35 protein-coding genes and 13 pseudogenes are annotated in these 44,347 nt (G+C 57.8%); 18 read left to right on the top strand and 30 right to left on the bottom strand.

Annotation, left to right across the window (positions count from 1 at the left end; translation table 11 throughout):
• A partial coding sequence (locus ILFOPFJJ_RS34795) for a hypothetical protein (protein ID WP_210267677.1) occupies positions 1-238 on the bottom strand: 238 nt, incomplete at its 3' end.
• Between ILFOPFJJ_RS34795 and ILFOPFJJ_RS36820 the strand changes: the two are divergent.
• A pseudogene (locus ILFOPFJJ_RS36820) lies at positions 206-417 on the top strand (IS1380 family transposase); the annotation flags it as partial. The gene ILFOPFJJ_RS34795 and the pseudogene ILFOPFJJ_RS36820 overlap by 33 nt on opposite strands.
• Before the next feature lie 392 nt (positions 418-809).
• Here the strand turns inward: ILFOPFJJ_RS36820 and ILFOPFJJ_RS31855 are convergent.
• From ILFOPFJJ_RS31855 to ILFOPFJJ_RS31845, 3 genes are all read right to left on the bottom strand, one after another.
• Entirely contained in the window at positions 810-1,088 is a 279-nt protein-coding gene (locus ILFOPFJJ_RS31855; RefSeq protein WP_173514449.1) for an HU family DNA-binding protein, read from the bottom strand.
• A 292-nt stretch (positions 1,089-1,380) separates the two neighbouring features.
• Entirely contained in the window at positions 1,381-2,247 is an 867-nt protein-coding gene (locus tag ILFOPFJJ_RS31850) for a nucleotidyl transferase AbiEii/AbiGii toxin family protein (protein WP_173514448.1), read from the bottom strand.
• Positions 2,244-3,053: a type IV toxin-antitoxin system AbiEi family antitoxin domain-containing protein gene (locus tag ILFOPFJJ_RS31845; RefSeq protein ID WP_173514447.1), complete on the bottom strand. Its 810-nt coding sequence runs from the start codon at positions 3,051-3,053 to the stop codon at positions 2,244-2,246. Before ILFOPFJJ_RS31845 ends, ILFOPFJJ_RS31850 begins: the two co-directional genes overlap by 4 nt.
• A gap of 128 nt (positions 3,054-3,181) precedes the next feature.
• Between ILFOPFJJ_RS31845 and ILFOPFJJ_RS31840 the strand changes: the two genes are divergently transcribed.
• On the top strand, positions 3,182-3,433 hold the full coding sequence (locus ILFOPFJJ_RS31840; protein WP_246299948.1) for a hypothetical protein: 252 nt from the start codon (positions 3,182-3,184) through the stop codon (positions 3,431-3,433).
• Between the two features lie 117 nt (positions 3,434-3,550).
• On the opposite strand, the pseudogene ILFOPFJJ_RS31835 reads toward ILFOPFJJ_RS31840, so the two are convergent.
• Positions 3,551-3,877, bottom strand: a pseudogene (locus ILFOPFJJ_RS31835) (DUF433 domain-containing protein).
• 221 nt (positions 3,878-4,098) lie between these two features.
• On the opposite strand from ILFOPFJJ_RS31835, the gene tnpA reads away from it, so the two are divergent.
• From tnpA to ILFOPFJJ_RS31820, 3 genes and pseudogenes are all read left to right on the top strand, one after another.
• Complete coding sequence (tnpA, locus tag ILFOPFJJ_RS31830; protein WP_037471197.1) at positions 4,099-4,482, top strand: IS66-like element accessory protein TnpA; 384 nt, start codon at positions 4,099-4,101, stop codon at positions 4,480-4,482.
• On the top strand, positions 4,479-4,826 hold the full coding sequence (gene tnpB / locus ILFOPFJJ_RS31825) for an IS66 family insertion sequence element accessory protein TnpB (RefSeq protein WP_173514446.1): 348 nt from the start codon (positions 4,479-4,481) through the stop codon (positions 4,824-4,826). Before tnpA ends, tnpB begins: the two co-directional genes overlap by 4 nt.
• A 67-nt stretch (positions 4,827-4,893) precedes the next feature.
• Positions 4,894-5,133: pseudogene (locus tag ILFOPFJJ_RS31820) on the top strand (IS66 family transposase); the annotation flags it as partial.
• On the opposite strand, the pseudogene ILFOPFJJ_RS31815 reads toward ILFOPFJJ_RS31820, so the two are convergent.
• The 21 genes and pseudogenes from ILFOPFJJ_RS31815 to ILFOPFJJ_RS31715 form a co-directional block, all read right to left on the bottom strand.
• A pseudogene (locus ILFOPFJJ_RS31815) lies at positions 5,131-5,340 on the bottom strand (DUF6429 family protein); the annotation flags it as partial. The pseudogenes ILFOPFJJ_RS31820 and ILFOPFJJ_RS31815 sit on opposite strands and share 3 nt — an antisense overlap.
• A 642-nt stretch (positions 5,341-5,982) precedes the next feature.
• A complete protein-coding gene (locus tag ILFOPFJJ_RS31810) occupies positions 5,983-6,549 on the bottom strand; it encodes a hypothetical protein (RefSeq protein WP_173514445.1) in 567 nt (188 codons plus the stop codon).
• 179 nt (positions 6,550-6,728) lie between these two features.
• On the bottom strand, positions 6,729-7,178 hold the full coding sequence (locus ILFOPFJJ_RS35630; RefSeq protein ID WP_173514444.1) for a transposase: 450 nt from the start codon (positions 7,176-7,178) through the stop codon (positions 6,729-6,731).
• Between the two features lie 870 nt (positions 7,179-8,048).
• Positions 8,049-8,227: pseudogene (locus tag ILFOPFJJ_RS31800) on the bottom strand (IS4 family transposase); the annotation flags it as partial.
• 273 nt (positions 8,228-8,500) lie between these two features.
• Positions 8,501-8,860: pseudogene (locus ILFOPFJJ_RS36670) on the bottom strand (tryptophan 7-halogenase).
• Positions 8,861-9,699: 839 nt separating this feature from the next.
• On the bottom strand, positions 9,700-10,164 hold the full coding sequence (locus tag ILFOPFJJ_RS31785) for a NifX-associated nitrogen fixation protein (protein WP_173514442.1): 465 nt from the start codon (positions 10,162-10,164) through the stop codon (positions 9,700-9,702).
• 121 nt (positions 10,165-10,285) lie between these two features.
• Positions 10,286-10,474, bottom strand: a complete 189-nt coding sequence (locus tag ILFOPFJJ_RS31780) for an exopolysaccharide production repressor protein (protein WP_312032769.1) — start codon at positions 10,472-10,474, stop codon at positions 10,286-10,288.
• A gap of 66 nt (positions 10,475-10,540) precedes the next feature.
• A complete protein-coding gene (fdxB, locus tag ILFOPFJJ_RS31775; RefSeq protein ID WP_173514440.1) occupies positions 10,541-10,858 on the bottom strand; it encodes a ferredoxin III, nif-specific in 318 nt (105 codons plus the stop codon).
• Positions 10,859-11,087: 229 nt separating this feature from the next.
• Positions 11,088-11,468 carry a hypothetical protein gene (locus ILFOPFJJ_RS36660; RefSeq protein ID WP_173514439.1) on the bottom strand — a complete coding sequence of 127 codons (381 nt, stop codon included), beginning with the start codon at positions 11,466-11,468 and terminating at the stop codon, positions 11,088-11,090.
• 1,451 nt (positions 11,469-12,919) lie between these two features.
• Positions 12,920-13,408 carry a NifX-associated nitrogen fixation protein gene (locus ILFOPFJJ_RS31765; RefSeq protein ID WP_173514438.1) on the bottom strand — a complete coding sequence of 163 codons (489 nt, stop codon included), beginning with the start codon at positions 13,406-13,408 and terminating at the stop codon, positions 12,920-12,922.
• A gap of 3 nt (positions 13,409-13,411) precedes the next feature.
• The gene (gene nifX, locus ILFOPFJJ_RS31760; protein ID WP_173514437.1) at positions 13,412-13,894 is read right to left on the bottom strand and encodes a nitrogen fixation protein NifX; all 483 of its coding nucleotides are present in this window, start codon (positions 13,892-13,894) and stop codon (positions 13,412-13,414) included.
• Positions 13,895-13,935: 41 nt separating this feature from the next.
• Positions 13,936-15,300 (bottom strand): annotated as a pseudogene (nifN, locus tag ILFOPFJJ_RS31755) (nitrogenase iron-molybdenum cofactor biosynthesis protein NifN); the annotation flags it as partial.
• A gap of 9 nt (positions 15,301-15,309) precedes the next feature.
• The gene (gene nifE / locus ILFOPFJJ_RS31750) at positions 15,310-16,803 is read right to left on the bottom strand and encodes a nitrogenase iron-molybdenum cofactor biosynthesis protein NifE (RefSeq protein ID WP_173514435.1); all 1,494 of its coding nucleotides are present in this window, start codon (positions 16,801-16,803) and stop codon (positions 15,310-15,312) included.
• 55 nt (positions 16,804-16,858) lie between these two features.
• Complete coding sequence (gene nifK, locus ILFOPFJJ_RS31745) at positions 16,859-18,400, bottom strand: nitrogenase molybdenum-iron protein subunit beta (RefSeq protein WP_173514434.1); 1,542 nt, start codon at positions 18,398-18,400, stop codon at positions 16,859-16,861.
• A 530-nt stretch (positions 18,401-18,930) separates the two neighbouring features.
• Positions 18,931-19,986 carry an LLM class flavin-dependent oxidoreductase gene (locus tag ILFOPFJJ_RS31740; RefSeq protein WP_173514433.1) on the bottom strand — a complete coding sequence of 352 codons (1,056 nt, stop codon included), beginning with the start codon at positions 19,984-19,986 and terminating at the stop codon, positions 18,931-18,933.
• A gap of 133 nt (positions 19,987-20,119) precedes the next feature.
• Positions 20,120-21,826: an SDR family oxidoreductase gene (locus ILFOPFJJ_RS31735; RefSeq protein ID WP_173514432.1), complete on the bottom strand. Its 1,707-nt coding sequence runs from the start codon at positions 21,824-21,826 to the stop codon at positions 20,120-20,122.
• Positions 21,823-22,386, bottom strand: a pseudogene (locus tag ILFOPFJJ_RS35620) (nuclear transport factor 2 family protein); the annotation flags it as partial. The pseudogene ILFOPFJJ_RS35620 and the gene ILFOPFJJ_RS31735, both read right to left, overlap by 4 nt.
• A 297-nt stretch (positions 22,387-22,683) precedes the next feature.
• A pseudogene (locus tag ILFOPFJJ_RS35615) lies at positions 22,684-22,923 on the bottom strand (phasin family protein); the annotation flags it as partial.
• 456 nt (positions 22,924-23,379) lie between these two features.
• Entirely contained in the window at positions 23,380-24,597 is a 1,218-nt protein-coding gene (locus ILFOPFJJ_RS31725) for a cytochrome P450 (RefSeq protein ID WP_173514430.1), read from the bottom strand.
• 266 nt (positions 24,598-24,863) lie between these two features.
• Positions 24,864-26,159 (bottom strand): dicarboxylate/amino acid:cation symporter, encoded by a 1,296-nt coding sequence (locus ILFOPFJJ_RS31720; RefSeq protein ID WP_210267676.1) that lies wholly within the window; start codon positions 26,157-26,159, stop codon positions 24,864-24,866.
• A gap of 96 nt (positions 26,160-26,255) precedes the next feature.
• Positions 26,256-26,945 (bottom strand): nitrogen fixation protein NifQ, encoded by a 690-nt coding sequence (locus tag ILFOPFJJ_RS31715; RefSeq protein WP_173514428.1) that lies wholly within the window; start codon positions 26,943-26,945, stop codon positions 26,256-26,258.
• Positions 26,946-27,491: 546 nt separating this feature from the next.
• Here ILFOPFJJ_RS31715 and ILFOPFJJ_RS31710 point away from each other — a divergent pair.
• Complete coding sequence (locus tag ILFOPFJJ_RS31710; protein WP_173514427.1) at positions 27,492-28,040, top strand: peroxiredoxin; 549 nt, start codon at positions 27,492-27,494, stop codon at positions 28,038-28,040.
• Between the two features lie 330 nt (positions 28,041-28,370).
• On the opposite strand, the gene ILFOPFJJ_RS31705 is transcribed toward ILFOPFJJ_RS31710, so the two are convergent.
• The 3 genes from ILFOPFJJ_RS31705 to ILFOPFJJ_RS31695 form a co-directional block, all read right to left on the bottom strand.
• Entirely contained in the window at positions 28,371-29,522 is a 1,152-nt protein-coding gene (locus tag ILFOPFJJ_RS31705) for a cytochrome-c peroxidase (RefSeq protein ID WP_246299947.1), read from the bottom strand.
• Positions 29,523-30,283: 761 nt separating this feature from the next.
• Positions 30,284-30,496 carry a hypothetical protein gene (locus ILFOPFJJ_RS31700; protein WP_173514426.1) on the bottom strand — a complete coding sequence of 71 codons (213 nt, stop codon included), beginning with the start codon at positions 30,494-30,496 and terminating at the stop codon, positions 30,284-30,286.
• Between the two features lie 307 nt (positions 30,497-30,803).
• The gene (locus ILFOPFJJ_RS31695; RefSeq protein ID WP_173514425.1) at positions 30,804-31,073 is read right to left on the bottom strand and encodes a hypothetical protein; all 270 of its coding nucleotides are present in this window, start codon (positions 31,071-31,073) and stop codon (positions 30,804-30,806) included.
• On the opposite strand from ILFOPFJJ_RS31695, the pseudogene ILFOPFJJ_RS35610 reads away from it, so the two are divergent.
• The 3 genes and pseudogenes from ILFOPFJJ_RS35610 to ILFOPFJJ_RS31685 all read left to right on the top strand — a co-directional run.
• A pseudogene (locus tag ILFOPFJJ_RS35610) lies at positions 31,020-31,185 on the top strand (IS6 family transposase); the annotation flags it as partial. The gene ILFOPFJJ_RS31695 and the pseudogene ILFOPFJJ_RS35610 sit on opposite strands and share 54 nt — an antisense overlap.
• Before the next feature lie 29 nt (positions 31,186-31,214).
• Positions 31,215-32,851 (top strand): annotated as a pseudogene (locus ILFOPFJJ_RS31690) (MFS transporter).
• Between the two features lie 10 nt (positions 32,852-32,861).
• The gene (locus ILFOPFJJ_RS31685; RefSeq protein WP_173514423.1) at positions 32,862-33,125 is read left to right on the top strand and encodes a hypothetical protein; all 264 of its coding nucleotides are present in this window, start codon (positions 32,862-32,864) and stop codon (positions 33,123-33,125) included.
• Positions 33,126-33,142: 17 nt separating this feature from the next.
• On the opposite strand, the gene ILFOPFJJ_RS31680 is transcribed toward ILFOPFJJ_RS31685, so the two are convergent.
• Positions 33,143-34,852 (bottom strand): IlvD/Edd family dehydratase, encoded by a 1,710-nt coding sequence (locus tag ILFOPFJJ_RS31680; RefSeq protein WP_173514474.1) that lies wholly within the window; start codon positions 34,850-34,852, stop codon positions 33,143-33,145.
• Positions 34,853-36,069: 1,217 nt separating this feature from the next.
• Here ILFOPFJJ_RS31680 and ILFOPFJJ_RS31675 point away from each other — a divergent pair.
• The 9 genes and pseudogenes from ILFOPFJJ_RS31675 to ILFOPFJJ_RS31635 form a co-directional block, all read left to right on the top strand.
• Positions 36,070-36,390 carry an iron-sulfur cluster assembly accessory protein gene (locus ILFOPFJJ_RS31675; RefSeq protein WP_173514422.1) on the top strand — a complete coding sequence of 107 codons (321 nt, stop codon included), beginning with the start codon at positions 36,070-36,072 and terminating at the stop codon, positions 36,388-36,390.
• A 121-nt stretch (positions 36,391-36,511) separates the two neighbouring features.
• Entirely contained in the window at positions 36,512-37,675 is a 1,164-nt protein-coding gene (gene nifS, locus ILFOPFJJ_RS31670) for a cysteine desulfurase NifS (protein WP_173514473.1), read from the top strand.
• A 110-nt stretch (positions 37,676-37,785) separates the two neighbouring features.
• Positions 37,786-38,163 (top strand): annotated as a pseudogene (nifW, locus tag ILFOPFJJ_RS31665) (nitrogenase stabilizing/protective protein NifW); the annotation flags it as partial.
• A 188-nt stretch (positions 38,164-38,351) separates the two neighbouring features.
• On the top strand, positions 38,352-39,203 hold the full coding sequence (locus ILFOPFJJ_RS31660; RefSeq protein ID WP_173514421.1) for an electron transfer flavoprotein subunit beta/FixA family protein: 852 nt from the start codon (positions 38,352-38,354) through the stop codon (positions 39,201-39,203).
• A 17-nt stretch (positions 39,204-39,220) separates the two neighbouring features.
• Positions 39,221-40,330: an electron transfer flavoprotein subunit alpha/FixB family protein gene (locus ILFOPFJJ_RS31655; RefSeq protein ID WP_173514420.1), complete on the top strand. Its 1,110-nt coding sequence runs from the start codon at positions 39,221-39,223 to the stop codon at positions 40,328-40,330.
• A 10-nt stretch (positions 40,331-40,340) separates the two neighbouring features.
• Positions 40,341-41,648 (top strand): NAD(P)-binding protein, encoded by a 1,308-nt coding sequence (locus tag ILFOPFJJ_RS31650; RefSeq protein ID WP_173514419.1) that lies wholly within the window; start codon positions 40,341-40,343, stop codon positions 41,646-41,648.
• Between the two features lie 14 nt (positions 41,649-41,662).
• Positions 41,663-41,956, top strand: coding sequence for a ferredoxin family protein (locus tag ILFOPFJJ_RS31645; protein WP_173514418.1), 294 nt, complete (start codon positions 41,663-41,665; stop codon positions 41,954-41,956).
• Positions 41,957-42,146: 190 nt separating this feature from the next.
• Positions 42,147-43,763 carry a nif-specific transcriptional activator NifA gene (nifA, locus tag ILFOPFJJ_RS31640; RefSeq protein ID WP_376741486.1) on the top strand — a complete coding sequence of 539 codons (1,617 nt, stop codon included), beginning with the start codon at positions 42,147-42,149 and terminating at the stop codon, positions 43,761-43,763.
• A 35-nt stretch (positions 43,764-43,798) separates the two neighbouring features.
• Positions 43,799-44,347 (top strand): annotated as a pseudogene (locus ILFOPFJJ_RS31635) (IS256 family transposase); the annotation flags it as partial.

Below are 44,347 nucleotides of genomic sequence, written 5' to 3'. Positions count from 1 at the left end.
GGCCGACCATGAGGTTCTCGGTCCGCTGAAGGGCAAGGCGAAAATGGATCCGTGGTTGATCGGCGCGGGCGTGACGTACCGTTTCTAAATGGAAGATTACGGCGGTGGCCGGACGTGATGCTCGAACGGGAAAGGTAGTGCCGTGATAACCGATGCGGACCCTCGGAGAATCCGACTTTAGCGTCGGGTTTTTCCTCGTCGAGCGCTGCACGGCGACCAGGAACCAAGATTCTTCCACGGGTACTGTCGCTGCTAGTGCCATTTGCCGCCGTACATCTCTGCGGCCGCCACCTGTTCTGTGCCAGGCTGCGGCGACCCGGTATCGCCGGCGAGGTCGACGATCGCATCGTTGCGCGGATCGGCAAGCGGCGGACGAGGGTGCGCATCATCCTGCGCGCCATCTCCGCCGCTGCCCGCGCCGCATCATCAAGGAATGCCAGCTTGATCTTTATGCCCATCGCACCAGCGCCGGGACGATGTCCGTCAACCAGCTGTAATTGGGGTGGCGTCCTTCGCCTATGTGCTGGTTGCGCCTGGCGCCGCATTGACCCGTCGCCACGCTGTCGAATTCGACCTGGTGCATGCTCGAATATACCTTGCGGCCAATGGTGGCCGGACCTGCATCCTTCCCGTCAACGAGGGAGGAGCACCGCCGAACACGGTACCGCCGCACACTGAGGTGGCGCCTGTGCTCGTCTGGATCGTCGGAGCGCCATGGCAGCGCATCGCCGAGCCAAACGCCTGCCCAATGCAAGTGGGGGTGAGAGATGCGGGCCAGTACGCTAATTCCGTGCCTGCGGCGGGAGGCTTTATTTGTTCAAGGCATCCTTGAGAGCTTTTGCCGGCGTGAAGGTAAGCTTTTTCGCAGCAGCAACTTTGATGGTGGCACCGGTCGCCGGATTGCGCGCCTCTCGCTCCGGCGTGTCCTTCACCTTGAACTTGCCAAAGCCGGGGATCGACGTTTCAGAGCCAGCAGTTGCCGCTGCAGTGATCGCGGCGAAGACCGCTTCGACGATGGCCTTCCCCTGGGCTTTGGTGAGTTGATGGTCGGCGGCGATTTTATCGGCAATTTCATTGGTAGTAGTCATGCAGTTCCCCTTCCTCAAACAATGAGAACTTTCACCGCAGAACCATCCCTATCACGCTCTTGTTTGTCATGTTGCCACGCGACTGAGGGATTTCCACAATTTTCCTGCATTCGAACAATGCTCACCTACACAATACACAACTCTCTCTCTGCGCGACGCGGACGGTTAAGGCGGCGGGTGGTCCACTTGGCGATGTGAGGGGCACGTCAATATGTGGGGTCCTCCACGAATGTCGGAGGTAGGAGATTCTCGGAGCGGTCTCACCCCCAACGGATGAACGGAGTCGCTGTGGCTACAGCAGAAGCTTAGGGAATTTCTTCTCCCGAAGTTGCTCTATCGCCTTCTCCGATGACTTCCATGGCTCACCTTTGAGCAGCGGCAGGACATCGTTCCAAATCACGCCGAATGCATGAATAGCATCATCGTCCGTGAACTCTACGCCTCGGCGAAGCAAGGGCGCGATGTCCTCCGTCAGGCTTTTTGTCAGCTTTTCAAGCATTCGTTGTTCAGCGTTCGCGCGCGTGATTACAGTCTCCTCGAGCGAAAGGTAGTACTCGAAAACAGCGACGAGCCGTCCCGCGTCGAGAGAAAGCTCGCGCCAACCTTCATGGAGATCAAAGAGATCGCGGTTCTTTCTACGCTGCAGGAGAGCCCTGAGCTTTGTGCCAAACAGCTCTTCCTTGTTATATGATACGATATCGGCGGTACCGACGAACCACCCACTTTCTACCTTGAACGGGTACGGGTGAGTCCCGAACAACGATTTGTGCTCGCGTGTGTTTATCTCCACCTTTAGCTTGAGCGACGATTCAGGCTCCGCCTCTGGTGCGAAGCGGAAGATGAGGTGCGTAGAATGACCCGCCTGCTCTCTTTTGAACTTCCCCAGCCACGACAGAGCGTCGCGGATTGCATCGATCGTAGGCCCGATCGGTGCGGCAGTGATCTGAACCAAGTCGATATCTTCTGAATAGCGCAAGGGCCGTTTGAAAAGCAGTTTGTTGATTGCCGTACCCCCTCGGAAAGCGATCTTGCCCTGGAGCTTCGGCGCCGAAAAGAGGTCGCAGAGCGCGCGAGAAATAATGAGATCTTGCTCAATCTGACGAGAATCAGGCCAAGGCGCCTGGGCAGCCCACGCTGTAAGATGCGAGTTCGGGATCAAAAGTCGATCTCCACGGTTTCATTGATGTCGAGGCGCCACCGGTCATCCCTTGTCTCGGAGATGGAAAGGCCCTCGAACAGAGGCCTCACCGATGGATCGAGTGGCGTATACTTGTCGGACTGCTGGGCGAATGGTTGCAATGCGTCAGCCTGTTTTTTGTGGTTCGACAAATTGAGCAAATAGCCGAGACGTCTGACGGACGTATTTTCGAAGTGCTGCGCAATCGACGCCAACTTCTTCGGATTCGCTCTGCCGCCGATGTCCTTCGCAATTTGCGCCACACCATTGATACCGGTGGCGCGTTTAAAATAGCGGATGCAGTCCAGCAGGGTTAGCTCCACGCCTGCAGCTTGAGCGTAGCCGGCATCCGTTTTCAGGGAAGTCAGCCATTCCTTTTGGTTGGTTGCGCTAAAGATGGCAGGCGCCAAATAGATGAACTGGATGCGGTGGCGCCCGATCACCATCGAGCGGAACTGTTGCGGGACGACAACTTGAAATACCATTGCGGCCTGGTGCGAGGAACCGTGCATCGCGGCCGCGCGTAAGAGGGATATCCGATAGTCTATGCCCAGATATTTCATCAACGGGTCGATCCAGCGCGCCGGATCTGGAGCACCGGCAATCTTGTCCTCAGGCCGCAGGATGATGTAAAATCCATGCCTCGGGTTGGCTAATCTTTTCTTGGAGACTTGACGCGTCAAAGCTGCAGTGAAGGCGTCAGGTTTGAGCGACAGCTCAGCCAAAGCCTCTTCGCGGGTAAATGTCGAGTACCCGCTTATAAGCTTTTTTTCGATGTAATCGTCCAAAGATGACATCCGCTAATCATACGCAAAAACAAACAAAATAACAGGGTTTTTGCATATGATTGGCGATAAAGCTTTGATGGGACCTAACGGCCCGATGGCGGAGAAGATTACCGACCTGAACAGTCAGCTTGATCTTTTCCGTCGAGAATCCGCGGGAGATCAGGCGCGACATATTCGATCTCTGGCAGTTGTGTGTGTTTGACGACGGGAAGGACGTCCGAGCAGAGCTATCACGCCCGATTGAATTTCGTGGCGGTTTCTATGTCGGCAACAGCGAGCGCATATGGATCATTCGCGCCGGCGAGTGGGAACGGATTGCTGTCGAGATGCCTGCCGAAGATGACGGACAGGATTTCGATATCACGGTGCGCAGGAAGTAAGCAGTCATGCTCACACCTGGTCGTCTCAGCCTCGCTCGCAAACGGAGGGGGCTGACGAAGAAGGGATTCGCAGAAGTCTTGGACGTAACTCCAGTTCAGGACTGAGGCACTTATCGATCAGAAACTCCGAGGGACGCAACGATCTCTGATGATGACCGAGCCTTCGGGAAGGTCGCCGAAGACGCGCGGCAGTGACCGTGCCAGGGGTTGGCTTCAGCATAGATTGAGGCTAGCCTGCTTCTCTGCGTCGAGGCTAGGCCAGGTTTCGAGGATACGTCCCGTCGAATGGCCGGCCGCTACGGATGTGGCAACATCGTAGACAAAGGCTTCGGGGAGAATGTGCTCGTCGATGATGCGATTGACGTCGCGTAGGCTCACCCGCGAGACAACGGCAGCCTCGCTCGCCTTCAGCATTTTCGCAACTGCGGGCATGTGGGCATCCATATTAATTCTTCCGATGTGTCGGCATATAATTTATAGGCGGAGATATCGAGGCCTTGACGAGGAGCGGCTAGGGCCGCCGGATGGTGGGACGCCGGTGATGTTTGTTGCGATGCCACTTTGAGGTATCCCTACGGGCAGGGCCGCCTTGTTTTATTGAGGAATTGAGGTTGTTTTCGTGAGGCTGGCGTTTTCGCCACGTTGCTAACCACGAGGATAACGACGTGTCTATTCATGATTTTGAGATTTTGGCCGGGAGTGTGCGGCGCCGGAATTTCACCCGCGCCGACAAAGAGGCAATTGTTTCGGAAACTTTGCACGGCGACAGCTCGGTGACGGACGTTGCTCGTCGCCACGAGATTGATCGGTCGTTGGTCTACAGGTGGCGTCGCGAGTTTGGTGTTGTTGAGAACGGCGGGGCCCGACTGGGATTCGTTCCGGTCAAGGTGGCGACGTCGGATTTGCCGGAAGGCTGTACTGCTCGATCGCAGCCTTGCCCAATCGAGATCGATGTCGGCGATGGCCGGAGCGTGCGAGTCGGCGTCGGCTTTGATCAGGCGACGCTGTCTCGGGTGCTTGAAGTTCTGGGACGGTCGAGAGCGCTATGATCCCGTTTGAGAGTGGGGTTAAGGTGTGGCTCGCGACGGGCCATACGGATATGCGGCGCGGCTTCCCCGGCCTGGCGCTGCAGGTCCAGGAGATTTTGAAGCAAGATCCATTCTGTGGGCATCTGTTTTGCTTTCGAGGCCGCAGGAGCAATCATCTGAAGGTGATCTGGCACGACGGCCAGGGCAGTTGCACGTTTACAAAAAAGCTGGAGCGGGGGCGGTTCATCTGGCCGACCATTGAGGGCGGCGTAGTGACCATCTCTTCTGCGCAACTCTCCTATCTCCTGTCTGGAATAGACTGGCGAAACCCGCAACAGACATGGCGGCCGACGAGCGCCGGATAGGTGGGTTTGCGGCTTGGATTCTGAAGAAAAGCTATGCAAATCAGTGGCTTTGTGATTCACTTCGAGCATGGAAACCGGCTCGGAACAGCATCCCGATTATGCCGCGGCTCTCGAGGCTGAGCTGGTCGTAGCACGTGCGGAACGCGCCGCCGCCTTAGCCGATCTTGCCGTCGCCAAGGCCAAGGAAGCCGATAATCAGGCGATCATTCTTCGTCAGAAGGTCCATATCGAAAAGCTGCAAAGGGAGCTGCGTGGTCAGAAGTCGGAACGAACCTCGCGGCTGATAGCGCAAATGGAGCTGATGCTCCCGAAACAATGCCTCTGATCGCTGCAGTCCTTCATCCGTCAAGATCAAGGACTTCGTCTTGCTCGCCGGATCACCGATCAGGCCCTTCTTGAACAGTCGGTCTGTCGCATTCCAATCGAATCCCTTCCACGCCCGACGCCCATCATGCAGCGTCAGCCATAGCAGTGCCAGGACAGCGTCGTCGATCTTGTCCTCGTCGATATCCATTTACCAAGCATAACATGCAAACCGCTCGATCGCTGCGGCCTACGCCGAATGCGTACACTTTGAGGTCCATTCAAGAGTCCACGGGGTCGTAGGTCATTATTCAATTAGCCCTCAAGCAAGGCAGCGCCAATCCTCTGACCCCGTCTGCGTGAAGGAGCGTCAGAATGCTCTGCTTACGCCCGTCGATCGACGGAAGAATGGAACGACTTCCTCGACAGCTTTGTCAACGACGAAAACTTGTCGCCCGCGCCAAGGCGAAATCTCCGCGGCAACAAATCGGCAGGTTACGGACGGCCTGTTGTGAGTGCCCGTTCGCAACCTTCAGGTCGGCACTCATATTTTTGCGACTATCGATCTTTCACGCCTGCATGGGGCATGCTGGTGTTGCTCGAGAGGAACCAAGTGACGTTAAGCAGCACCAGCCTGCCATGGTCGCTCCACACAGAGAATTTGCAGAATCTTCAGGACATTACCGGCCGTTGTTCCCAAAGAGCTTTCGCGGTTCGACAGCAGGGCGCCGAGCGCACCGATACTCGTGAGCACTACTCGTTCAGCAGGCGTGTTCAGCTTGAGAGGCGTTGAATTCCTTAACGCAGCTGCCCGTTCGGACGCGGTCGTCCCATGCGCTGAACTCTTCGGCCCTTATGTGCGAAATCGCTCAAGCATTTTGTTGAGCTGTAAGTTCTGTTCACGAAGCCTTGCAGCGAGCAAGTTCTTGAGCCGCCGGTTTTCTACCTCGAGGGCTGCGAGTTCGTCGGAGGAGATCAGGCGTTCTAAAGTCTGCCCGGTCTTATCCTCATGTACATCTATTGGAGTAAACTCAAGGCGCTTTTGTCTCTTGGGCCGTGCTCGACGCTGCGAGATTGGCGGGGCCTCTTGGATTTCCACAACTGCGTCGGATGCCTGAGGACTGGGCTCATGTAGCGTCGATGCTTTGACCTCAGGATTGTCGGTCGATGCTACCGGCGGCTCTGCATCCTTGCCGGTGTTATCGACTTCAAAACGTGGGTTCGGATCAACAGGAGGGCGCTCATCTCTACCGTGCGCTGCCGTCGCTTCTGTTGAATTGAACAGATGCGGCGCTATAACTTTCGCTTCGCGGGCCAAAGCCTCGAAGTCCGTCTCCCCCCAAATGGAGTTCGTCGGTCCTTTTTGCCGGCGTCGCGCCGACTTAAACTCAACAGTGAACTTGCGTGATGGCGTTTTCATAAATCTCAACCGCACAGCGCCGATCGGCGACACTGGATATCTACCGGGTAGGACAGATACAGCATGAACCCACTGTATTCAACTGATCAGTGCACGAGCGGCTTACCCCCGCCAGTTGGCATGTCTTTCACGAGCCCACAGAGCGCCAATTGCACGCTCTGCAGAGCTCCCGTCTTCGATTAATCCAGCCCGAGTCTCCTGCGCAGTTCGGCATTTTCTGTACGCAGTTTTTCCGCGAGGAGATTACGCAGTCTCTGGTTTTCATTTTCGAGTTGAACAAGATCTGCCAACTCATCGGTGGTAGACACAGGCGTGTCGGCCTTTTGACCAACAGGCTTTGCGGCCCGCTTCCACTGGTAGTAAGTTTGCTCCGATATGCCAGCGCGTTTGATGGCGTCCTTGAGGGTGCTGTTGTGCTCGGCGACTTCCGTCTCGATCAGCTTGAGCTTCTCGACCCTTTCTTGTTCGCTATATTTCTTCGGCTTGGCAGCCGTTGTCTTTGAGCCGCGAATCTGTTCGGCAGTCGCTTTTTGACGCCTTGCCGACCGCTGCTTTTTACCGGTCTGGGATTCTGTTCCCGCAGCCGCGTCAGGCGCGGCAGTTGGTCCCGTGTCACTCTCGTCAGCCACTGTAAAATTCCTCCCTTAGCCACAAAACGATTTGGCCTCAATGAACTACAGAATCAAGGGGAACGTCAACTTTTGACTTCACTTATGGTTGATCTCCTGCTGCTTCGCCGTGAGTGCACCAATCAATGAGGCGACAAGGCCCCTCCTCGCCCTCCCTCCACAGCGCGTGCCCTTTAGGGCGCGCTAGGAACGCTGCATGGCTGTAAGCTTGGCGCCGCGAGCTCTCACTATTTCAGTCCCGATTTCTTGAGCCCGTGCTTTAGGAGCATCGACACGCCTAGAAACGTCTCCGCCGTTATGCACCTTCACACAAAAGGACGCAGGTTAAGCATCCCCGAGCCATTCGGTCCAATCCGTCGCGGTATCAGTCAGCACCATTGTCTGTACGAAGCTGCGGGGACGCAGAGGTGCCGTATTGGACAACGAAGTCGACCTCGACATAACCTGGCGGCGGATCGTTCCAGTCTCCGAACGTACGCACAGGAACCGACCGCCGAACCGCCGAACTCATTCCGGCACGGCGGCGTTGTCCGCCGCGGGCCACAGCACGCACTTCGGGCAGGAGGCGATCCATGGTCGCTGCGCCGATTGTCGGCAGCTTGCCGCGAAGCTCGATATCAAGATGCAGCCGGCGATGCCGCTTAAAAGCCGGAGCAAGATGGGGATCAGCGGCTTGAGGCGTTTCGAGCAGAGGCGGTCGGATGCTTCCCGCTACTAATGCCTCCCGAACCGGCGCCATAGCGCAAGGGATATTGTCTAGTGGGTGGCGAACCGGTCGCTCGACGGCGGAGCACCCGGGTCGCATCATCCTCCGAACCAGGATGACAACGACGGCTTCATCCCCTCGGTGCGCAGGGCTGTCGGGGAAGTTCAGGCATAGAAGAAGGCCATCCGATTTGGAATGTTCGCGGTCTTGGTCGGCTTGGATTGATGGGCGGCGGCTTATCGATGCCGGCAAAGAGCAGGATCGGGAGGCTGATGTGCCGGAGGCGGGCGGCGATGCGCAGCAGCGCGTAGGCGATCATCGCGGCGAATATCTGCAAGCGGATGACGGTTGTCCGTTGCTGCCGAGGCACCGGGAGGCGTCGACGGCGAAGTCGACCTCGAGTTGTTCGCTCTAGAGCTGCAAGGCTACACATGGCCCCGATCAAGCTTAATCCCGCAGCCGCAGTGTCCCGGGAAGTTGATCCCACGTGCCAGGTCAATCCGATTTCAGGTACCGCTCAAAGCCGGCATCGAAATGGTATCAGTGATAGAGCCCGGACTGGCCGGCCGCGACGAACTCGTCCAACTCCTGCTGCGATGCATTCCTGGCGATCGCCTCAAACTCCGGGGATGCACGTGTGAAGGCTCTCCCCCACCCCGATCCTCGCGGACAGCAGAGGAAAGGAGCCATCGACCTGATACTCGATTTCCGGAATGCCTGGTCCGCCGAACAGGTGGTAGTAGCGATCCGAAACTCCTCCACCAGTCCAATTCTCATAGAGTACGCCATGCTTACATGTGGCACCGGCTTCACCGAAAAACGTCCATGTCGAGATCATTACGACACAATGTGTCAATCAGGTTGAGCGAGTCCCCTCCCCCAGACCAAGTGGAAACAACGGCGGAGCCTCTATGACCGTGAGATCCACATCTGGGTCGAAAACACGGGACAACGCAACCGCCGCAAGCCACCCCACAATACCGCCGCCGATGATTCCTATCCGCCTTGCATTTCCTTAAATCAAGCATTCACGCTCCCGCAGTAGATTTGCGATTAATTGGGAAGGATCCCGGTGGCGAGACGTCACGCTGTCTCGGGCCTCGAGTGATGTCGGAGCTCCTAGGCGCGTGACTAATGAAATCGCTATAACTCGGCGGTGCCCCAGGATCGGCAGCGTTACTAATTTGGCCAGGACCTCTGGTTGATGGCGTGCCTTGTAGTCCGAAGAATTGCCCGCGGATGCAGGCGCTCCGACGGCGTAATGCCCTTTTCCATCCCGTTCTCCGTCCACTTTGGCCCAAGCGGGCTGGGCACGGGCGACAATCCGCCGGGCCTTGCCTTTCTCCAACGGACGTAGGGAATCGCGCGCCGTTAAAAGGACCGAAAATGCTTGGTCCTTTGAACCTTTCTGCGAGCGCAGCTACACAGACCAGAAGGAAGACGCTTCCGATATAAGCCATTTGCAGAAGCAGAGAATGAACGAGTGTCATGACAAACAAGCTGCGAACAGGATGTGAGACCATATCGACAGCGAGAGCATTGGTGCACAGGAGCAAGCAGAAGATGCCAGGAAAGTTTCGGAAGGGCACTGCGGTTCTCCTGGTTCTTCCCCTGAATGATCACGTCGGCAGGGTCTCGTTGAGCAAAGCCCCGAACGTTTTTCTCGGGCGATGGCCATGATTTCGCCCCAGTCGGTCGCAAAGCCCTAGGCAAGGCCCTGCGCCGTCTTTGCATTTCCAGCACGCGACTCCAGCGTTCGAACCGTCTTCTTGATGTCTTCAGGCTCTGGCGTGATTTTCTCGAACATAGGCTCCATTACGCCAGAGCCACGTCCGGATAAGCTTCGATGACTCGGGCCGCATCGTTGACCAGCTTCGCGCCCGTTTTGGCGAGCCTGCGAAGAGTACTGAAGCCAAACCGGTGAACGTCGCGCAGTGTTTTCGACAGAACGACCAGCCGTCTGGTCGTAAAAAGGACGCGCCCGAAGCCCTCTTGGTTGATTTCCATGGTCCGCCATACCAGTAAGCCGGAGCGCTCCTCGATTGCGACACCAACCGCCCCGTAAAAGACGTCGAGCCTCCACAGAACGTCCGGATCGGGATCGCCCATGATTGGAATCACACTGCGCTTTTCTTCAGGAACGGTAAAGCAGGAGAGCAGGTCAATGTCGCTCTTTTCCTTCCACGACCCGTAGGAATCCTGTGCGCGAATCAATCGCACCAAGCACTTGGCAAAGGGAGTGGCAACGGCTTTGTTGTCGTCGAGAACCAGTTTAACCATCGTTCAGTCCTCATCCTTCAGACACCTTTACCCTTCTATCCATGTGTACTTCAGGCACCGTCCCATGCTAATGCGAGATAGCCGCCCCAAACGATGCAAAATGCATTTCCAACCATGCGAATCAGGAATGGTAGCATCTTCTTTGGCCGGTCCTTTCGACAGCTCTTCGCTTGCACCTCGCCCGCCAAACCAGAAAAAGTACGCTTCCGAAGTAGGCAACTTGAAGAAGCAGCAAAGTACACACTGTTGCAATGATTACTCTGCGTATCGAATGCGAGACGAAGTAGACCGTTAGAGCGTTGGCACACACAACCAATGGCACGATGCGACAAAAGATTCTGAAGGGCAATGTCGGTCTCCCGGTTCGTGCGTCAGATCAAGCAACAATCTTGTCAGCCGCGACATGGGTCTGGCAGTTCTTCGGGCAGACGCGGGCGCAGGCACCGCAGCCCATGCAGCGACCGGCGTGGTCGACAACCATGATCATACGACTGAGGTCGCCATCGAAGTCGTCGTCTTCGCCATCGCAGAGACCGAGGATTTCACCCGAATCGTCGATGCCGTGCAGATGCATGACCTCGCGCGAGCAGACCTTGAAGCAACGGCCGCAACCAATGCAGGTCATGCCATCGATAGTCGTCAGATATTCCGGCATCCATGTGGAGCCGTCGCGGGTAAAGAAATGACTTGTCATCGTTAGTTCTCCAACGCAGGCTCTCTCGCGCGCGCGGTCTGCTGATCATCGGAACGGTCGCGGCAGCGGGACCGGAGGGGCACTGGGGAGGTGGTCCCGCTGCCTGACGTCGGCCCCCAACAAAATGGGGAGGGCCGGCGGTTCTCATCTCCTGGTCGACCATCAGCCGCGCCACGGAATACGCTTGGATGGCGGTAATCGCGACCAGTTTCGCACCGGTCTCCGGGGGCTAAAGTCGGGCAGTATTCTCGTGAATACGAGCCAGGTCCGGTCGTGAGAAGCGCGCGCCCCGAAGCCGTCGTGGCACATCATCATAGCCCGGGAACCCACCAGCCGGTGCGCCCTTCGATCGCAAGCCCGTCGGCGGTGGAGAAAGTATTGGGGCCTCCAAAGGGTGCTGAATTGCCGGTGATCGGCCTCCTACGGCGCTGCCGGACGTGTCCTGCGCCTTCGAGTTCAGGATAACACTACTGGAGCCGACCCTCAGGTCGACGCCGCCGATGTGGATCTTCGGTCCGAGGTCGAAAAGGGCGGCGAGCGTATTCTGGGTGGCAGTACACGTGCCGATGCCGCCCATGCAGCAGAATGCGATCTGGCGTAGACCTGCCATGTTGCTTTCCTTGTTTGTACTCTACCGATCGACAACTTTCGTCGCCTCTCAATGGAATGCCTTCAAGACCCGTGCCAGTTGGCTGCTTGATCTGAAAGGAAATTTCTCACTGCTTTTTCAGCGACTTAACAGAAGCAAAAAACGGATTGGGTAAACAAGCCAGTGTCGCTGGACCGACAAATGTGTCGAAGCCCTTTGGATCGCTACACATTGCTCCTCGGCTGGGGCGGGTATAGGCACTGGGGCCAATCAGTGAAGGGAGAAGGACTGTATTCCAGCGGCGAAAAGTCATTCGCGGCGTTCCGATTGCCACCTCCCGTGCCGCAGCAAGGGACGTTCACGGCCACATGCCCAAGAAGAGTCTCAGAAGAGATCAGTCACTGAAGCAGCAGCGGGCCGTTGCGAAAGTCGGAGACAACTCCCTATGCGGCTGAGCGCTTTTCGGCGTACGCGGCCCGTTCCACTCGAGACACTTGCGTCACCCGAGTGAAGGAGGTCTTTCCTGCGAGCCTGGCGGCGGTCCGTTACGACAAATTCTACAAGGTCTGCGTTAACGGCCCCAACAACCCTTGCGACCGCCGTTGTCGGGCGGGATTGCCGCCCGGCTTTCTCGACGCAAATTTGCGACGAGACCAACGGAAGCGCATACAGAGGAGCTCTTCTGTACCAACTTCGACAAGACAAGAAACTTGCGGTGATGCCGATGCGGGAGCCGCTGGAAGGAGAATGCGGCATGAAGCCGAGGCAATTTTAAAGCACGTCGCAGTTCGCAATTTGAACTCATGCAGTGTGCTTTAAGGTCGTGATTTCATGCTTCCGTTACCCCAACGCATACCTGTAGACGACATGCATTAGCGAGTTCTTTGGTCCGGAGACGAAGCCATGTCGAGCTCGCGAGTGGTGCTTGAGCACACAGGGGGTCACTGTCCAATTTTTCAGTCCTTCTGAACGAGACACCACCATCGTGCGGCATCTCGCTATTCGCGCACAGTCTAGTCGCTTATGGCGACTGCGCATTCGGACGCGGTGGTTGGAGCTACGTCGCTCCCATTTCTCGCTGCATGCATCGAACATTTAGCCCGCCGCGAAAGCATCGAGCAGCCGCTATTACCGACGCAGGCCATGCCTGAGGTAGCGGTCAGATATCGGCATCCATCTGGCGCCGCAAAGAACCGGTCTCATCAGTTCTCAAACGCAAGTGCTCTCCCCTCAGCGGTCACTCGCAAGGCCGGTGCTGTCCGCCTCCAGCCGCAATCTTGTTGACCAGTTTATCCCGACGGTCTGCTAATCATCGCCGGCATCGCAGCACCTTGGCGAGGCATGTTAGGGCCTCAGGTTTGCGGGCACTACGGCAGCGGGACTGGCTGAGTGAATGGAGAGATCAGTCCCCTTCCCGCGTCGGCCCTTACAGAGCAGAGGAGGGCCCCGATTCGTCATTGCCGGATCGACCGTCAGGCCCGCGCCACTTCGGGATAGGTTTGAATGGCGGCGATCGCGTCGTCCACAAGCTTTGCACCGGCTTCCGCGAGCTTCCCAAGCGTCGCGAAGCCGAATCGGTGGACGTCGCGTACCGTTTTCGAAAACACGACCAGTCGCCCGGTCGTCAGAAGCACTCGGCCAAAGCCCTCATGGCTGATCATCATAGTCGGCGACGCCGCCAATCCGGTGCGCGCTTCGATTGTAAGCCCGACGGCGGTGTAAAAGATATTGAACCTCAACAGCACGTCCGGATCGGGGTCGCCGATGATCGGGATTTCACGGCGCTGCTGCTCGGTGATGATGAAGTGGGTCAACAGCTCCGCGTCCGATGCGGCGTCCTGCAACCCATAGGTATCCTGAGCGCGGATCAGCCGCGCGAGGCATTTGACGAAAGGGGCGGCAAGGGCCGCTTTGTCCTCGTTGACAGCAGGCGTGCCCGCAGTGACCGACTTTTTTTTCATGATTTACTCCTCATCCTCGAACGGCTTTTTTTCGGCGACGCCCGCTTGCGCCAGCACCTTTCGCAACCACGGCGGAGGAGCCGTCCTGAGCATTTTCTGGGTTCGCGTAAGTACGTCTTGAATAGGTTCGGGGTGCCCCACTTTTATCGGATGAACTTTTGCCGATACGACCTTGGCTGCGGAAGGTCCCCCGATAGCCAGGCAAAAGAGGAGATGACAGCCTCTCAACGCGTTCACCTTCGGGGTGATCCGGTCATCGCCCTCGACCCGATGCTTCCCGGTCCCATCGGAGACGTCATTGAAGCTCACCGCTTCCACGAAATCCCAGCCATCGCGCGCCACGTCGTAGATTGCAAAGTGCTTGGCCGATCCGAAGTGGGCATTAAGCCCTTTCATGTCCTGCGTGGCGATGGCTATGCGCAGTGCGCCGGAACGCCGCGGGGGACTCTCGTCGGAGACGAGCGAGAGGCGACGAATGGAAGTCATCCGGCATTTCTCCGCTTCCGCAATGCATCAAGTGTCTCAGGCGACGGCGTGCGCTGGTTGGCCTGGAAGATGTTGGCCGCCTCGAAGATCAGGTCGCGCGTTCCCCGATAGAGAACTGTGAGCTTGTGCTGACTGCCGAGACGGTCAAACACCGGGAAGCCGACGCGCAGGAGAGGAATGCCGAGGCGCTCCGCCGCCTGGCGTCCGTGCGAATGGGTCACGAGAAGATCAGCGTCGCCTGCCCGATCTTCAAAATCGCCGAGATCGCCAATCTGGATCGCTTCGGCCGGCACTTTCTCGAGAATTTCTGACGCACCGGTCGTGGCAACAGCCGAGATGATCTCGGCGCCAAGCCCGACGAAGAAAGTGGCGAACTGGTACAATTGGTCCGGCTCGGCGGCGATCGCGATCTTCTTGCCGGCGAAATGGAAATGTCCGTCGAGCAGCGCGTCCTGCAGCTGTGCCCGGCAACGGTGGATTTTCGCCGGCGCCGGCACGCCGGAGATCTCGGAAAGAAGCGAGACGAAACGGTCGACGTTCTTCAATCCCGTAAGCGACTGGAATAAGACGTAAGGCACACCCGTCAACTTCTCCAGCAGCTCGGCCGGGCGCCGCATATGCTCTCCCACTCCGATGCATTGCACCGTCGCGCCCAACTCCTGGATGTCCGCAATGCTGGTGCCTCCATAGGTCGTTGGCATCCAGCGATCGGGCACCGTACCGTCGAGCGAGCCGGAAACATCCGGAAGGATCACCGGCTTGAGCCCGAAACTTTCCACCATCTCGCGCAAATGCTCGATATCAGCGACCGTGAGATGCCAGCCGGGGAGAATCGCGACCTTCTTCCGCTTCCCCGGCCTTTCGCCAGGGTTTGTAATCCTCTCGATCATCGTTGCCTTTTTCGAGCGACGCGCCTGCTGGCCCCCCCGTGTAATCTGTTGGATCACCGCGGTGACAGCCTTGGCCCAGCCCTCCTCGAGGGCGCCGTCGAAATCCGGCGTGTTTGCCAGTACGATTTCCGTGCCCGCAAGTTCCTCGTTGCGCAACATTTTGATGTCGGCGATTTGCCTTGCGAAGTCTTCTGAACGGGTTTCCGTTAGTGCTGTCGTGCAGATCCCGATCAGCCTCGGGTCCGCGCGCTTCTTCAAGTTGAGGATGGCCTCTTCTAGATGATCTGGCCCGCCCAAGACTGTTGCCAATTCGTCCATCGCCGTAGTCTGCAGGGGGACTGTTTCCTTGAAATGGCGTACGCATAGCACTAGTGCAAAGCTGGTGCAGCCTTGGCTGCCGTGGAATAGCGGTATCGCACCCTCCACACCAAGGAAGGCTAACGCTGCACCCACAGGCTGGGACGACTTGAGCGGGTTGACCGCCGCTGATTTCGTTTGGGGATGGATGTGGACCATTGGCTTTCCTCAACACTCAGCGAAGTCACCGGCGTCGTGCCGGCGAGTTTTTAAGGGCGCGACACTCGCGGTCTCAATCTGCGTGTGCGTGCTTGGCAGCTGTTCCTCCGCAGCAGGATTGAATTCCCATGGTGCCAGCTCCCGCACTTCGGACCAGACAGGGTTGTGAATCGCGAGGTCAATCTGGCGTACGAGCTCCACCATGCCGTCGTAGCCGGCGTAGGGATGGTGACGCTCCTGATTGATATCAAGCCAAGGTGACTTGGCCTTCAACGCAGTGAACTGGGTGCGCCCGCCCGACAGCATGATGTCGGCCTCGTGTTCTGAGAGCATTGCGTACAGCTCTCGCGGCGCGATCGACTCGAACATGTGGTGCTCGTCCTTCAGCACCTGCTTGATGCGCTCCTTGTCTTCGACCGTCGACTTCTTCACCGAGGTGCCAACGATCTCCATGCCGATCTCCATAAGCGCATGAACAAGCGACCAGGATTTCACGCCGCCGCTGTTGATGAGTACCCGCTTGCCCTCGAGCCGCGGGCGGTAAGCCTCAAGCTTTTTCCACGCAATCGCCTCCTCCTCTGCAATGAGCGTATCGGTGCGGTCGAGGATCTCTGCATCGGCCCCGTTCCTAACGAGCAGCTCAGCAATCCGCCGGAGTGCTTCCGAGGTGGCGGTGATGCCGTAGAAGGACCCCTCGAAAAAGGGGATTTGCCAGCGCTCCTCCATCTTGCGGGCAAGATTGATGAGTGCCGTCGAGCACACCAACATGGCTGCCCGTGCGCGGTGCGATGAGGCAATATCTCGGTAGCGCGCATCGCCTGGAATGCAGGCGCGAACACGAATGCCAAGCCTGTCCAAAAGTGGCCTTACAAGCCAGAACTCGCCAGACAGGTTGAATTCTCCAAGGATATTGATGTCGTAAGGGCTGGCGTCAGCCGGCTCCACCGTGCCGATGACATGATCGAGCAAAGCCTCTCCGGCGAGTTTGTTACCGAGGTTCTTCGAACCGACGAAGCCCGGCGCGTTGACCGGCACCACCGGTAAGGTGAACTTTTCCGCCGCGCGCTTGCAAACTGCCTCAATGTCGTCACCGATCATCGCCGTAACGCAGGTTGCATAGACGAAGACTGCGGCCGGCGCATACGCCTCTTTGATCTCGCGCACCGCTTTGAAGAGCTTCCGCTCGCTATGCCCCATCACTACGTCGAGTTCGGTCAGGTCAGTGGTGAAGCTTGTGCGCCAAAGCATGGGACCTGACGACGCGGCACCGCGATTGTCCCAGGAATTGCCTTCGCAGCCGAGCGGCGCGTGAACTAGATGCGCGACGTCGGTGATGGGCTGCAGCACGACTTTGGCGCCGTCGAAAGCGCAGCCGCCAGCTGTCGCTCCTGGAATCACCGGCTTCGAACAGCCCTTCTTGCGCGCCTTAGGATCCTTACTGCGGTTTCTCTCGCAGGCAGGCTCGTCGAAGGCATCTTGGATTTTTACGTCGAGCGAGGGCATTGCGCTGGCCTTCACGTTCGATGGGGAGATGGCCGGCCTAGGCCGGCCGCCGCTCTTAGCGCGTGAGGTCATAAGAATAGTCCGTCACACCCGGCTGCATCGTCTCGCGATCGAGCTGGTCAAAGATCTTGTCGAGGATCGTTGTCAGGACACGCAGCCCGCCTTGGTAGCCCATGAGGGGAAAGCGATGGTGATGGTGGCGGTCGAAGATCGGAAACGTCAGCCGGATCAGTGGCGTGCCGGTGTCCCGCTCAAGATATTTGCCATAGGAATTGCCTATCAGCAGGTCCACCGGCTCGGTGAAAAGAAGTGATCGCATTGCCCAAAGATCCTTGCCGGCCCACACCTGCGCATCCTTGCCGAAGGGCGAAGATGCGAGCAGTTCCTTCATCTCGGCTTCCCAAGCTGGGGTGCCGTTGGTGGCGAGACAGTGGGTTGGCTCGCCACCGGTCTCCATGACGAACCGGGCCATGGCGTAAACGAAGTCCGGATCGCCATAGATCGCGTATTTCTTGCCGTGCAGCCAGGACTGGCTGTCCGCCATTGCGTCGATCAGTCGGCCGCGCTCCAGGCGGATTGCCTCTGGAATTTCCCTACCGGAAATCTCTGATAGCTTCATCAGGAATTCGTCGGTCGCCTTGACACCGACCGGATAGTGGAAGGAGGCCGTCACCTGTCCGACCTCTTTGCAATATTCCAGCGTCTTGCGGGTATTATAGTGCTGCAGCGACAGCGTCGCCTCGGCATTTAGTGCCGCTCTCACGGCTTTGATCTTCGTGCCTCCGTCATACATTCGGTATTCGCCATCGGACGGCGTATCGAACTGGTCGGAGGCATCCTGGATGAAGGTGTAGGACAGGCCCATAAGGTTGAGCAGGCGCTTGAGCTCGCGATTGTTCCCAACGCAGAAGCCATCAAAGCCCGGGATGATGTTAATCGTGCCAGCCGCTTTCGTACGCTCTTTGCCTTTCCAGAAGTGCTCCAGGATGCCTTTGACCATACTGTCGTATCCATCGACATGGCTGCCGACGAAGGCGGGCGTGTGAGCGAATGGTACGTCAAATTCGGGAGGGACTGCCCCTTCGCACCTGGCATTCTCAATGAAACCATGCAGATCGTCACCAATGACCTCCGCCATACAGGTGGTAGAGACGGCAATCATCTTCGGATCGTAGAGCGAGTAAGTATTGGCGAGGCCGTCGACCATGTTCTTCAGACCGCCGAACACTGCCGCATCCTCAGTCATCGAGGACGAAACGGCCGACGAGGGCTCTTTAAAATGCCGCGACAGGTGTGAACGGTAATAGGCAACGCAGCCCTGACTGCCGTGGACGAAGGACATCGTCCGCTCGAATCCCGCTGCCGCGAATACCGCTCCGAGCGGCTGGCATGCCTTGGCAGGGTTCACCACGAGCGCTTCGCGGGCCAGGTTTTTCTCGCGATATTCCCAGGTTTTGGTGTATTCACCTTGCTCAGTGACGATCCGTTCGGGGTGGGGGCATTCGAAATTCAACTTCTTCTCTGCGAGCATCTGCCTGTATTCCGGCTCGCGGAACAGCGGTGCATGGTCAAGAACTTTGTCGGCCGATTGCGGCATATTGGTCACCTCTTTCCATCTGGCCGCGACTTGCGGCGGCACAGAGACCTTTTGAGACGTTTCAGGGTTCCCGTTAGACGCTAGAGCACGCGATCCGACGAAATAAAGCGGTGTCGCAGAGCCGACAATTGCCAGCAATTGTCGTGTAGCGTTGCATATCTGACGTCTAGGAGCCGACAAGATGATGCTGCCGATCAACGACTAGGGACCGGGTTAGTAGGCTCTACTTGGATATGCTATGTCAGCTCGAAGTGCCAGCCGTTCCATCAAGTCTGCTTCAGACCTCTCCCGGCTCCCCACCCGATCAGGTCACGACTGAATTGGGCCGGCGGAGCTCAAACGACCGCCGCTGAAGCCTGTTATTCCGTCGTATGAATGTGTACGCGTCCCGTGACGGTCCACGAGCCGGTGCTTCACCAGGAGTCAAACTGATTGTGTGCCGACATCTGCGACGCGGCCCTGGGGCTTGCCGGGCACCCCGACGGCGGCTAAGGGACGTGAGCTGACCTGAAGTCAGGCACGCTACAACTTCAAGCTTCCGACTGCGCGAGAGATTTCCGGACTGCTGGGATGATCCTGTCTCCCCACAGCTCTATCTGGCGCAGCATCGTCTTTTGGTTCAAATCGCCCAACTGGGTCTGAATTGCAATCTGGTCCGGCTTCAAAACTTCGATCTCTTCCAGAAGGCGGTCAATCACGCGGTTTATGCTGCCGATGGGCAGGTTCTTGCGCATAGTATCGAACGACAGATCCTGATGCGTCGGCATCTCCTCCAACATGTAGCCGTCTTGACTCTGTTGCCGACGCTGATGCAGTGCCTCGGACAGCCGACGCTGGAAGCGGGCGTTATCGAGATAGCTGTTGATTTCCGCTCCGTCATCGCTGACATAGCAGCAGCGCAGCAGCGATATCTTGGCGTCACCGACCTTCTTGCCCTCGGATGCGGCGGCCGTCTGGATAATGCCGCGCAGCAAGCCCAGAGTTTCCAAGCCATCGTGGAGGGCCGTGACGAAAAGGTTGTGTCCCTCGCGATAGGCTCGGGCCACGGTTTTAGAGGACGCTGTAGCAATCCAGATCGGCGGGGTCGGCTTTTGAAGGGTGCGCACCGAAATTGCCGTCAGCGGCATCTGCATGTAGTGACCGCTGTGGGAGAAGATCTTTTGCTTGAGACCCTTGAGCAAGATGTCGAGATATTCCGAAAAGACAGCCGGCGCCTCATCTATATTGACGCCGAAGCGGTCGAATTCGAACTGCTGGTATCCCGAACCGACGCCGAGTTCGAGTCGGCCGTTCGTAACCACGTCGACAAAGCCGATTTCCGTTAGCAAGCGCAGCGGTTGGTAGAGCGGCAGCACGCAGACTGCGGTGCCGAGGCGAATGGTGCTCGTCAATCCGGCACAATGGGCTACCATCAGCAAGGGCGACGGGATGAGACTATAGTTGTTGAAGTGGTGCTCGGCGAACCAAGCTGTGCTGAAGCCAGCCTGCTCCGAAAGAATGGTCTGCTCTATTGAGTTGCGGATCACGCTATCGGGAGATTGATGATAGCCGCGCTGGGCAGCCAGAATGAACGTTGCGAACTCCATGGTGTCTCCTTGTTTTCGGATCAGGGATCGCACCGCTCGTGATGCCCACGCCTCGCTTCACGAGAAAGTTCTCCAAAGATCATGCCCATGGTCCCTTTGTGCTCAGCGCGCCGGAGCTAACACGTGCAATGCTTCAGGGAAAGAGAAGCCGTTGCCCCGTCAGCCGATGCCATGTCCTCTCCGCAGAGATTGTCCCATCGAGTTCGCTGGCGTCTCCGACATCTTTGGACGAGTTCCAGCCTCCATCCACGTGCAGGATCGAGCCGTTGATGTAGGAGGCATCAGACGAGGCCAGAAAGTAGGCAGCTTCGGCGACTTCCTCCGGTTTCCCAACCCTGCCCATGGGGATCTCCCGTCGCAGCGATGTCGAGTGCATAGCGGTTAACATTTCCGACTGGATGCCGCCAGATGCGCGGATGTGACCTGGAGCGACTGTGGCTGTGCGGATCCCAAGTGGCCCGAATTCGGCCGCCATGCACCGGGTAAGCATCTCTATGCCGGCATTGTATGCGCCGTAGGCATGACTCGTTGCGAAAGATAAGAGGCTGCAACTCGCCTCGAGATTGAGGATGACGCCGCCAGATCGCATCGATATAGCGGCCTCGCGCACGCAGGTGAAGGCGCCAGCAAGATTGACATTCAGTATGTGTTTGAGGACTGCCGGCGCCTGCTCGATATCAGGTCGGAGTGTGTCATTCATGCCAGGAACGTTGACGAAGACGTCGATGTGGCCGAAGCGCTCCCGCAGTTCTTCAAAGAACGCGACGACCTCGCTCTCGACTGTCCTGTCCACGGGTTTTGACAGGTGCTTGTCGCCGAGCAATTGAGCAAGCTTTACCGCTGCACCACCGTCTCCGTCTGCGATGACAACCGTGTCGCTGTTCGTCGCAAAGCGGCGAGCGATGGCCGCACCTATGCCTTTAGCGCCGCCCATGACGACTACCGTTCGCGCATCGGTGCCGTCGATCGGGCGTGAGAGTTCTGCTTCAGGCGTCCTACCTGGAGCCGGGTACGCACCACCGGGCTGGTTGAATGACATCCAGCCACCGTCGACCACAAGCGTGGAGCCGGTGATGTAACCTGCCTGGTCGCTCGCCAGAAAACGCACGACCCGCGCGATCTCGTCTGGGCGAGCCAGTCGGCCCATCGGTACGCGGCGCCTTATTGCGCTCGCATCGAACTTGCCCGTGCGCTCTAAATTCGCGACCATTGGCGTGCGCACGTAACCGGGCGCTACCGCTGTCACGCGGATGCCGCGCGGACCCCATGCGCACGCCAGCGATTTCGTAATCGAGATCAGAGCAGCTTTCGAAGCGGCGTAGCCATTGCGCTTCGGGTTGCCGAGCATGCCAGCCAGCGAAGCGACGTTGACGATGGCGGCACCAGGTTTCATCAGCTTGGCGATTTCGCACGCCATGGAATACGGCCCGATGAGGTTTACCGCTAGAGCGCGTTGAAAATCATCGACAGGAGTATCGACGGTCGCAGCCATGGTCGGCCCTATCCCCGCATTATTGACAAGCACTCCAATCTGCGAGAATCGTTCTTCCAGAAGGCTGCAGAATGCGACGACATCGTCCTCTCGCGACACGTCCAACTCAAGGCCGAGGTGGGGCTGGCCGAGATGGTGGCCAAGTTCAATTACGCCGCTGTCCGGGAGGTCCACCGCGACAACAACGTCTCCATTGGCGGCAAAAGTATCGACTAGCGCACGGCCGATACCCCCTGCGGCACCTGTGACGACGATGACCCGCCCCGGCTGAAGCGGGCGACCGTTTAGGCGTGTCCTCACTGCACAGGCGCCGGCGGCAGGAAACAGAGAGGAGCACAGGTCTATCATGGTTCTTCTTCTCCACTGCCAATCCGGTCCTTTGCGTGACTTTCCGCAGGAGCGCGCCGCTTCGTAAGTTCGTAAATGGGATCATTCGGATGCGGCGCCCCAATCGGTTGGCGAGGACCGAACCGTTCTGTTTCCGAGGACGCCGGAGGCCTCTGCTCTTCGACCCAATCGTAGACCACAGTCCGTTCGGCGATGCGCCACTCCCCTTCCCTTTTCTGGAACAGATCACAGTAGCGTCCGCACAGGAGCACCTGCTTTATCTCGCCTGCCGCGTTAGGGCCGCGCTGCAACGCGGTGAAATAACTCTCGACAGCCGCCTCTGCCGCGCCCAGGAACTCAATCATTATGTTTGCAAGCTGGTGGATGTTGCGCGGCTGAGTTTTGAAGACGCTAAGCGCAAGCTGAATGAACCCCCCGGCAGAGCCGGAGTAACTTCCGTGATTGTCACGTGCATCGGGCCAATAACAGCTGCGCAAAGCGGCCTCGTCTGCCCGGTCGATCCCTCGGCAGTAGCGATGGAGACAGTCGCGGATTGCTTCTCTGTCGAAGAGTTTGTTTATGGTTGGTTGATCCATCGCCTGTAGAGCTCCTCGGCTTATGCGGTGGTGATCTGTACCGGTCCTTCCAACCAAGCCGCGACTAAGCGTCGCGCGGCCTCTTAACAACACAGCCGTGCCTAGGTGAGATTGAGAGGAGACGTGCACCAAGCGGTCACTGCCATTTGCCCATAATGCCGCCTTGACGTCAGCGTTATTTGGGCGTGCAGAACTGGCTCGAGATGGCGTAGCACTGTTCCCGTTTCGGCAGACCGCCTTGGGTTCAGTTAGAAACTGTCCGAAATAGACTTTGACCCACTTTGAAACGTCGACCAACAGCTTAGAGGTGAGTGCTTCGGATTGTCTGATCTGCTCGACGCTGGCATCCACGGGCTTGCGCACGAACGACGACTGCAGTTCGACAACCTGGGACGGCTTAACCGCAAGTAACGCCTGAAGCTGTGGGAAACTAGCAGCGGTGTTGGCCTGCAGCGCAGCAATTGTCTTCAGAGTCAATTCGATCCCTGCCCTGGCCGCGGATTCGAAGATCGAATGAACCATTTTCTGCGCCTTAAAAGCGTGTATCAACTGCTCGCCCGGGTTGATAAGATGGGACTGACTAGAGGAAGAGTTTTCGACAGTTTCAAAGGGCTTGCCTGCGCCTTCGGCCATTTGACTTCCTTTTGTCTACTACAGTCCAACTTTCCACTCTCGAGTTGGCACCACGGCAAGGTCGCTTCCAGTCGAGGCCAGGGAGCGTGTTTACCCGCAGCAGTTGCCGGCTCTCCCAGGCAGTTTCAAAGGTCATGCCAATTCCACCGAGAGCTCCCCTGGTGAAGGTTTAAGATTTACTTTCAGCTACTTATTTGCAAATGTGCAGGAAGTGGATCAAGCAAGCCCGTGTCGCCAATTCGACAAAGTCGACAGTATGTTTCGGATGGCCGCTTGGTCCGGTGAGCTGTGAAGGAAGCGGCGAACGATGAAGACGCATCGGAGCGATCGTCGCTTCTCGTCCGTTCAGGCCCAAGTCAGGATGAGATTGTTAATCCCGAATACATGGCCGCCATGGGTAATCGGCGCAGTGCCTTCCTTGATGCGGAAAGCTGGGATGCGCGCCAACCATTCACCTAGGCCAATGACAATTTCGCGCCGTGCAAGCTGCGCTCCGTGGCAAAGGTGTGGACCATAGCCAAAGGCAGTGTGGTGGTTATCCTGTCGTGCCAGATCGATATTGTTGGGGCACTCGAATTCAGACGGATCTCGATTGGCAATCATCGCGGCACAGGAAACATAATCACCCTTGCGGATAGGCACACCTTCGAACTCGATGTCCTTCGTGGCCACGCGGATTATTTGAACCGTTGAATAGGCGCGCAGCAATTCTTCAGCGGCGAGCACGAGCCGATCCGGTTCGTTTCGCAACAACTCCTGGTGCTCCGGATTGCGTGCAAGATAGGCCATGTCAAAGCCGATGGCGGCTGCGACCGTATCAAGTCCCGCGACCAAGAAGAGCACACCGATGCCACGGACTTCTTCTTCAGTTAAGGAGCGGCCGTCGATTTCCGCCTGCACGACGAAGGTCATGAAATCGCCAGCTGGTGCCTTACGGCGCATCGCTGCAAGTTCGTCGATGAAGGCCACGATCGACCGGGCTGCTGCCGTTCGCTTGTCTGCGTTACCGTGGAGCAAATCACTTACCCAACCAACGAGTACTTCGGATCGCCTCTGCGAGAGGCCCAGAAAGCTGAGGAAGACGCTGACCGTGAAGGGCAAGGCAAAATCCTTCATGACGTCACAGCTGGTTTTCTCTCTCGCTATACCGTCGATCAACGCGCCTGCTCTGTCGCGGATAGTCGGCTCCAGTGCCATCACCCGCCTGGATGAGAACAGAGGATCTAAGAGTGCACGAAATACGGCATGGCCCGGGGGGTCCAATTCGAGCGGGATGACCGGCCAGTGTTCGCCCAGTGCGGAGGCGAAGATGCTGCGATGGCTGGAGAAGGTCTCTGCATTCTGCAGCACTCGGCGCTGGTCTCTCGCACGTGTTATGACCCAGGTACCTCGTCCATCACGCGTGTTGGAAGGAGAGTAAAAGATCGGGGGGCCATCATGAACGCAAGCCACGGCAGCGTGCGGATCCCCGTCAGGCGTCGGCGCCATGCCAGGCGACGTGAAAAGACTGAAGTCCCGCACCAGTCCGGGCGGAACATGATCTGGAATGAGGTTGGTCTTCACTCCTTTCTCCTTCTGTCAATACTCATCAGTTGCGCGGGCCGCCGAAGACCTGAGCGGAATCGATCGGGGAAATCCGACAGGAATCAAGATTTCTCCCCTTTGCGATCATCAAGGGCACGAGAAGGGGAAAATACCTGCAGCACAGAGAGACCGTGCCCGTGGTCGCGCAGTAAGAAGGCGGGCGCGATCTGCGAAATAGGCGGGTGCAAAAACAGCACTTGTTGGCCTGGTTCAAGGGCATCGCTCCGCTGGCGTGACAACATGGCCTAGACCGGCGCCTTGCCTGCAAGGGCGGTTGCAAGCTGCGCCCCGACAAGCTCGCCTTCCCACTTCGCCACGACGATGGTGGCGACCGCATTGCCGATAATATTGGTGAGTGCGCGGCACTCCGACATGAAGCGGTCGATGCCGAGGATCAGCGCCATGCCGGCGACCGGTACGGAGGGCACGACCGAGAGCGTTGCAGCCAGCGTGATGAAGCCCGCACCGGTGATGCCGGCAGCACCCTTCGAGCTCAGCATGGCGACAAGCAACAGCAGAATCTGGTCACCGAAGGACAGCGGGATATCGGTCGCCTGCGCGATGAAGAGCGCGGCGAGCGTCATGTAGATGTTGGTGCCATCGAGGTTGAAGGAATAGCCGGTCGGGATGACGAGGCCGACAACCGAGCGCTTGCAGCCTGCCTTCTCCATCTTGTTCATCAGGCCCGGCAGCGCCGCTTCCGACGAGGACGTTCCGAGCACCAGCAGCAGTTCTTCCTTGATGTAGCGGATGAGCGCGACGATCGAGAAGCCGTTGTAGCGCGCGACCGCGCCAAGCACGAGGAAGACGAACAGGAAAGAGGTGAGATAGAAGGTGCCGATCAGCATGGCGAGGTTGGCGATCGACGCCACCCCGTACTTGCCGATGGTGAAGGCCATCGCACCGAAGGCGCCGATCGGGGCGGCCTTCATCAGGATCGCCACCAAACGGAAAATCGGCAACGTCAGCGCATGGAGGAAGTCGACCACCGGCTGGCCTTTTTCGCCGACCATCGCAAGCGCGATGCCGAACAGAACCGAGATGAACAGCACCTGCAGGATGTCGCCCCCGGCAAAAGCACTGATCAGCGTCGTCGGAATGATATTCATCAGGAAGCCGGTGATCGACTGCTCATGCGCCTTCTGGGTATAGGTGGTGACCGCCTTCACGTCGAGCGAAGCCGGATCGATATGCATGCCGGAGCCAGGCTGGACGACATTCGCGACCACGAGACCGATGACGAGCGCGAGCGTGGAGAAGGTCAGGAAGTAGAGCATCGTCTTGCCGGCGACGCGCCCGACCTTGGCGAGATCGGTCATGCCGGCAATGCCGGTCGCGACCGTCAGGAAGATGACCGGCGCGATGATCATCTTGACGAGCCTGATGAAGGCGTCGCCGAGAGGTTTGAGCTCGGTGCCAATGTCCGGATAGAAATGCCCGAGCAGGATGCCCGCAGCAATCGCCGCGAGGACCTGGACGTACAGATGGCGATAAAGAGGTGTGTAGCGGCGGACCTCCGCGGAATGTTCTGCGATTAACATGATTATCCTCCACATCGTGCCCGCGTGTCGTAAACCGGGTATGCTGAATTGGCGGAACGCCTCGCAGCGGTCTACATCCGGCGCAGGCGCCTAAACTCAAGTTCTGCCCCTACTTGCACCCGCGCGAACACTTTCGCCTTCCTCAGGGCCAAAGCAGCTCTCCAATTCCTTGCATTCCCGACAAGTGGGCGCAGTGCACAGCGAAAATCCCTCAGCTTCACAGAGCTTGCGGTAAAGGTATTTCTTCCACCGCATGTTTTCGGTATTGCCAGCCGCAAGCGTTGGGAAATGGGTGGCGAGCAATCGGCTGAGTTCGACCCGATCAAAAAGACCAAGCTCTCTCCAGAGATGATCGTGGCGCAAGGCTCGACGGGCTATAATCTTGGCGAAACGTACGCTCATCGAATCGCCTGCTCGAGCATGCGCGAGCAGCAGACCGCGCAGAGCTTCCTCCTCCACGCCTGGCTCCACATCGCTTATCTCTTCCAAGCGAAAAGCATGAATAGTTGGGGCGGGGAAACTGCGGTTCAGGATGTCCCGCAGTTCTGCTTGCGAGAGCCCCGTTGCCTCTGTCGCACTTGCCTCGCCGGCATCGATTTCCTCGAGTGCACGCGAAAGGACACAAGCAAGCACGTACTGATCGAAATCCATTTCGAGGTCCATAGGCGGCCAAGGTCCGAGGCCCAGCAATTCGGATAATTGTCGCCAACCGGGCCGATCGGGCATTCTGATTCCGAGTGTTTCTCCCTCTTTCGACAGAGCGCGGACTTGAGCTAGATTTGACATGTTCCCTTCCTTCCCTTTTCGCCCACACACCGGGCGCCGCACGGCAACCGTGGCCGCCGGGGAAGCTTCAAAACTCGTGCCAATCGCGTCTGCTGAGCTGAAGAGGTAACTTTGTGGTTGCCATTCAAAGGCTAAATGAAGGTCTGCTAGTAGCACCGGGGGGATACGGCCGTGTCAGGAGGACGACAAAGGGCGACATGTGATGTCGGTTTTGTGCCAAGAGCAGCGGCCGGGTCCCGTGTCGCGAATGAGGAACCCTCGATTGGGCAAGCGCCAAGCATATCGGATTTGCAGGCGCTAGCGCTGGTATGCGCGAGCGGCTGCCAGCCCATGCCGCCGACGGATAGAGCTTCGAGAAAGTGTGTGGCCAATACCCGAACATAAACATAGCTATCCCGCCACAAGGAAGGACCGCTGCAGCTTGGCGTCAAGTGGCACGGCGCTTGCTGTTCGCTCGTTGGCAGCCGATGAGCTGCCAATCAAGTGCCGTGTTTTCGCAAGACGATCCGGCGAGTGCGCCAGTTCTTTTCCGAAGGAGCAATGCTGATGCCGAAAAAAAAGAGAATCCCCTTCGTTGCCTTTCGCACGCGGGTTCGCGACGAGACTTTGAAGGGACCAAATCCATATCGGTGGGAAGTCAGAACAACCGAGGATTACTTCAGCGGCAAGCGCGTCGTTCTGTTTTCGCTTCCCGGTGCGTTCACCCCGACCTGCTCAACGCGGCAACTGCCCGATTTCGAGAAGCTTTATGACGAATTCCAGAAGGAGGGAATCGAGGCGATCTACTGCCTATCAGTCAATGATGCCTTCGCCATGAATGCCTGGGGCAAGGCGTTAGGCATAGAGAAGGTGGAGCTTATTCCGGATGGTTCCGGCGAATTCACTCGCAAAATGGGCATGCTGGTCGCAAAAGACAATCTTGGCTTCGGGATGCGCTCTTGGCGCTATGCTGCCGTGGTCAATGATGGCGCGGTGGAGCAATGGTTCGAAGAGGGGGGTTTCGCGGACAACTGCGAGTCCGACCCCTATGAGGTCTCTTCTCCGCAGAACATTCTCGAAACGCTGACGACCGGCAATACCGCGTCTGCCTCTTGAGCGCCCCCGACGGAATTTTGGTGTTTCTATGTGAACTTCCCAGCCTGATGTTGCGGATCCTGGACATCTTCGTTCGCAACATTCTCGGGCAGATCCCACCGAATTGGAACGCACCCGCCGGATTGCGGCAACACATTCGGCACGGGCCCTCGTGGTGAACTTGGTCCTGAGAAAGCCTGGTGCGGCGACATCGACATTGCCGGACAGGAGCCTGAGCGCCTCCGCAAAGCCGTTCTATCCTACATGGTCTGTTAGGTTGCCGGGCGCGTCGATCGTTTCGAACGGACTGGAGATGAGATCTGGAACGACGCCCCGGCGTGAGCAGGCTAGTCACGGAGCCGGCCGGGGAGTCGTGGGGACGCTCGGCGGCAGGCTCGGATAGGTCACCTGGGGCTGAACCCCGGTGAGTGTTTGCAGGAAGGCGATGATTTTCGTCACTTCCTCAGCGCCCAGCTCCGTGCCAAGCTGGGCCGCACCCATCACGGCTACGGCCTGCTTCAGGTCCCACACATGCCCGTTGTGGAAGTAGGGGGAAGTGAGCGTAATGTTCCTCAAGGTCGGGACCTTGAAGACGTAGGCATCGTCCAACTCCCCTGTCACCTGAAGGCGGCCCATGTCGTTAGGCGGCAGGAACTCCGAGCCGGGTTTCTCAAACACGCCAAATGGAGAATACATGCTGCCGCCTACATTTATTCCGTTGTGGCAGGAGGAGCATCCCTTATCGACGAAAAGCCTGAGGCCTTCCTTCGCTTCAGCGGTGAGCGCATTCTCATCACCCTCAAGGTACCGGTCGAACGGCGCGTCCGGTGTGGTCAGTGTCGCCTCGAAAACAGCGATGGCCTTCTCGATATTGTCGTAAGTGACGGGATCGGCTTCATCCGGGAAGGCTTTGCCAAATGCCTCCACATAGCCGGGAATGCCCTGCAGCTCCTCGACAGCGCGCTCAGGGGCCATTCCCATCTCGACCGGGTTGGCAATGGGTCCACCTGCCTGCTCCTTGAGGTCAGCCGCCCGGCCGTCCCAAAACTGAGCAATATTGAAGACGGAGTTAAGAACAGTCGGCGCGTTGCGGCCGCCGCGCTGCCCACTATAACCCATCGAGGTGGGTCGCCCGTCAGCACCGCCGCGCCCGATCTGATGGCAGGTATTGCAGCTGATGCTATGCGTTTTCGAAAGTCTTGGTTCGAAATACAGCATTTTGCCCAGCTCGAGCTTCTCGGGTGTCGCCGGATTGTCGTCCAGGGCCGGCCGGTCCTTGGGAATAGCGCGGAATAACGATCTCGCCTCATCCAGCAGATTGTCTTGCCCCATCGTGATAGAGGCAAGAAGACAGGATCCGAGCGCAGTAGCTCGAAAGGTCCACCCCCGCGCCGAGCGGAGACGGGTGACAAGTCCTGTTTTCACAGAAGACATAAGAGACATAGGCATGGCACCTACTACTTTTGATCGCAACTGGTTCGGCGAACGCTCAGCAATAAACATGCCAAGGGAGCAACATTCTCTTTGTTGAGAGTTTTAGGGTGCTAGGCCAGACCGTCGACTCATAAACTTTGAAGCCAGCTTCTCGCGGCGGCGATCCTGAGCAGCGCGCGGCCGCTTGTAATATCCGGTTGCCGCACTGGACCGTAGTACCGTTATCCCGCTTACGTTGCGGCAAAGGCTCAGAAGACCGGGACCATTCTAAGTGATCTGGATTTTGGATGTTGCCACGCCGTCGTGCGGCCTTCTGAGCTTGCGATACGCCCAGCGGCTCGTGACCATGTCTTCGATCCTGGGGCCGCCGCCATCCGCCGCTCCGGCCTGCTGCAGAGTCCGGAGCGGCGCTCGAACCCAACAAAGCCGCAAACCAATGAGGGGCGCATTGCCTCAAGCAAATGTCACCGATAGTGTTGATGCTCCCGATGGCATGGTCATGGTTCGCTGTCCCGGCTCGCGAAGGATGGCACGGCGGACCAGCATGGCGACACGTACGGAACTGGTTGAGGCGACCATCGAACGATATCGATCGAGCTGTCAGGCGCACGAGCATCACAAATCGCGGCAAAAGGGAATCCTTCCGATTCCAGACCTCAACCCGCCGCTCTAAGGCGGTGGGCTGCTCGTCGCGCTCACCGTCTTTCTCTATTGAAGATCACGTGTTTTACAAAGACAGCGCAAACGGCCCATGCAATCCGCATGAGGCGCTACTCGCTAGTCGATGTGACGGTCATCGGAGCTTTGTTCACAAAGAGGATTGTCATGGGTCAGGTGCTGAATGATCTGGCATTCTCACCTTGGCTTTTATCCTTTTCAGCCATGTTCTTCTTTTCGCTGTCGATGGCAAAGCGCCATGTGGAAGCACTGCGCGCGTGCTTAAAAGGGAGGGATGCCATCAAAGGGCGCGGATACTTGCCTGAGGATTGGCCGCTCACCTTGGGTTCCGGCCTTGCTTCGGGCTCGGCTTCGGTCATCAGCATACTGCTTTTCATCGCACTCGATGCCCGTGTACCGCAAGCATATACAATCCAGCATGCCTCTATGGTTGCGCCGGTCGCGTATTCATATGGCTGCAGAGGGTCTGGGTCCTAAGCCACCGCATGGAATTGCACAACGATCCTATTGTGTTTGCGCTCAGGATACGAGCGGTTTGTTGATCGGCACTATTATCGCACTGGCGCAACGGGCCAATGTCAGCGCTAGGTAGTCTGCGACATGAACTGATGGTGCAAAATAGCGCCACCCCAACGTTCACAGCCAGCATAGACATGCTCGCCAAAAAGCTATTTATAATGATGACTCTGCCTGCGGCTTCGAGCGCTTGGTCACATGCACTCGATCCGCTTCCAAGTCAGCCAAATCGTTAATGATATAGGTTGCCGAAGCAATCACACCGAAATCAAGAAACGCGACTACCGTTTTCAGCACGGCATAGAAATTGTCCGCCACATGGCCGAGAAACAGGGGCATGAAAATCAGCACATTTTTCGCCCATGGCTTTGACGCGCTGTCGATAAGGATGGCTGTGTGCTCAACGAGATCGTCTGGGCCCGCCACGACAGCAAGGCGCCTCCTCATCCGGCTGCTGAAGAAGCAGGGGACGCCTGTCGAAGCGAATGGTACCGACAAGGTTCGCTCTTATGACGCAGCACGGCGTCAGGTCATGCCCACCAAAGCGGGCTGGGAGGTTTAACAGTCATGCAGCAACAAGATCTGGCCCGATCCACTACCCTCGCTCCGCTGGGAAACCCGGCGTTCCGCGCGATCTGGGCGGCTACTCAAATTTCAAGCCTAGGGTGGCTGGTGCAGACGACGGCGATCAGCTGGCTGATGGCCACCATCTCGGCGTCCGATCTGATGGTCGCCCTGGTGCAGGCCTCGTCCACGCTGCCCGCGTTCTTTCTGTCCATCCTCGCGGGGGCGATTGCAGACAGTTTCAGCCGTCGCGGCGTGATGCTCGCGGGCCACTGCTTGATTGCGCTGGCATCCACGGCTCTAGCGATTTCCGTCGCGTTGGGGTTTGTCAGCCCGTGGCTGATCCTTAGCCTGAGCTTTTTGGCAGGCTGCGGCTTTGCGCTGAACGATCCAGCCTGGCACGCTTCCGTTGGCGATATCCTGGAAAAGCGCGACATTCCGGCAGCCGTCACGCTGATGTCGGTCGGATACAACATCGTACGCAGCATTGGTCCGGCTCTCGGTGGCCTCATCCTTGCTTTTCTCGGACCCCTTGCTGCATTTGTTTTGGCAGCACTGAGCGACCTGGTCCCGTTGACCGCTGTTGCGCGTTCGAAATGGTATGTTCGCCCTTCTCCGCTGCCGCGTGAGCGGATCACTACAGCCGTCCATGACGGCTTGCGCTTCACTGCTATATCCTCCGAGATCAGAGCGGCTATTCTCCGCGGGACATTGTTCGGGCTGGGGAGCATATCCATCCTCGCGCTGCTCCCGCTGATCGTACGAGATCGTCTGGAGAGTGGACCTATCGTTTATGGCGCGCTGTTGGCCTCATTCGGCATTGGCGCGTTTTCCGCTGGCCTCGGCAGCAGCTACCTGCGACGGACGATGTCACGAGATCAACTCCTTGCTGCCGCCTCCACCGCTTGTGCCGTCTGCTGCCTTGCGCTGGCTCTCACATCGTCCCCGCCTTTGGCGGCCGTTGCGTTGGCAATTGGGGGTGCGGGATGGCTTCTCACGTGGACCGGGATTGACGTCGCCATCCAGCTGTCGAGCCCGCGCTGGGTCGTGGGGCGCACGCTGTCCATCTACTATGCCGTCTCCTCCGCTGGAGTGGCCGCCGGCAGTTGGATCTGGGGCATGCTTGCCCAAAACTACTCGTTGACCATGGCGTTCGAAGTCGCCGCCGTGGTCCTGCTGATTGTCGCTGCCGCTGCATTTGTGTTGCCGATAGAGCTGTGGGAAGAATCGGAACAGGACGCCTCAAGCTTTGTCCCGCCGTCGCTCGCGCTGGATCTCAAGCCCAGAAGCGGACCGATCGTCGTTAAGCTAGACTATCTCATCGCCGAGCATCATCTCGAGGCATTTCTCGACCGCATGCGCGAGCGCAGGCGTGTTCAAAGCCGAGCCGGCGCCCGAAACTGGACGCTTCAGCGAAGCTTGCACACGCCCTCTCTTTGGACCGAGACTTACCGGACGCCGACGTGGATGGACTATCTTCGCCTGAACCACCGGTTAACCGCAGGAGACAAGGAAGTTGGCGTGCGTCTCGCCGCCCTCCAGACGGAGATCTTCCTCCTGAACCAATGTTGTCGATAGAACGCACAACGCGCGCCGTGCGGAGCCGCAGCCAACCGATAACACGCATTTCGCGTCCATGAGGGGTAACCGATGACGAAGCCAGCAATCGATGAACAGCAGCGTTCCGACCGGACTTTGGGCATCGGAAATGTGGTTGCAGTCTCGGCGGTCGAAGCAGATCAGGGCCGGCCCGGCCTGCGTATTGGCCGCCCCAACGGCTGCCAGTTCTCATGTCGCAAGCTCGGACGAGCAGTGATCGGCGCCGCCCGTGAGCTCAACTGCACAAGCGAACCATGGCGTCATGAAGCGCGCGGCTCCTCGCTCCAAAAGCGCTACGGTATGTTCTTCACCTAAACGGCTGACGGCCAGAGCTATCTCCTCGGCTTTGCACGCAGAAAGTTCAAATCGCAGCCGTCTTCAGCTTGAAGCACTTCATCGAAATACAGCTTGGCATATCCGCGGCCGACATGGGTGTGCAAAGGAGCCGTCCATTCAGAGCGGCGGCGCACGAGTTCGCTTTCATCGACCAGCAGCTCCAGCAGCCCCTCCTCTACGTCAAGACGGATCAGGTCACCATTGCGAACCAGCGATAACGGTCCACCGACGGCAGCTTCCGGAGACACGTGGAGAACAATTGTTCCAAAAGCTGTGCCGCTCATGCGAGCGTCCGAAATTCGCACCATGTCCTTGACGCCGGCGGCGGCAAGCTTTCGAGGAATAGGCATAGAGCCGGCCTCAGGCATGCCGGGTCCGCCCTTCGGGCCTGCATTTTGCAAGACCAGAATGTCGTGAGCGTTCACATCGAGGTCGGGGGCATCAATCCGGTCTGCCATGTCTTGAAGGGACGTGAAAACAACCGCGCGGCCGGTGTGCTTCAACAAGCCTGGAGTGGCCGCCGCCTGCTTGATGATTGCTCCTTTGGGGGCGAGGTTACCGTGCAGAGCACGGATCCCGCCCCCACGGTGAATCGGGTCTGCAATCGGGCGCACAACATCGTTCGGCCACGAGGCAGACTGCATTGCCATGCTTTCTCCGAGCGTTCTCCCGCTGACGGTTATGCATTCTTTCTCGATGAGGTGGTCGATTTCGCGCAGTACGGTGGTCAGGCCACCCGCGTTGAACAGATCCTCCATGTAATACCGCCCTGAGGGTTTCAGGTCCACCAGTACTGGAGTTTCTGCTCCAATTTTGTTGAGTTCATCGAGATCGAGATCGAAACCAAGACGTCCCGCAATAGCCGCGAGATGGATGACGCCATTCGTCGATCCGCCCACCGCCTGCAAAACCCGTAGAGCGTTCCCAAGGGAGTTTTTCGTCATGATCTGAGAAGGCCGCAGTTTTTCCGACGACAGGATGACGGCACGTTCTCCCGTCGCCTCGGCATGACGAAGACGATCGGCATGGACAGCTGGAATGGCCGCACCACCCGGCAACATCATGCCCATGGCCTCGCTGACAAGGGCCATCGTGCTTGCGGTCCCCATCACCATGCACGTGCCCGGCCCAGGAGCAAGTTTGTTTCCGATCTCCCCTATTTCCAGCTCGTCGAAAACACCGGCACGATGTTGGCTCCAGAAGCGCCGACAATCGGTGCAGGCGCCGAGGCGCTCGCCCTCATGGCTTCCCGTGATCATTGGCCCTGTCACGGTCAGGATCGCCGGCAGGTCCACGCAGGCTGCCCCCATGAGCAAGGCGGGGACTGTCTTGTCGCAGCCACCGATCAGAACGACTGCATCCATCGGTTGAGCACGCACGGCCTCTTCGACGTCCATTGCCATAAGGTTGCGGAGGAACATACTCGTTGGATGCGAGAAGGCCTCGTGGATTGAAATAACGGGAAATTCGATCGGCAATCCGCCCGCCAGCATCACACCACGCTTGATCGCCTCTATAATGTCCGGCACAGAGCGGTTGCACGCGTTATAGCCGGAAAATGTGTTGGTGATGCCAATGACAGGCCGATCAAGCGCTCTGTCGGAATAGCCCATCGCTTTGATGAAAGCCTTTCGCAGGAACAGGGAGAAGCCGCCATCACCGTAATGTGTCAGTCCCTGTTTTATGCCGTTGGGCTCGTCGGCCATCATGTGAACCTTTCAGGTCTTGGTTCTTGTCCTGGCTCAGCCTCAGGATTTTCGATCGTTGCCAAACGGCTTCTTCGCACTCCCGAGCGGTATTCTAGCCCAAATGTAAACAGACCAGCTCCGACCACGATCGCCATGCCGGCTGCCATGTTCCACGTCACAGTCTCACCAAAAAAGACGGACGCAACAACGACGCTCAGGACGAGCTGGAGGTAGATGAGGGGCTGAACCTCCGGTTCGGTCACGTGGGTCTCATGAACCTGGCGACCGAACGGACCGTGAACTGATGCGGCACAATGCTTCGACCGGTGCTTTTGTAAGTTTCGCGCGGGGCTGCCCGCCATAGGTGATGGCTGCCCGGTATGGATTTGATGTAGGGGCCGTAGCCGGTAGGTTGGTTCGACGCGAAACTGCCGAGCAAAAGCGCTGCTAGTAGTGCAAGAAGTGCATATTTCATGGTGGCATCCGAACCTGTCACTTTGAGGGGACACGGCCAGCGTCGATCTCCTGCCCATTGTAGTCCCGCATCAGCGCGACCCAGAAGCATCGAGAAAAAAGGGCTGGCGGCACCCGCTACATTCAACCGAAGCTTCAAAACTCATGCCACTTTTGCTGGGGGAAGCAATAATCCATTTCGCCGTGTTTTCAGGCGCTTGGGCATCAACATGGAACAATCTCGTGAAGTAAGGCCGTGTCAACAAATCGGCAAAGTCGACATAATCTGTCGCATGGCGTCGATCGCGCCATCGTAGACGAACCTCACCTACCCGTGGTGATCGCGTGCGTAATCTGGCTAATTTGGCCGTGACTATTGGGGACGTGACCGCATCATTTCGGCCGCACGCCGGTTCGGCTGTTCTCTTGGTGTCGGTGCGAGGTGCGCTTTGGCCTCGAGGACACTTGTGAGATGCCCCGAGAGCATCAGGGCCGAAACGCCGAAGGTGTTCCATTCAGGGCAAATTCCAGGTTCGGGAGCACGCCTAGCCGACCGGTACCGCGTCGCGGATTTGAGCGAGCGCCGAGCATAAACCTTTCAATGCTCAGTGCGTTGCGGAGAACCTCATACGAACTCGGCTAATCACCGAATGTCGCAACTCCGACCGTGTCGCACATACGACATGGCCGTGTTTGAACATCGTGTTGTTTTCATGATGGTTTCTCGTTGGCACACTAGGTGCATCGTTCGCAGGCAACTCAAAATTAGGAGAAACGAACCTATGGTAACGCTCACCGACAGCGCAATTGCCGCAATAAAGTTTGCGGTAACCCAGGCTCCCGAGCCGGCGAATGGGTTACGCATCAAAGTGGAAGCGGGCGGCTGCTCCGGTTTCAAATACAACCTAGGTTTGGAGAGCGAGCCACGCGACGGGGATGCTGTCATTGAGGCGGGTGGGGTCAAGGTATTCATCGACCGAGACTCTCAACCTCATGTCGGCGGCATGACAGTGGATTTCACCCCGGGTGTCAATTCCCCCGGATTCACCTTCGACAATCCCAACGCGCGAGAGAACTGCGCCTGCGGAAAGTCCTTCGGTTGATCGCGAGGAGAGGGAGAACGAGAATGCGAGGTCATCACAAGAAGGATCAAGCAAGAGACACTTCATGCTGATGCCCCAGCGGGCTCGCTGCGTCATTTCTCTAAGCGGAAGGGCGGCATACTTGAGGCCTGTCTATCTCGACAATAACGCAACGACACGTGTCGATTCCGAAGTTCTTCAGGCGATGCTGCCGTTCTTTACGGATCACTTTGGCAACCCTTCGTCTAAGCATGACGCTGGCGCCGTTGCTGGCGCAGCGATGAAGACAGCCCGCCAACAACTGCAAGCGCTGATCGGTGCCAAGTTCGAGCATGAGATCATTTTCACGTCGGGCGGGACCGAAAGCAACAACACGGCGGTTCTTTCGGCCCTGTACGTGATGCCTGGGCGAACAGAGATCATCACTTCAGCGGTCGAACATCCGGCCGTGCTGGCGCTCTGCACGCACCTCGAGAAAACAAGTGGTATCAAGGTGCACAGGATTCCGGTGGATCACCACGGCCGGCTTGACATTGACGCCTATCGGACGGCCCTCACACATCGTGTGGCAATCGTCTCAATAATGTGGGCAAACAACGAGACGGGAACGATCTTCCCTGTAGCTACGCTCGCTGACATGGCCAAGCAGGTGGGCGCAATTTTCCACACCGACGCAGTGCAGGCGGTCGGCAGGCTTCCGATGGACCTGAAATCGACCGCAATCGACATGCTGTCGCTCTCCGGCCACAAGCTCCATGGGCCCAAAGGCGTTGGCGCACTCTACATAAGACGTGGCGTGCCTTTTCACGCGCTCATCAAGGGTGGGCACCAGGAGCGCGACCGACGGGCGGGCACTGAGAACATTCCCGGGGTAGTAGGTTTGGGCAAGGCGGCCGAACTTGCTTTGGAAGGTATGGACGAGGAAAACACATGGATCAAATCGCTTCGCGACCGATTGGAGAAAGGACTTCTTGAGCACATCCCCAGAACCTCCGTCAATGGCGATCCGCTGGCGCGGTTACCAAATACCACAAGCGTCACCTTCGACGGTGCTGTCGGCGAAGCTATAGAGTTGCTGCTCAACCGCCACGGCATCGCTTGCTCCTCCGGCTCCGCCTGCAACTCTTCTTTCCTGAGGCCGAGCCATGTTCTAGAGGCTATGCACATGCCCGACACTGCGGCACTCGGAGCGGTCCGCTTCTCGTTCTCACGGTTTAACCGTGAGGAAGATGTTGATCAGGTACTCCATGTTATACCCGGAATCGTTAGGAAATTCCAGGGATCTGCTCGAGTTCCTGTCGGATAGGCGACATGCTGAGGATAGACAATCAGCGGCCGCGTCCTGCTCTTATGGACACAAATGAAAAAGGCCTGCTGGCGCCGGCTTCACTGTCCGGCAAAAGAAAGGAGCATGCAATGATTTGTAACAGTCAGGCCCTTACTGGTGATGTCACCGACATTCTCACACGGCTAAAGAGCTTGTCGGCTGCCGAAGACTTCTTCGAGACTCTTGGCGTTTCCTATGAGCCGAAGGTGCTTGATATCTCTCGGCTCCACATCATGAAGCGCATGGGACAATATCTGGCCGAGCAGGGTTTTTCCGATCTCGGCGCGGTGGCGGCCGTGGCCCGTGCACGCGAAGCGCTCGAACGCGCCTATGCGGACTTTGCAACCACTTCGCCGCTTTCACATCGGATCTTTAGGGTGCTTGAGGAACGCGACCCGACTAAAGCAGCCGCGCTTAGCCGCACCTTTGTGTCATTGGACTCCGTCTTGAAGTCATCGGGAAGCGACAAATGTGGCGCGGTTGCGACAATCCAATGTCCTGAAGCCGACAACACTGTCACGCCATCTGCACGCGCTGAACCGAAAAGCGCTTGAGGTTCACGGTATTGTCGAGCCACAGCTGGTTGGCATGATTGGTGCTTGGAAGAGATGCGAAAAACGTCATGCTCACATGCGATCGGAGCTAAAGAGACCTCATGCACATAGTAGTCTGTATCAAGCAGGTGCCGGACTCAGCGCAGATACGCGTCCATCCGGTGACGAACACGATCATGCGCCAAGGCGTGCCGACTATCATCAACCCTTACGACCTTTTTGCCCTCGAACAGGCACTCGAGGTGCGTGACCACCATGGCGGCGATATTACGGTGCTCACGATGGGCCCACCCATGGCCGAGGAAGCACTGCGCAAGGCGCTCACTTATGGCGCAGACCGCGCGGTACTCCTGACCGACCGTCACTTTGCCGGCTCCGACACGCTGGCGACTTCATTTGCTCTCTCTCAGGCAATCGCGAAGATTGGCAACAGCTTTGGTACGCCTGATATCGTCTTCACAGGCAAGCAGACGATCGATGGCGATACCGCCCAGGTCGGCCCCGGAATAGCCAAGCGCCTGAACCTCGTACAGTTGACCTATGTCGCAAGAATCAATTCCATTGATCTCACCACGCGCGCGATTAGGGTCGAGCGTCGCTCGGAAGGCGGCACGCACGTCCTGAAGAGCGAATTGCCTTGTCTTATCACTATGCTAGAGGGATCGAATGCCATTCGCCGCGGCTCACTTGATGATGCCTTGCGCGCCGCACGCAGCGAGATCGTCAAGTGGAATGCGGCGGAAGCCGGCATTGAAGACATCACCAAATGCGGGCTGCGTGGTTCACCGACGGTCGTTAAGCGCGTCTTCGCCCCCACCCCGCGAGAGCAAAAAGCGGTGCAGATAGAGACCCTTGAAAAGGGGGCGCACGACGTGGCTGACGAGCTGGTCGCTTCCATTTTTACCAACCAGCCGGCGCTGGAACACGAGCTCTCCTCTACCGGCAGCACGTGAGGAGATAGGAGCAGATTATGGGAACTCGAAAAAGTAAAGCGTCGCCACCGGTCCAAGGCCGTGCCGGGATGAAGAAGGAGCTGCCTGAGCAATTCAGGGATTACCGGCACGTCTGGGTTTTCATGGAACTAGAACGCGGTCAGGTACACCCGGTCTCGTTCGAGCTTCTCGGCGAAGGCCGCAGACTAGCTGACCAACTGGGTGTTCAGCTTGCAGGTGTTATTCTCGGGCCGCCGGGAGGTTCTACCTCACATGCCGTTGCTGAGGCCTTCGCTTACGGCGCCGACCTCGCCTATCTCGTCGAGGAGCCGCTGCTCACCGACTATCGAAACGAGCCCTTCACTAGGGCACTGACAGATCTCGTCAATACCTATAAACCCGAGATTCTGCTTCTCGGCGCGACGACACTGGGTCGAGATCTCGCCGGTTCCGTCGCGACGACACTGCTGACAGGGCTCACAGCCGACTGCACCGGACTTGATGTGGATGCGGACGGTTCACTAGCAGCCACCCGTCCCACATTCGGTGGCTCGTTGCTTTGCACGATCTATACGCTCAATTCCCGGCCCCAAATGGCGACTATACGGCCAAGGGTCATGCGCATGCCACAGCGCTCAAACAAGCCGGTTGGGCGGGTAATCCTGCACGACTGGAGAATGTTCGAGGAAGAGATCGTCACGAAGGTTCTCGGTTTCCTTTCCGATGGCCAGTCGGAGAACGCTAATCTCGCCTATGCGGACGTAGTGGTTGCCGGCGGACTGGGGCTCGGCGCTGCGGAGAACCTGCTGGCCGTGACGAACCTCGCGCGGACGATCGGAGGTGATTATGGCTGTTCCAGGCCGCTTGTGCAAAAGGGGTGGATGCCATTTGATCGGCAGATCGGCCAAACGGGCAAAACGATCCGCCCGAAGCTCTATATAGCGGCTGGAATATCAGGCGCAGTCCAGCACCGCGTTGGCGTCGAGGGAGCTGATCTCATTGTCGCTATCAACACCGATCCGAACGCGCCAATATTCGATTTCGCCCATGTCGGTGTTATCGCCGATGCGGTCAGCTTTCTGCCTACATTGGCGGAAGCTTTCGTCAGACGGTTGGCGCCGCTCAACCGTCTGAAACTTGTGAACTGAGGTAAGACCTATGACCGAGGAAAAATTCGACGCGATCGTTGTCGGTGCCGGTATGTCTGGAAACGCGGCTGCTTACGTGATGGCAAGTCGGGGTCTAAAGGTATTGCAGTTGGAGCGCGGAGAATACCCGGGCTCCAAGAACGTCCAAGGCGCCATCCTGTACGCCAACATGCTGGAGACAATCATTCCAGATTTCCGGGATGATGCACCTCTTGAGCGGCATCTAGTCGAGCAGCGATTCTGGCTAATGGACAACACGTCACACGCCGGAATGCACTACCGGTCGGACGACTTCAATGAGCCGACGCCAAACCGTTACACGATCATTCGCGCCCAGTTCGACAAGTGGTTTTCGCGGAAAGTGCGAGCGGTGGGCGCGGTCGTTTTGTGCGAGACGACGGCGACGGGACTGGCTGTCGACGCGACCGGTAAGGTGATAGGCATACACACCGATCGAGCGGGCGGCATCATCCATGCGGACGTGGTCGTTCTCGCCGAGGGAGTGAACGGCCTCCTCGGCACGAAGGCAGGATTTCGTAAGGTGCCGAAACCCGAAGCGGTGGCACTCGCTGTCAAGGAAATGCATTTCCTGCCGGAAGAAGTCATCGCTGAGCGCTTCGGTCTTACCGGCGATCAAGGCTGCGTTGTTGAAGCGGCTGGGACAATCTCGCGCGGAATGGTCGGGTTGGGATTCCTCTACACAAACAAGGAATCAATCTCGATTGGCATCGGCTGCCTTGTCTCCGATTTCGCAGAGACCATGGAAAGACCGTATACCCTTCTTGACGCGTTCAAGGACCATCCATCAATCCGGCCGCTACTTGCAGGCTCAGAGATTAAGGAATATGCAGCGCACCTCATTCCGGAGGGCGGGTTCAAGGCAATTCCGCAGCTCTTTGGGGATGGCTGGGTTGTGGTTGGCGACGCGGCGCAGCTCAACAACGCCGTGCACCGTGAGGGCTCGAACCTCGCCATGACGTCGGGTCGCATCGCCGGCGAAGCGATCGCCACAATTAAGAGCCGGAGGCGCCCGATGACTAGGGAGAACCTCTCGCTTTATAAGGTCATGCTGGACAAATCCTTCGTTGTGAAAGACCTTAGAAAGTACAAGGACATGCCCGCCCTGCTTCATACGAATTCACGCAATTTCTTCATGACCTACCCGCAATTGCTGTCGCAGGCGGCGCAAAACTTCGTGCGCGTTGACGGCACGCCCAAGATCGAGAAGGAAAGAGCGACTAAGGCGGCCTTTATCAAGGCGCGTTCGCGATGGGGACTTCTCAGTGACGCAGTCCGTTTCGCACTGGCCTGGCGCTAAAGGGGAGAAATGAGATGACAGCTTCAGTCGTTCGCATCGAGGACAAGCTTTATCAGAACCGTTACCTAGTAGACGCGGGACGGCCGCACATCAAGGTCCGACAGCATCAGTCTCCGAGCTCAAACCTGCTCGCGCTGACCCTTGTCTGCCCAGCGAATTGCTATGAGGTGAATGAAGACGGCCAAGTAGAGGTTACTGCGGACGGGTGCATGGAGTGCGGTACATGTAGAGTACTGTGCGAAGAGAGCGGTGACATTGATTGGAGCTATCCGCGAGGTGGATTCGGTGTGCTTTTTAAATTCGGATGACTTGCATCTCGCTTTTGCCTGACGAGACGGGTACGGTCACGGGCGCTCACAAGTGCACACGTAAGCGCGTGACAATGTCAGCATGGTCGCAATTTCCCGTTGGGAACTACAAGCCGTCCGTACAACGCTTGGGATGTTTCCTCGCAACGATCGGCTCGATGAGGGTATGACTGAATTATCCGCTAAAACCATGCACAAACGAGACTTGGGGTGCAGCGGTCTCTACCGGATATCGAGGGTCTTGATCACCTCAGCCAGTATTGAGAGCAGGCTTGCCAATGTGCTTAACACCCTCCCCGCACTTCTGCCAATGCGGCGCGGCGCAATCGTGGTTCTGACCGCTGAAGGAGAGCTCGAGACAACTGCAAGTTCTGGGGTTGAGCATGCATCATCAGGTGCTCGCTATATTCCAGCGAAGGCTGCAATAGACAAAATCGTCGCAAAAGGCGCGCCGCTAGTCGTACCGGACATTTGCAAGTCGGACCTGTTCCAGGATGAGCTTCAAAGCATTTTGAGCGGCACTGGCCAAGTCACCTTCATTGGTGTCCCAATGAAGGTCGATCAAGAAACGCTTGGCACATTGTGGATCGACCGCGCCAAGGATGGTGCCACCAGGACACAATTTGAGGAAGAGGTGCGTTTCCTGTCCATGGTCGCCAACCTTGCGGCCCGGGCGATTCGGCTGCATCGCCACGAGAACCGCGATGGCCAGCCGATCGTGAGTGAGGAAGTCGCTCGCGAGGTTAGTTCAGCCGACAAGGAACTGCCCGAATCTGCCCGACAACGGCCCACAAGAATCGATTGGATTATCGGGGAAAACCCTGCACTCAAGCGGTTGGTTGAAAGCGTCAAAATCGTTGCAAGAACCAATTCTGCGGTGCTTCTCAGGGGCGAAAGCGGCACTGGCAAGGAATTCTTTGCAAAGGCCATCCACGAGCTTTCACCTCGGAGAAAAAAACCCTTTGTGAAGTTAAACTGCGCCGCGCTGTCTGCAGGCGTCCTGGAATCGGAACTGTTCGGACATGAAAAGGGTGCCTTTACGGGGGCCATCTCTCAGCGCGCAGGCCGTTTCGAACTGGCGGATGGCGGAACGTTGCTGCTCGATGAGATCGGCGAGATCTCGCCGGCATTTCAAGCGAAACTGTTGCGCGTCCTGCAGGAAGGTGAGCTTGAGCGAGTCGGCGGCACAAAAACTCTCAAAGTGGACGTTCGACTCATATGCGCCACGAACAAGGACCTAGAGGCCGCAGTCGCAGAAGGGGAGTTCAGGGCCGACCTCTATTACCGAATCAATGTGGTGCCCCTATTTTTGCCGCCACTCAGGGAGCGAAATGGAGACATTCCCCGCCTTGCGAGGGTTTTCCTCGACCGTTTCAACAAGGAAAACAATCGCGATCTCGCATTCACGCCGGCTGCGCTCGATCTCTTGTCAAAATGCAACTTTCCCGGCAACGTTCGAGAGCTTGAAAACTGCGTCCGAAGGACCGCCACTCTCGCGTGTTCAGCGACGATCGTTCCATCAGACTTCTCCTGCCAGAATGACCAGTGCTTTTCTTCAACGCTCTGGAAAAGCGCTGGCCAGCCGCTTGGCGGCCATACGACCAGTGGTTTGGCTACGGGCCTCGGTTACCCCAATGGTCCTGGCGACTTAACTGTGACACCAAATCTAACGGACCGCGAGCTGTTAATCAGCGCGATGGAGAAGGCCGGCTGGGTTCAGGCGAAGGCGGCTCGGATCCTCGGCCTCACACCGCGGCAAGTCGGCTATGCTTTGCGCCGACATCGTATCCAGGTGAAAAAAATCTAAAGTCGATGGGGCCACTTATGATGGGCGTGGCCACCCAGGCGTTGGTGGCAACCTTGGCGGAGATGTATGTGCAAGGGGTGTCGACGCGGAAGGTCAAGGCGATCACCGAGGAGCTGTGCGGCCATGCCTTCTCGGCGTCGTTGATCTCGGCGATCAACAAGCGGCTGGACGAGAGCCTGAACGAGAGCCTGAACGCCTTTGCCGAGCGCCCGCTTCAAGAGCCGTTTGCCTACCTGATCCTCGATGCCCGTTATGAGAAGGTGCGCGAGGCCGGTGTGGTGATGAGCCAGGCGGTGCTGATCGCTGTCGGTATCGACTGGGACGGGCGGCGGCAGATCCTGTCGGTCGGATGGCCGGCCGTGAAAGCCGTTCCGCCTGGAAGGACTTCCTCGTCAAGCTGAAAGGGCGCGGTTTGAAGGGCGTCGAACTGGTGGTCTCCGACGACCATGCCGGTCTCGTCGCGGCAATTGGCGAGGTGATCCCGGAAGCTGCCTGGCAGCGCTGTTACGTGCATTTCCTCAGGAACGCCGTATGCGACGTCCACGCCCCATCGCTTTTTCAGTTGCAGCGATCTGAGGTTGATC

It is taken from the genome of Sinorhizobium psoraleae, from assembly GCF_013283645.1.
Lineage (GTDB): Bacteria > Pseudomonadota > Alphaproteobacteria > Rhizobiales > Rhizobiaceae > Sinorhizobium > Sinorhizobium psoraleae.
Note: the sequence above shows the minus strand (reverse complement) of the source record. Positions and strands in the feature narration are given on the sequence as shown.

Coding starts and splice junctions, on each gene's coding strand:
- ILFOPFJJ_RS31855 (WP_173514449.1), bottom strand. CDS start 1,088: ATGACTACTACCAATGAAATTGCCGATAAAATCGCCGCCGACCATCAA.
- tnpB (WP_173514446.1), top strand. CDS start 4,479: ATGATCCCGTTTGAGAGTGGGGTTAAGGTGTGGCTCGCGACGGGCCAT.
- ILFOPFJJ_RS31810 (WP_173514445.1), bottom strand. CDS start 6,549: ATGAAAACGCCATCACGCAAGTTCACTGTTGAGTTTAAGTCGGCGCGA.
- ILFOPFJJ_RS31785 (WP_173514442.1), bottom strand. CDS start 10,164: ATGGTTAAACTGGTTCTCGACGACAACAAAGCCGTTGCCACTCCCTTT.
- fdxB (WP_173514440.1), bottom strand. CDS start 10,858: ATGACAAGTCATTTCTTTACCCGCGACGGCTCCACATGGATGCCGGAA.
- ILFOPFJJ_RS36660 (WP_173514439.1), bottom strand. CDS start 11,468: ATGGCAGGTCTACGCCAGATCGCATTCTGCTGCATGGGCGGCATCGGC.
- ILFOPFJJ_RS31765 (WP_173514438.1), bottom strand. CDS start 13,408: ATGAAAAAAAAGTCGGTCACTGCGGGCACGCCTGCTGTCAACGAGGAC.
- nifX (WP_173514437.1), bottom strand. CDS start 13,894: ATGACTTCCATTCGTCGCCTCTCGCTCGTCTCCGACGAGAGTCCCCCG.
- nifE (WP_173514435.1), bottom strand. CDS start 16,803: ATGCCCTCGCTCGACGTAAAAATCCAAGATGCCTTCGACGAGCCTGCC.
- nifK (WP_173514434.1), bottom strand. CDS start 18,400: ATGCCGCAATCGGCCGACAAAGTTCTTGACCATGCACCGCTGTTCCGC.
- ILFOPFJJ_RS31740 (WP_173514433.1), bottom strand. CDS start 19,986: ATGGAGTTCGCAACGTTCATTCTGGCTGCCCAGCGCGGCTATCATCAA.
- ILFOPFJJ_RS31735 (WP_173514432.1), bottom strand. CDS start 21,826: ATGATAGACCTGTGCTCCTCTCTGTTTCCTGCCGCCGGCGCCTGTGCA.
- ILFOPFJJ_RS31720 (WP_210267676.1), bottom strand. CDS start 26,159: ATGTTAATCGCAGAACATTCCGCGGAGGTCCGCCGCTACACACCTCTT.
- ILFOPFJJ_RS31715 (WP_173514428.1), bottom strand. CDS start 26,945: ATGTCAAATCTAGCTCAAGTCCGCGCTCTGTCGAAAGAGGGAGAAACA.
- ILFOPFJJ_RS31710 (WP_173514427.1), top strand. CDS start 27,492: ATGCCGAAAAAAAAGAGAATCCCCTTCGTTGCCTTTCGCACGCGGGTT.
- ILFOPFJJ_RS31705 (WP_246299947.1), bottom strand. CDS start 29,522: ATGTTTATTGCTGAGCGTTCGCCGAACCAGTTGCGATCAAAAGTAGTA.
- ILFOPFJJ_RS31700 (WP_173514426.1), bottom strand. CDS start 30,496: ATGCTGATGACCGAAGCCGAGCCCGAAGCAAGGCCGGAACCCAAGGTG.
- ILFOPFJJ_RS31685 (WP_173514423.1), top strand. CDS start 32,862: ATGACGAAGCCAGCAATCGATGAACAGCAGCGTTCCGACCGGACTTTG.
- ILFOPFJJ_RS31680 (WP_173514474.1), bottom strand. CDS start 34,852: ATGGCCGACGAGCCCAACGGCATAAAACAGGGACTGACACATTACGGT.
- ILFOPFJJ_RS31675 (WP_173514422.1), top strand. CDS start 36,070: ATGGTAACGCTCACCGACAGCGCAATTGCCGCAATAAAGTTTGCGGTA.
- ILFOPFJJ_RS31660 (WP_173514421.1), top strand. CDS start 38,352: ATGCACATAGTAGTCTGTATCAAGCAGGTGCCGGACTCAGCGCAGATA.
- ILFOPFJJ_RS31655 (WP_173514420.1), top strand. CDS start 39,221: ATGGGAACTCGAAAAAGTAAAGCGTCGCCACCGGTCCAAGGCCGTGCC.
- ILFOPFJJ_RS31650 (WP_173514419.1), top strand. CDS start 40,341: ATGACCGAGGAAAAATTCGACGCGATCGTTGTCGGTGCCGGTATGTCT.
- ILFOPFJJ_RS31645 (WP_173514418.1), top strand. CDS start 41,663: ATGACAGCTTCAGTCGTTCGCATCGAGGACAAGCTTTATCAGAACCGT.
- nifA (WP_376741486.1), top strand. CDS start 42,147: ATGCACAAACGAGACTTGGGGTGCAGCGGTCTCTACCGGATATCGAGG.